This is a genomic window from Albidovulum salinarum (genome assembly GCF_025673475.1).
In the GTDB taxonomy this organism is placed as follows: Bacteria; Pseudomonadota; Alphaproteobacteria; order Rhodobacterales; family Rhodobacteraceae; genus Albidovulum; species Albidovulum salinarum.
Window position 1 is genome coordinate 1 of sequence record NZ_JAOVQO010000016.1, and the last position, 56357, is coordinate 56357.

49 protein-coding genes, 2 tRNA genes and 1 riboswitch (1 of these 52 running past the window's edge) are annotated in these 56357 nt (G+C 66.3%); of the genes, 27 read left to right on the plus strand and 24 right to left on the minus strand.

The window, feature by feature from the left end:
* From OEZ60_RS16120 to OEZ60_RS16140, 5 genes are all read left to right on the plus strand, one after another.
* Positions 1 to 99: integrase core domain-containing protein (locus OEZ60_RS16120; protein ID WP_263338649.1), on the plus strand; the 99-nt coding region annotated here is incomplete at its 5' end.
* Between the two features lie 293 nt (positions 100 to 392).
* A protein-coding gene (locus OEZ60_RS16125) for an IS5 family transposase (protein ID WP_263338359.1) occupies positions 393 to 1180 on the plus strand; the annotation gives its coding sequence in 2 pieces (ribosomal slippage) (positions 393 to 732 and positions 732 to 1180; 789 coding nt in all).
* 247 nt (positions 1181 to 1427) lie between these two features.
* A complete protein-coding gene (locus OEZ60_RS16130) occupies positions 1428 to 1754 on the plus strand; it encodes a DUF3489 domain-containing protein (protein ID WP_263338360.1) in 327 nt (108 codons plus the stop codon).
* Positions 1744 to 2151, plus strand: coding sequence for a DUF2924 domain-containing protein (locus tag OEZ60_RS16135; protein ID WP_263338361.1), 408 nt, complete (start codon positions 1744 to 1746; stop codon positions 2149 to 2151). Before OEZ60_RS16130 ends, OEZ60_RS16135 begins: the two co-directional genes overlap by 11 nt.
* The gene (locus tag OEZ60_RS16140) at positions 2148 to 3788 is read left to right on the plus strand and encodes a recombinase family protein (protein ID WP_263338362.1); all 1641 of its coding nucleotides are present in this window, start codon (positions 2148 to 2150) and stop codon (positions 3786 to 3788) included. Before OEZ60_RS16135 ends, OEZ60_RS16140 begins: the two co-directional genes overlap by 4 nt.
* A 172-nt stretch (positions 3789 to 3960) precedes the next feature.
* On the opposite strand, the gene OEZ60_RS16145 is transcribed toward OEZ60_RS16140, so the two are convergent.
* A tRNA-Gln gene (locus OEZ60_RS16145) sits at positions 3961 to 4035 on the minus strand.
* Positions 4036 to 4133: 98 nt separating this feature from the next.
* Here OEZ60_RS16145 and OEZ60_RS16150 point away from each other — a divergent pair.
* Together OEZ60_RS16150 and OEZ60_RS16155 are read left to right on the plus strand one after the other, a co-directional pair.
* The gene (locus tag OEZ60_RS16150; protein WP_263338652.1) at positions 4134 to 5309 is read left to right on the plus strand and encodes a BaiN/RdsA family NAD(P)/FAD-dependent oxidoreductase; all 1176 of its coding nucleotides are present in this window, start codon (positions 4134 to 4136) and stop codon (positions 5307 to 5309) included.
* Positions 5310 to 5412: 103 nt separating this feature from the next.
* Complete coding sequence (locus OEZ60_RS16155; RefSeq protein ID WP_263338364.1) at positions 5413 to 5715, plus strand: YciI family protein; 303 nt, start codon at positions 5413 to 5415, stop codon at positions 5713 to 5715.
* 28 nt (positions 5716 to 5743) lie between these two features.
* Here OEZ60_RS16155 and kdsA read toward each other — a convergent pair whose 3' ends face one another.
* The 6 genes from kdsA to OEZ60_RS16185 form a co-directional block, all read right to left on the minus strand.
* A complete protein-coding gene (gene kdsA, locus OEZ60_RS16160; RefSeq protein WP_263338655.1) occupies positions 5744 to 6577 on the minus strand; it encodes a 3-deoxy-8-phosphooctulonate synthase in 834 nt (277 codons plus the stop codon).
* Between the two features lie 19 nt (positions 6578 to 6596).
* Complete coding sequence (locus OEZ60_RS16165) at positions 6597 to 8087, minus strand: capsule biosynthesis protein (protein ID WP_263338365.1); 1491 nt, start codon at positions 8085 to 8087, stop codon at positions 6597 to 6599.
* A complete protein-coding gene (locus tag OEZ60_RS16170) occupies positions 8071 to 8724 on the minus strand; it encodes an ABC transporter ATP-binding protein (protein ID WP_263338366.1) in 654 nt (217 codons plus the stop codon). Before OEZ60_RS16170 ends, OEZ60_RS16165 begins: the two co-directional genes overlap by 17 nt.
* 130 nt (positions 8725 to 8854) lie before the next feature.
* A complete protein-coding gene (locus OEZ60_RS16175; RefSeq protein ID WP_263338367.1) occupies positions 8855 to 10108 on the minus strand; it encodes a Na+/H+ antiporter NhaA in 1254 nt (417 codons plus the stop codon).
* An 81-nt stretch (positions 10109 to 10189) separates the two neighbouring features.
* Positions 10190 to 11230: a permease gene (locus tag OEZ60_RS16180; RefSeq protein ID WP_263338368.1), complete on the minus strand. Its 1041-nt coding sequence runs from the start codon at positions 11228 to 11230 to the stop codon at positions 10190 to 10192.
* Positions 11223 to 11573: an ArsR/SmtB family transcription factor gene (locus OEZ60_RS16185; protein ID WP_263338369.1), complete on the minus strand. Its 351-nt coding sequence runs from the start codon at positions 11571 to 11573 to the stop codon at positions 11223 to 11225. Before OEZ60_RS16185 ends, OEZ60_RS16180 begins: the two co-directional genes overlap by 8 nt.
* A 109-nt stretch (positions 11574 to 11682) precedes the next feature.
* Between OEZ60_RS16185 and OEZ60_RS16190 the strand changes: the two genes are divergently transcribed.
* Positions 11683 to 12279, plus strand: coding sequence for a uracil-DNA glycosylase family protein (locus tag OEZ60_RS16190; protein ID WP_263338370.1), 597 nt, complete (start codon positions 11683 to 11685; stop codon positions 12277 to 12279).
* Positions 12272 to 13066 carry an SseB family protein gene (locus OEZ60_RS16195; RefSeq protein ID WP_263338371.1) on the plus strand — a complete coding sequence of 265 codons (795 nt, stop codon included), beginning with the start codon at positions 12272 to 12274 and terminating at the stop codon, positions 13064 to 13066. The genes OEZ60_RS16190 and OEZ60_RS16195 overlap by 8 nt, the downstream gene beginning before the upstream one ends.
* Before the next feature lie 3 nt (positions 13067 to 13069).
* Here OEZ60_RS16195 and OEZ60_RS16200 read toward each other — a convergent pair whose 3' ends face one another.
* The 8 genes from OEZ60_RS16200 to OEZ60_RS16235 form a co-directional block, all read right to left on the minus strand.
* A complete protein-coding gene (locus tag OEZ60_RS16200) occupies positions 13070 to 14011 on the minus strand; it encodes a 2-hydroxyacid dehydrogenase (protein ID WP_263338658.1) in 942 nt (313 codons plus the stop codon).
* 2 nt (positions 14012 to 14013) lie between these two features.
* On the minus strand, positions 14014 to 15153 hold the full coding sequence (rodA, locus tag OEZ60_RS16205) for a rod shape-determining protein RodA (protein ID WP_263338372.1): 1140 nt from the start codon (positions 15151 to 15153) through the stop codon (positions 14014 to 14016).
* Positions 15150 to 17090 carry a penicillin-binding protein 2 gene (mrdA, locus tag OEZ60_RS16210; protein WP_263338373.1) on the minus strand — a complete coding sequence of 647 codons (1941 nt, stop codon included), beginning with the start codon at positions 17088 to 17090 and terminating at the stop codon, positions 15150 to 15152. The genes rodA and mrdA overlap by 4 nt, the downstream gene beginning before the upstream one ends.
* Positions 17087 to 17626, minus strand: a complete 540-nt coding sequence (locus OEZ60_RS16215) for a rod shape-determining protein MreD (protein WP_263338375.1) — start codon at positions 17624 to 17626, stop codon at positions 17087 to 17089. Before OEZ60_RS16215 ends, mrdA begins: the two co-directional genes overlap by 4 nt.
* Complete coding sequence (gene mreC, locus OEZ60_RS16220; RefSeq protein ID WP_263338376.1) at positions 17619 to 18545, minus strand: rod shape-determining protein MreC; 927 nt, start codon at positions 18543 to 18545, stop codon at positions 17619 to 17621. The genes OEZ60_RS16215 and mreC overlap by 8 nt, the downstream gene beginning before the upstream one ends.
* A gap of 34 nt (positions 18546 to 18579) precedes the next feature.
* Complete coding sequence (locus tag OEZ60_RS16225; RefSeq protein WP_263338377.1) at positions 18580 to 19617, minus strand: rod shape-determining protein; 1038 nt, start codon at positions 19615 to 19617, stop codon at positions 18580 to 18582.
* Between the two features lie 539 nt (positions 19618 to 20156).
* Positions 20157 to 21719 carry a 2-isopropylmalate synthase gene (locus OEZ60_RS16230; RefSeq protein ID WP_263338378.1) on the minus strand — a complete coding sequence of 521 codons (1563 nt, stop codon included), beginning with the start codon at positions 21717 to 21719 and terminating at the stop codon, positions 20157 to 20159.
* A 230-nt stretch (positions 21720 to 21949) separates the two neighbouring features.
* Positions 21950 to 23497 (minus strand): MORN repeat-containing protein, encoded by a 1548-nt coding sequence (locus OEZ60_RS16235; protein WP_459178387.1) that lies wholly within the window; start codon positions 23495 to 23497, stop codon positions 21950 to 21952.
* 244 nt (positions 23498 to 23741) lie between these two features.
* Here OEZ60_RS16235 and OEZ60_RS16240 point away from each other — a divergent pair, with 244 nt between their 5' ends.
* From OEZ60_RS16240 to OEZ60_RS16255, 4 genes are all read left to right on the plus strand, one after another.
* A complete protein-coding gene (locus OEZ60_RS16240; protein ID WP_263338380.1) occupies positions 23742 to 25400 on the plus strand; it encodes an NAD+ synthase in 1659 nt (552 codons plus the stop codon).
* 91 nt (positions 25401 to 25491) lie between these two features.
* Positions 25492 to 26445: an endonuclease/exonuclease/phosphatase family protein gene (locus OEZ60_RS16245; RefSeq protein WP_263338381.1), complete on the plus strand. Its 954-nt coding sequence runs from the start codon at positions 25492 to 25494 to the stop codon at positions 26443 to 26445.
* A 36-nt stretch (positions 26446 to 26481) separates the two neighbouring features.
* Positions 26482 to 26907: a DUF1801 domain-containing protein gene (locus tag OEZ60_RS16250; RefSeq protein ID WP_263338382.1), complete on the plus strand. Its 426-nt coding sequence runs from the start codon at positions 26482 to 26484 to the stop codon at positions 26905 to 26907.
* A 96-nt stretch (positions 26908 to 27003) separates the two neighbouring features.
* Entirely contained in the window at positions 27004 to 28044 is a 1041-nt protein-coding gene (locus tag OEZ60_RS16255) for an SH3 domain-containing protein (RefSeq protein WP_263338385.1), read from the plus strand.
* 98 nt (positions 28045 to 28142) lie between these two features.
* On the opposite strand, the gene OEZ60_RS16260 is transcribed toward OEZ60_RS16255, so the two are convergent.
* A complete protein-coding gene (locus tag OEZ60_RS16260) occupies positions 28143 to 28550 on the minus strand; it encodes a metallopeptidase family protein (protein ID WP_263338391.1) in 408 nt (135 codons plus the stop codon).
* A gap of 75 nt (positions 28551 to 28625) precedes the next feature.
* On the opposite strand from OEZ60_RS16260, the gene gltX reads away from it, so the two are divergent.
* Positions 28626 to 29948: a glutamate--tRNA ligase gene (gltX, locus tag OEZ60_RS16265; RefSeq protein WP_263338393.1), complete on the plus strand. Its 1323-nt coding sequence runs from the start codon at positions 28626 to 28628 to the stop codon at positions 29946 to 29948.
* A 128-nt stretch (positions 29949 to 30076) separates the two neighbouring features.
* Here the strand turns inward: gltX and pepT are convergent, their stop codons facing one another.
* Together pepT and OEZ60_RS16275 are read right to left on the minus strand one after the other, a co-directional pair.
* Entirely contained in the window at positions 30077 to 31318 is a 1242-nt protein-coding gene (gene pepT, locus OEZ60_RS16270) for a peptidase T (RefSeq protein WP_263338396.1), read from the minus strand.
* A 16-nt stretch (positions 31319 to 31334) separates the two neighbouring features.
* A complete protein-coding gene (locus tag OEZ60_RS16275) occupies positions 31335 to 31904 on the minus strand; it encodes a gamma-glutamylcyclotransferase family protein (RefSeq protein ID WP_263338399.1) in 570 nt (189 codons plus the stop codon).
* Between the two features lie 123 nt (positions 31905 to 32027).
* A riboswitch (glycine riboswitch) is annotated at positions 32028 to 32128 on the plus strand.
* Positions 32129 to 32270: 142 nt separating this feature from the next.
* Here OEZ60_RS16275 and gcvT point away from each other — a divergent pair.
* From gcvT to OEZ60_RS16315, 8 genes are all read left to right on the plus strand, one after another.
* Complete coding sequence (gcvT, locus tag OEZ60_RS16280) at positions 32271 to 33398, plus strand: glycine cleavage system aminomethyltransferase GcvT (RefSeq protein WP_263338401.1); 1128 nt, start codon at positions 32271 to 32273, stop codon at positions 33396 to 33398.
* Positions 33399 to 33417: 19 nt separating this feature from the next.
* A complete protein-coding gene (gene gcvH / locus OEZ60_RS16285; protein WP_263338404.1) occupies positions 33418 to 33777 on the plus strand; it encodes a glycine cleavage system protein GcvH in 360 nt (119 codons plus the stop codon).
* 11 nt (positions 33778 to 33788) lie between these two features.
* Positions 33789 to 36638: an aminomethyl-transferring glycine dehydrogenase gene (gcvP, locus tag OEZ60_RS16290; protein ID WP_263338406.1), complete on the plus strand. Its 2850-nt coding sequence runs from the start codon at positions 33789 to 33791 to the stop codon at positions 36636 to 36638.
* Positions 36639 to 36761: 123 nt separating this feature from the next.
* Positions 36762 to 37208 (plus strand): thioredoxin TrxC, encoded by a 447-nt coding sequence (trxC, locus tag OEZ60_RS16295; RefSeq protein ID WP_263338409.1) that lies wholly within the window; start codon positions 36762 to 36764, stop codon positions 37206 to 37208.
* A 69-nt stretch (positions 37209 to 37277) separates the two neighbouring features.
* Positions 37278 to 37353: transfer RNA gene (locus tag OEZ60_RS16300), tRNA-Ala, on the plus strand.
* A gap of 505 nt (positions 37354 to 37858) precedes the next feature.
* A complete protein-coding gene (locus tag OEZ60_RS16305; protein WP_263338412.1) occupies positions 37859 to 39793 on the plus strand; it encodes a PrkA family serine protein kinase in 1935 nt (644 codons plus the stop codon).
* 19 nt (positions 39794 to 39812) lie between these two features.
* Positions 39813 to 41126, plus strand: coding sequence for a YeaH/YhbH family protein (locus OEZ60_RS16310; protein WP_263338414.1), 1314 nt, complete (start codon positions 39813 to 39815; stop codon positions 41124 to 41126).
* A gap of 1 nt (position 41127) precedes the next feature.
* Positions 41128 to 42624 (plus strand): SpoVR family protein, encoded by a 1497-nt coding sequence (locus tag OEZ60_RS16315; RefSeq protein WP_263338416.1) that lies wholly within the window; start codon positions 41128 to 41130, stop codon positions 42622 to 42624.
* A 330-nt stretch (positions 42625 to 42954) separates the two neighbouring features.
* Here OEZ60_RS16315 and fahA read toward each other — a convergent pair whose 3' ends face one another.
* From fahA to hmgA, 3 genes are read right to left on the minus strand one after another with little or no spacing between them, the layout of a single operon-like run.
* Entirely contained in the window at positions 42955 to 44241 is a 1287-nt protein-coding gene (gene fahA / locus OEZ60_RS16320; RefSeq protein ID WP_263338418.1) for a fumarylacetoacetase, read from the minus strand.
* An 8-nt stretch (positions 44242 to 44249) separates the two neighbouring features.
* Complete coding sequence (gene maiA, locus OEZ60_RS16325) at positions 44250 to 44894, minus strand: maleylacetoacetate isomerase (RefSeq protein ID WP_263338420.1); 645 nt, start codon at positions 44892 to 44894, stop codon at positions 44250 to 44252.
* A complete protein-coding gene (hmgA, locus tag OEZ60_RS16330) occupies positions 44894 to 46246 on the minus strand; it encodes a homogentisate 1,2-dioxygenase (protein WP_263338423.1) in 1353 nt (450 codons plus the stop codon). Before hmgA ends, maiA begins: the two co-directional genes overlap by 1 nt.
* Positions 46247 to 46335: 89 nt before the next feature.
* Here hmgA and OEZ60_RS16335 point away from each other — a divergent pair, with 89 nt between their 5' ends.
* Positions 46336 to 46776 carry a MarR family winged helix-turn-helix transcriptional regulator gene (locus OEZ60_RS16335; RefSeq protein ID WP_263338425.1) on the plus strand — a complete coding sequence of 147 codons (441 nt, stop codon included), beginning with the start codon at positions 46336 to 46338 and terminating at the stop codon, positions 46774 to 46776.
* Between the two features lie 5 nt (positions 46777 to 46781).
* Here OEZ60_RS16335 and OEZ60_RS16340 read toward each other — a convergent pair whose 3' ends face one another.
* The 3 genes from OEZ60_RS16340 to OEZ60_RS16350 form a co-directional block, all read right to left on the minus strand.
* A complete protein-coding gene (locus OEZ60_RS16340; protein ID WP_263338427.1) occupies positions 46782 to 49919 on the minus strand; it encodes an efflux RND transporter permease subunit in 3138 nt (1045 codons plus the stop codon).
* Between the two features lie 4 nt (positions 49920 to 49923).
* Positions 49924 to 51042 (minus strand): efflux RND transporter periplasmic adaptor subunit, encoded by a 1119-nt coding sequence (locus OEZ60_RS16345; protein ID WP_263338430.1) that lies wholly within the window; start codon positions 51040 to 51042, stop codon positions 49924 to 49926.
* 112 nt (positions 51043 to 51154) lie between these two features.
* Complete coding sequence (locus tag OEZ60_RS16350; RefSeq protein ID WP_263338433.1) at positions 51155 to 52057, minus strand: LysR family transcriptional regulator; 903 nt, start codon at positions 52055 to 52057, stop codon at positions 51155 to 51157.
* 92 nt (positions 52058 to 52149) lie between these two features.
* Between OEZ60_RS16350 and OEZ60_RS16355 the strand changes: the two genes are divergently transcribed.
* The 4 genes from OEZ60_RS16355 to OEZ60_RS16370 form a co-directional block, all read left to right on the plus strand.
* Entirely contained in the window at positions 52150 to 53601 is a 1452-nt protein-coding gene (locus OEZ60_RS16355; RefSeq protein WP_263338435.1) for an aldehyde dehydrogenase family protein, read from the plus strand.
* Entirely contained in the window at positions 53598 to 54584 is a 987-nt protein-coding gene (locus OEZ60_RS16360; RefSeq protein WP_263338437.1) for a dipeptidase, read from the plus strand. The genes OEZ60_RS16355 and OEZ60_RS16360 overlap by 4 nt, the downstream gene beginning before the upstream one ends.
* Positions 54585 to 54648: 64 nt before the next feature.
* Complete coding sequence (locus OEZ60_RS16365; RefSeq protein WP_263338439.1) at positions 54649 to 56196, plus strand: BCCT family transporter; 1548 nt, start codon at positions 54649 to 54651, stop codon at positions 56194 to 56196.
* A gap of 51 nt (positions 56197 to 56247) precedes the next feature.
* Positions 56248 to 56357: the 5' end (the start) of a hypothetical protein gene (locus OEZ60_RS16370; RefSeq protein ID WP_263338442.1), read on the plus strand. It continues 1570 nt past the right edge of the window; 110 of the gene's 1680 nt are visible here — the first part of the coding sequence; it begins with the start codon at positions 56248 to 56250; its stop codon lies beyond the right edge, outside the window.

Below are 56357 nucleotides of genomic sequence, written 5' to 3' on the forward strand. Positions count from 1 at the left end.
AAACACTACAACACGAAACGCCCCCACAGTGCTCTGGGCTACCGCCCGCCGGCCCCTGAATCCGTCATCCCGATGGACCAGAGGCCAGTCATGCACTAACAATCAAATCGGACCACTCAGGTGGGGCCGATCATCGGCGTTTCGGCTGGTGGTAGCGTGACGTTCAAATTGTCACCAGTCGCTGATGGTAGTACTTTCAACCAAACCTCGGTCCCACCGCCGCCTAAAGGAATCGGAAAAGTCTTGGGTTGGATCCATTCCCATCCGGCTTCTTACATTCGCTTCAAGAAATCTGACGGTAGGACATACGCTGGTCCGGGTTATCCATCTAGGGCCTGTTGACAAAAGGGATTCACACGGACGCCTGATCATGATTCAAGCTGGTATCTGCGATGGAGACCAGCTTGGCACGAGACCTGATGTCGGACGATGAGTGGGCGTTCTTTGAGCCCTTCATCTTTGCCGTCCGCGCCCCGAATGGACGCAAACCCACGAACCATCGTCTTGTTCTGGACGGGATTTTCTGGATCGCCCGAACGGGCTCTCAGTGGCGCGATCTACCGGAAGAGTTCGGCAAGTGGTCGAGCGTTTATCGGCAGTTCCGGCGCTGGACGCTTGCAGGATTGTGGGAAGTCATCATGGATGCCCTGAACCAAAGCGGGGCTGTTCCGCACGCCCTGCAAATGATCGACAGCACCGTGGTCCGCGCCCATCATCAGGCAGCGGGCGCTAAAGGGGGACTCCGCGACAGGGTTTCGGCCGTTCTCGTGGTGGCTTCACGACCAAGATCCACCTCCGCGTCAACGGCGCGGGCCTGCCCATGAGGTCCGAGATCACGCCCGGCAAGACATCGGATTACCTTGGCTTCGACATGGTCATGGCCGATAACCTGCCCGAACCGTCAGTTCTCCTCGCCGATCGCGGCTATGACTCTGACAGAGTTCGCAAAACCATGGAGGCTCGCAACGTGGTGCCGGTCATCCCAATGCGCAAGACCCGCAAGCTGCGCGTGGCCGTCGACCGCACACTTTACCGGCTGCGCAACCTCGTCGAGCGCTGCTTCAACAAGCTCAAGAACGCCCGCCGTGTCGCCACCCGCTACGACAAGACTGCCGAAAGCTTCCTGGGTTTCATCGACATAACCTCGATCCGCCTCTGGCTCCGCCAATTGTCAACATGACCTAGGGTCAGGACCTATTGATCGCGCGCTGGCGGCAAGACTCAGGCTGCGCAAGGAGACCGTACAATTGCTGATGTAGCGAACTACGAAAATCTGCCCCTTTCTGCCGAATTGACTGGACTTCGCGCTGCGAGAGAGCGGTAGTGGCACCGGCCAGGCCGAACGGTCACATCTCCGCCCGGGATTTCCCGGGTTCATGTCAGTAGCAGGGGCAGGGTACTCCTGCGATGCCTGACAGGAGATGACCATGACCATCGAAGCCATGACAACCAGGTCCGGGCGCAAGTCGAACCCAAAGTCCGGCATCAAACGGGTGAGCAAAAAGGACCAGCTGATCCGGATGCTAAGCACAACGACCGGTGCCGACGTCGCGACGATCAGTCGGAAGCTCGGCTGGCAGCCGCACACGGTGCGGGCGGCACTGACGGGTTTGCGCAAGGCAGGCTATGAGGTGGCTGCGGAGACGTCGGGGCAGGGGAAGCCGGCGCGCTACCGGATCGTGTTTGCGGCCTCTGCCATGGAGTCGACGGAAGCTGCCGCCATCAGATCCTGCGAGACGACCGATGCCGGGTAGGGCCGATCCCGATCGTGCCCGGCTGCGGCAAGCCTGGGAGGCGGTCTTCGGCGTGCCACCGCCGGCCTACGCGTCGGTGGCATTCCTGCGCCTGGCGCTCGAGCATGAGGCGCAGGTGAAGCGGCATGGCGGGCTGCCGGTCGCCACCCGACGCGCGCTGCGCAAGATTGCGGAGGGCAAGCCGGTCCGCGAGGCACGCGGGTCTCTTCGCGCCGGTGCCCACCTTGTGCGGGAGTGGAACGGACGGAGCTACCAGGTCGAGGTGCTGGAGAGGGGCTTCCGGCTCGACGCCAGGATCTACCCGTCGCTCTCGGCGATCGCCCGGCACATCACCGGCACGACCTGGTCGGGCCCGCGCTTCTTCGGACTGACCAACCGGGGCGGGGGCAAGGGATGAGGAAGATCCGCTGCGCGATCTATACCCGAAAGAGCTCGGAAGACGGTCTCGAGCAGGAGTTCAACTCGCTCCATGCCCAGCGGGAGGCCTGCGCCGCCTACATTGCCAGCCAGAAGGCCGAGGGCTGGGTACTGCTTCCAACGTGCTACGACGACGGCGGGATCTCCGGCGGCACGCTGGAGCGGCCGGCGATGCGGCAGCTCCTGGCGGATGTCGATGCCGGCCCCGTCGATCAGATCGTGGTCTACAAGATCGACCGGCTGACGCGGTCGCTCGCCGACTTCGCCAAGATCGTGGAGCGGCTGGATGCGGCCGGTGCCTCCTTCGTCTCGGTCACCCAGAGCTTCAACACCGCGACCAGCATGGGGCGGCTCACGCTCAACATGCTTCTCTCCTTCGCGCAGTTCGAGCGCGAGGTGACGGCCGAGCGCATCCGCGACAAGATCGCGGCGTCGAAACGCAAGGGGCTCTGGATGGGGGGGCATGTGCCCTTGGGCTATGATGCCGATGGACGGACCCTGAAGATCAACGCGACCGAGGCCAAGACGGTCCGAACGATCTACGATCTCTATGGTTCTCTCGGGACGGTCCGCGCGGTGACGGAAGAGGCCGCACGCCAGGGCCTCAGGTCTAAATCCCGGGCCATCGCGGACGATCGCATGCAGGGCGGCATACCCCTGGGCCGCGGCCATATCCATCACATCCTCACGAACCCGCTCTATGCAGGCCGGATCCGCCACAAGGGACAGGTCCATGACGGCCAGCATCCGGCGATCATCGATGCCGATCTCTGGGCGGCGGTGCAGGCGCAGCTGACGGCGGAGGCCAGAAAGCCCCGCGCACGGAAGGCAGTGGGCACCCGGTCCCGGCTCTGCGGCAGGCTCTTCGACGAGACCGGCGACCGGCTCACGCCGTCGCATTCCAGGACAGGACGCGGCACCCGGCTGCGCTACTACATCTCCCATCGTCTCGTGGCGCGGAGCGGCGAGGCTGGCGTGACGGGATGGCGCCTGCCGGCGGAGGAGCTGGAGGCCCGCGTCGAGGCGATCGTCCGGGAGCTCCTCTCCGATGTCTCCCTGGCCGGACGTCTGACTGTCGATCCCGGCGCAGATGAGATCGAGCGCCTGCGGCGCGCGCTGGACGGAGTGACGGGCGGGGCGGGCCGAGCCGAGCTTCTCGACATGGTCAAGCGCGTCGACATCGCGCCGGGAGCTCTGACCCTCAGCCTGGACGCACCTGCGCTGGCACAGGAACTCGATGTCGATCCGGCCCGCCTCGTCGACGACGGACTCACGAAATCCGTTCCGTTCCAGCTGCGCAAGCGCGGGGTCGAGACCAAACTGGTGCTGGCTGGCGCCCCCGCCAGTCGCGATGACACGCTGATCCGCAACATCGCGCGGGCCCATCACTGGTACGGGCAGATCCGGGCAGGGCGCAGCTTCGAGGAGATCGCCGCAGACGATAACGTCTCGAAACGCCGCGTGCAGCAGATGATCGATCTCGCCTTCCTGGCACCCGAGATCGTCCGGGATGTTCTTGATGGCAAACAGCCGCTCGGCTTCACGTCAGACTGGTGCAAGACCCATGTGCTGCCGTCCGACTGGAGCGACCAGCGCCGCGTGATCAGCGCGCTCTGATCGACCCTCTCCACACCTCGCACCGCGAAAATGCCGAACGCAGACTTCCGGGCATCTGCGCCCGCTTTTTCGGTGACGTGGCGGTCTGCGCAGACAGAGCTGTCGCGCAAGTCACGGAAAACGCGCGACTATCCGAGCGAAACCTCGCACCGTCTCGAATTCTGTAACTGGTTGGCTGGGGCGGTAGGATTCGAACCTACGGTACACGGTACCAAAAACCGACGCCTTACCACTTGGCCACGCCCCAACTGCGCGGGTTCATAACCAAGGCCGATGCGCCCTGCAAGACCAAAGTTCCGCTTTCCGACATTGAGAATGAACCGAAACCAGAGTAGTCGCGGCGGCATGGAGCGGACAGACGTTTTGATCCTTGGCGCCGGGGCGGCCGGCATGATGTGTGCCATCGAGGCGGGCAGGCGCGGGCGCAGGGTCGTGCTTCTGGATCACGCAACGCGACCGGGGGAAAAGATACGGATCTCCGGCGGCGGGCGATGTAACTTCACGAATCTGGCGGTGCCGCCGGAGCGGTTCCTCTCGCGCAATCCGCGGTTCGCGGTCTCGGCGTTGCGACGGTTCACGCCGGCCGATTTCATCGCGAGGCTCGATGCGGCGGGAATCTCCTGGCACGAGAAGGTGCTCGGCCAGTTGTTCTGCGACGGGTCGGCGCGACAGATCGTCGACATGCTGACCGGCCAGATGGCGGCGGTCGGGGTCGAGTTGCGGCTGGCGGAATCGGTACGGCGGATCGAGTCAGACGGCGCCTTCGTCGTAACGACCGATCGCGGACCGGTCAGGAGCGACAGGCTCGTCGTCGCCACCGGCGGCAAGTCGATACCCAAGATGGGAGCGACCGGGCTCGCCTACCGGATCGCCGAGCAGTTCGGTCTCGCCGTGACCGAGACCCGGCCGGCGCTGGTGCCGCTCACCTTCGCGGAACAGGAACTCGTCCGGCTGAAACCGCTTGCAGGCGTGTCGGTCGAGGCGCGGGTGACTGCGGGCAGGATCGGCTTCGAGGAGGGGCTGCTTTTCACCCATCGCGGGCTCTCGGGACCGTCGATCCTGCAGATCAGCTCCTACTGGCGCGAGGGCGAGGAACTGAGCGTCGATCTGGCGCGCGGCCGGGATGTCGCGGCAGAGCTCAAGGCGGCGCGGGCGGAGGCGGGGCGGGTCGCGGTGCAGACCGCGCTGGCGCGGTTCCTGCCGGACAAGGTGGTGGCGATGGTGCTGTCCCAGTCCGGGATCTCGGGGCGTCTCGCCGACCAGTCGAACGCGGCGCTCGACCGGCTCGGGGCAGTGGTACATCGCTGGCAGGTCAAACCGGTCGGGTCGGAGGGGTACCGGACGGCGGAGGTGACGCTCGGCGGGGTGGATACCGACGGGCTCGACTCGCGGACCATGGAGGCGCGGAGCGTGCCCGGGCTCCACTTCATCGGCGAGGCTGTCGACGTGACGGGCTGGCTGGGCGGGTACAACTTCCAGTGGGCCTGGTCGTCGGGATGGGCGGCGGGGCAGGCGGTTTGAGACGGCCGTGCGCACTTCGCTTCTGGCTCTGTACCCGGGCTGCACACCGGCTAGGATCGGGGCGACGTGCCGGACGCGCGTCCTCAACGGGCAGGAGGTGATGATGGCGTGGCTGATCGTGAGCGAGGATGCGTCGAACGGGGCGGCCATCCGGGCCGATGACCGCGTGATGGAGGCGCATTGGCAGTACGAATGCGCGCACCGCGCGGTGATTCTCCTGGCCGGGAGCCTGCGGCGGGACGACCTGGAGACAAAAACCGGCAGCGTTCTTCTCCTCGATCTGGAAACCCGCGAGGATGCGGAGCGGTTCTTTGCGAACGACCCCGCCACCAAGGCCGGCTTGCGTGGCGCAACCGAGATACGCTGGCTGAACCCCGCGATTCTGGACCGCAGGGTGCAGGACTGAACCGTCCGTCGAGGAGCGGGCCGGGCGCTCAGATCCGGAGCGGATCGGCCTTGGCGATGCGATCGAGCGCCATCAACGTGTCGAGGAGCCTCGGCATGTCCGATAGCGGGATCATGTTCGGGCCGTCCGAGGGCGCGCTGTCGGGGGATTCGTGCGTCTCGATGAAGACGCCGGCGATGCCGAGGCTGACGGCGCAGCGCGCCATCGCGGGCGCAAACTCACGCTGGCCGCCCGAGGCGCCGCCAAGCCCGCCGGGCTGCTGCACCGAATGGGTCGCGTCCATGATCACCGGGTAGCCGGTCTTGGCCATCGTCGGCAGCGACCGCATGTCGGCCACCAACGTGTTGTAGCCGAAGCTCGCGCCGCGCTCGGTCAGGAGGATCCTCGTGTTGCCGGTGCTCTCGACCTTGGCGGCGACATTGGCCATGTCCCAGGGCGCGAGGAACTGGCCCTTCTTGATGTTGACGACGCAGCCGGTCTCGCCGGCGGCGATGAGGAGGTCGGTCTGGCGGCAGAGGAAGGCAGGGATCTGGATCACGTCGACCACGGCGGCGGCAATGCGGGCCTGTTCGGCATCGTGGATGTCGGTCAGGACCGGAAGCCCCATCGACCGGCGCACGCCTTCGAGCACCTTCAGCCCCGCGTCGATGCCGAGCCCGCGCCGGCCCGAGAGCGAGGTGCGGTTGGCCTTGTCGTAGCTTGCCTTGAAGACGTACTGGGCACCGGCGGCGGCACAGGCCTCGGCCATCGTTCCGGCAATCATCTGGGCGTGGTCGGCGCTTTCGAGCTGGCAGGGTCCGGCGATCACGGTCAGTACCCGGTCGTTGCCGACGGTCAGCCCGCCGACGGTTACGTCCTTCATCTCGGTCATGTCCGGCTCCTTATGAGGTCGCCTGTTCGCGCAGGATCGACGCGGTCAGCGACAGCATGAGGTAAATGCCACCGAAGATCAGGAAGGCCAAGAGCGTGTTTTCGAAGGCGCGCGGATAGGTCGCCTCGTCGGGCGCGACCGGGCTGACGCTGGTCTCGAGGTAGCGGACCTGGCGGTTGGCCTCGATCCGCGCGGTTTCGAGCTGCTGCAGCGCGTGGCCGAGCATGAGCTGGCGGTTTTCCAGATCGGCGTCGGCGATGCGGAGCTTGCCCGTGACCTGGGCCAGAGAGGCGGCGCCACCGGACCCCTCCGTCAGCCCCGCGCGCATGTTAGAGATCATCGATTCGAGGCGCGCAATATCACCCTCTGTACCGGCGACACGCGCCTGGTTCGGTTGCGCATTGTCGAGAAGCTGCTGCAGTTCGAGACGTTTCTTTTGCAGCTCCACCTCGAAGGTTGCGACCTGGCTCATCAAGGTGTGCGACTCCGTCATCGGATCGAAGACGCCAAGTTCCTCCTGCAGCGAGAGGACGCGCTCCTGCGCCTCGAGCACCTTTGCCTCGGCTTCCTGGTAACTCTCCCGCGCGCCCTGCATCTGGTCCTCGCGCAGGCGGGCGGAAAGCTGGTCGACCTGCTGTTCGGCATAACCGATCAAGGCTTCGGAGAAATTCTGGCTGACCATGGGATCGGCCGCGATGACCTCCATCTTGATCAGCCCCTCTGTCGGATCGTAGGCAATCTTCACGTTGCGCTGATAGACCTTGTAGGCGGCCTCGTTCGAGGCACCCACGTTGAGGCGTTGCAGCGGATCGATGAAATCCTGCGAGAAATGCTGCTTGAACCCGAGATCCGCGTCGAGCCGGAGCATTGCGTCGCGCGACCCCAGATACCCCTGGACCGCGATCGAATCCTGCGATGTCGCGAACTGTGTGCCGCGGAACATCGAGCCGAGCCCGGTGGACTGGCCGTCGGCCTGCTGGATGACGAATTCAGTAACAGTGGCGTAAAGCGGCGTTGCGATCCGGAAGAAGTAGAAACCCGCGAGCAGCGTCGGCAACAGGACAAATGCCGCGAGGCGTGCCATCAGCATCGCGAAGTTGCGGCGGCGGCGGCGCACGATGTCGCGCTGGATTGCCATGATCTCGCGCGTGCGGTCGGCTTCGGTCACGACCTGCGGGGCGGGCGGGGGCGGGGTGCGGACGGGCTGCGGCAGCTGCACCCTGTCCTCATCGGGCGCGGCCTTGCCTGCGCTGATCACCTTGAGCACAGCGCTCGGCTGGAAAGGGTCAATTCCCTGCTGCCGGAGTTTCAGCACCGCGTCGAAATCCGAGGTTGCGGCGATGCCATGCTTCTGCGCGAGGCGGCGCGCCGTGCGCAGCTGCCGCCCGGTGAGCCCCTCGGCCGCGATCGCGGCAGGATCATCCCCGGCGCCGGACCTGTTCGAGGCCGGCGCTTCGGGTCGCCGGATGCGGAACTTCTGGGCCTTAGGTGGCGTAGTCATACATCCGTTTCGCTTCTTCAAGGGTGTCGAACATGTGCAGCCTGCCGTTGCGAAGCACCGCCGCCGAGCGGCAGAACTTCTCCAGCGTCTCGGCCTGGTGAGAGACGACGACGACCGTCGCGGTTTTCAGCCGGTCCTTCAGGATCGAGCCGGCCTTGCGGTTGAACTCGACATCGGTGGACGCGGGCATCCCCTCGTCGATCAGGTAGATGTCGAACTCGATCGCGAGCAGGAGCGAGAAGCTGAACCGCGCCTTCATGCCCGCGCTGTATGTGCCGACGGGCATGTCGAAATACTCATCGATCCCGCAGACCCAGCGACTGAATGCCTCGACGTAATCGGGATCGAGCCCGTAGAGCCGGGCGATGAAGCGCGCATTCTCGCGCGCGGTGTGGCGGCTCACGACGCCGCCCATGAAGCCGAGCGGGAAGGAGACGCGGCAGGACTTGCGCACGACCCCCTCGTCGGGCTTCTCGAGACCGGCCATCATGTTGATGATCGTGGTCTTGCCGGTGCCGTTCGGGGCGAGGATTCCCAGCGACTGGCCGAGCTCGACCCGGAACGACGCGCGGTCGAGGATGACCTTGCGGCCCCTTCCGGTCCAGAAGGATTTGCTCACATTCTCGAATTCGAGCATCCGATTGCCCTGGCGCTGCCCTGCCTGCCTGACGTGCTTACGGCGTTTTTCTTAACATACATGCTACGCCGGAACTTGGCCGGCATTATGGCGAAGAACCCGGGCGATGCTGTCGCCCGGGCAGGAGGGCTCAGCCGGTGACCTTCTCGACCCGGCAGATCCGACCCGCAACGAGCGAGATCAGCGCAGCGCCGAAGGAGAAAAGCGCGCCCATCTTCGCGGCGTCCTGAACCGGGCCGCCTGGGAAGGCGACCGAGGCCACGAAGAGCGCCACGGTGAAGCCGATGGCGGCGACGCAGCCGATCACCACAAGATCGACGGAACGCATGCCCTGCGGCAGCCCGAGCCGCATCGGATAGGCCGCGAACCAGCCGAAGAGGAAGATCCCGACGGGTTTGCCGACGATGAGACCGAGAAGCACGAGCCAGGTCGGCGCGCCGATCGCCGAGAACTCGACCCCGGCATTCAGCAGACCGAAGAAGAACAGGACGATCTCGACGGGATACTTCAGGTGGTGTTCGATCCAGTTGAGGAGGTCCGTGAGGTATTGTTCGGCCTCGGCGAAGATGCCGAAGGCGCGGTCGGCATGCGGAATCGTCGGTACGATCGGCAAGAGGCCGAGCGCAGGGTGAATGCCGGATTCCTGGAAACCGAACCAGCTCACGCAGCCGGCGACCAGATAGGGCCAGAACGAGAGCTTCTGGCGGACCCAGGTCGAGTTCGGGCGCAGCTGGTTGCCGCGGTCCATCCGGCGCGGCAGCCAGTTGAAGAAGAAGAAGACCGCGACGGCGGCGCCGAAGGACACGATCAGCCACTCCGGCGCAAGATCGCCCGTCGGGTAGAAGATCGCGAGGATGATGAGGCCGGCCGCATCGTCGGCGATCGCCAGCAGCAGCAGGAACCGGATCGCCGGATGCCCGGCGCCGAAGACCATGCGGCCGACGAGGTAGGAGAAGGCGATATCCGTCGCGGTCGGGATCGCCCAGCCGCGGCTTACCGTCTCGTAGACGCCGAGCACGGCGGCGAGGCCGAGATAGACGGCGATTGGGCCGAACATGCCGCCGGCGGTCGCGATCAGCGGCGTCATCGCCTTGCGGCCGCGGAGCGAGCCGTTTTCGAGGATGATCGCCTCCCACACTTCCTTCGCCGCGATGGCAAAGAAGAAGGCCATGCCGACATCGTTGACCAGGTAGTGCAGCGTCAGCGTGCGGACGGCATGGCCGCCCTCCTCGTGTAGATGACCGATGAAGAAGTTGTCGACGATCACGAAATCGACGAAATGATGGTAGCTCGACGCGTCGATATTGGCCCAGACGAGCGCGATCAGGGCGCCGGCGATCAGCAGCAGAGAATAGTTGGTGACGTAGTTCCAGACGCGATACATCCGCGCTCTCCCTCCCCGCTACGGCCCTGTTTTGCCGGGCTTAGCGGAAAACCGCACAGGGGGCAACGGTCGGTGGAACGGTCAGGCGATGCTCTGCCAGAGAAGGCCGGCGATGACCGAGCCGGCAAAGGCATAGCCGAGATAGGCCGCGAAGACGCGCGGCTTCACCAGCGCCCAGACGGCGATCGCGGCGGGAATGCAGCTCACGCCGCCCGCGAGCATGAAACTCATCGCCGCGCCGTTCGACATGCCCTGGTTGAGCAGCGCGTCGACGAGCGGCACCGCGGCGTAGCCGTTGAGGTAGGCCGGAGCGCCTAAGAGAGCGCCGAGCACGATCGGTCCGAGGCCGGGTCCGCCGACGAGATCGGCGATCCACTCGGCGGGAACATAGCGGATCATCACCGCCTCGACCGCATAGGCGAGCGTCAGCCACTTCAGGAGGAAACCCGCATTCTCCAGAGCCGCGGCGCGGAAGGTGGCGCGGCGCGCGGGGACATTCCAGAACCGCCAGACCGGTGTCCCGGAAAACGGTGTCTTCGATCCGCAGCAGCTTGTTTCGCACCGCGGGGCGTTTTGCGCCCGGAGCGGATCGCGGAAGACGGGCGTCGCGGCGAAAGCCCAGGTGCCGAAGCCGCCCATCAGCCCGAGCCCCACCGCGGCGGCAGTCTTGGCAAGCGCGAAGTCGAGCCCGAGCGTTCCCGAGGTGATCAGGAACATCGCCGGGTCCATCAGCGGCGAGGCGAGCCAGAAGGCCATCACCGCGCTCAAGGGCGCGCCGAGCGCGAGAAGCGCGGCGATGAAGGGGATCACCTCGCAAGAGCAGAACGGCGCGAGCCCGCCGACCAGGGCAGCGAGCATGATCATCCGCACCTCGCGCCCTTGGAAGGCGCGGGCGACGAGGTTCTCGGCGCCGCTGGCCTTGAGCCCGCCGATGGCGAGAACCGCGAAGGCGATGAAGGGCGCGGTATCCAGAAGCGCGCCGCCGGTGAAGCGCACGACGGGCCAGAGTGCCGCGGCATCCATGACCGCCACCGCCGCCAGGAGTGCCGCGAGCAGGAGCCAGGCACGGTCGAAGCGGGCGCCGTGGCTGTGCCCGGAATGGGAATGGGTGGTTTCAGCCATGATGGTGCCTCTTGTCGGCGCAGTCGGCGCAGCATTCGCGCAGCAGAAAGTCCGACAGCGCGCGGACCTGATCGTAGGCGATCGCCGCGCAGATGATCGATCTACCCTGCTTCGTCTGGGTCACGAGGCCGGTATGCGCGAGAATCCTCAAATGGTGCGTCAGGGTCGAGCCGGTCACGCCGCAACGCTCGCCGAGCGCGCCGATCGTCAGCCCCTCGGACCCCGCCCGCACCAGTGCGCCGAGCACCGCGAGGCGCTGTTCGGAACCGAGTGCCGAGAAGGTCGAGGCGGCGACTTCGACGGGCAGTTCTGCGATGGGGGCGGGGGCGGCTGTATGTTTCATATTTCTAATATTATAGAAATATAGTCTGGGCACAAGTGATATTTCCATGACCGTCGAAGTGAAGCGATTCCGGGTTTTCCCGCGCCGGCCGGCCGGGCAGAGTGCGGCCATGACAGTAACCGACGAGATATCCGCCTGCCGGCTTTGCGCCGGGGACTTCGCGCGGACCGCGACCGCACATGAGCCGCGCCCGGTCGTGTGGTTCCGGCCCGCGGCGCGGGTGCTGATCGCCGGCCAGGCGCCCGGCGCGCGGGTCCATGCCTCGGGCCGGCCCTTCACCGACCCGTCGGGTGACCGGCTCAGGGATTGGCTCGGCCTTGACGAGGCGGATTTCTACGACCGCGACCGGGTGGCGATCGTGCCGATGGCCTTCTGCTTCCCGGGCTACAGCGCGAAGGGCGCCGACCTGCCGCCGCCGCGACGCTGCGCGGAGACCTGGCACGGCCGGGTGATGGCGGGGTTGCCGGAGGTCCGCGTCACCTTTCTCGTTGGCGGCTACGCGCATCGCTGGCACCTCGGTTCCGGGGTGGCGAAGCGTGGTGTGACGGAGACGGTCGCAGGCTGGCGCGACCACGCGCCGCGCGTCTTTCCCTTGCCTCATCCGTCCTGGCGCAATACCGGCTGGCTGAAACGCAATCCCTGGTTCGAGGCCGAGCTCCTGCCGGCCGCGCGGGCGCGGCTTTCGGAGGTTTTAAACGATGGTTGAGACGATTCTGGACCGTGCCCATGCGGCGATGGCGGCAGCGCCTGAGGACGACGCGGCGCGGCTGCGCTTCTACGAGCGGCTGGCCGATGCGGAGCTGTTCCTGCTCCTGCAGGCCGAGCCGGTGGACGACGCGGTCGCACCGCAGCTCTTCGTGCTGGAGGAAGGGCCGTTCGCGGTCGCCTTCGACAGCGAGGAACGGCTTGCGGCCTTCGCCGAGGCGGTGGTGCCTTATGTCGCCCTGCCTGGTCGGGTGGTGGCGCGGGAACTGGCGGGGCAGGGCGTCGGGCTCGGGCTCAATCTCGGCGTGGCTCCGTCGGAGTTCCTGATGCCGGCCGAGGCGCTCGCCTGGCTCGCCGGGACGCTCGACCATGCGCCGGAGCACGCCGAGGCGCGGCCGATTTCGGTCGCGGCCCCGGCGGGCCTGCCCGAGGCGGTGGTCGCGGCGCTCGATGCCAAGCTCGCGGGGCTCGCCGGGCTGGCGCGGGCGGCGCATCTGGTGGCTGTCGGCTACCAGGGTGGCCGGCGCGGGCATCTCCTCGCCTTCGAGGGGGCGCGGGCCGGGGCCGAGGCGGCGCTCGCCAAGGCGGTGTCCGAGGCGCTGGTCTTTTCCGGAATCGAGGCGGGAGAGATCGACGTCGCCTTCCTGACAGCGGACGACGCGCTCACGTCGCGGATCGTCCGCGTGGCGCTCAGGTTCGACCTTCCGGAACCGCAGTCGGAGACGGCGCAGGTGCTGGCGCCGTCGGCGCCGGGCATGGACCCGGCGCGGCCGCCGAAGCTGCGCTGAGGCTCAGTAGCCGAGCGAGCGGTCGACGCGGTGGAGGAGGGGCTCTCCCGCCTCGCCGCGGCGGATGTTCTCGGCCACGACGCGCGCGGCGGTGGTGGGGCGGGTCTCGGCGGCGATGTGCGGCGTGACGGTGATCTTCGGATGCGCCCAGAACGGATGGCCGGGGGGCAGCGGTTCCTCCCGGAAGACGTCGAGCGTCGCGTGGCCGATCTGGCCGGCATCGAGGGCCGCAAGAAGGGCCGCGTCGTCGATCAGCGGGCCACGGCCGGGATTGATGATCGCGGCACCTTCGGGCATCAGCGCCAGCCTTCCGGCGGTCATCAGGTCGCGCGTATCGGCGGTGAGCGGCAGCAGAAGCACGGCGATCTCCGCGCGCGACAGGACGTAGGCGAGGCCCGTGTCGCCGGAGTGGCAGTCGATGCCGGGGATCGACTTCGGGCTGCGGCTCCAGCCCAAGACCGGGAAGTTCAGCGCCGCGAGCGCAGCCGCGCAGGCTTGACCGAGCGCGCCGAGGCCGAGCATCGCCACCGGCCGCTCGCGCGCGAGCGGCGGCAGCAGGGAGGCTTGGCGCCAGATGCCGTCCTGGCCGTGAATATGCGCGTCGATGCCGAGGTGGTGGCGCAGGACATGGCCGGTGACGTATTCGACCATGCCTTCCGTCAGGCCCTGATCGACCATCCGCGTCAGGGGCTGGGTCAGCGTCGGATTGGAGACGATGCGCTCGACCCCGGCCCAGAGGCTCAGGACCGCCTTGCAGCCGGTATAGGGGGAGAAGTCGGTGACCGGCCCGCCCGGCGCGTAGACGATGTAATCGACCGCCGCCGGGTCAGGCGCGCTGTCGGACAGGTCCGCGGCGATCCCGAGTTCGGACAGCGCGGCCCTAAGCGGTTCGCGGTAGGCTGGCCAGCGTTCGGCCCCGGCGGCGAAGTAGACCTTGATCGGCATCGTCACCTCGGTCGGTGGATATGGGCGCTTTGGACGAGGCCGAAGGCGCCGAGAAGGATGATCATCGCGGTACCGCCATAGGAGACGAGCGGCAGCGGCACACCGACGACCGGCATCAACCCCGTGACCATTGACATGTTCACCATGAAGAACAGGAAGAACGTGCCGCCCACGCCGAAGGTCAGGAGCGCCGAGAACCGGTCGCGGTTCGACAGCGCCGACTGGATGCAAAAGACCAGGATCAGCACATAAAGCGTCAGCAGCGAGACGGCGCCGATGAAGCCGAACTCCTCGGCGAGCGTCGTGAAGATGAAGTCGGTGTGCTTTTCCGGCAGGAAGTTCAGCCGCGACTGGGTGCCCTGCATGTAGCCCTTGCCGGCCCAGCCACCGGATCCCAGCGCGATCTGCGCCTGGGTGATGTTGTACCCCGCACCCAAGGGGTCGGTGCTCGGGTCGAGGAAGGTGTCGATGCGGCGGAACTGGTAGTCCTTGATCAGCTGCCATTCGGTGCCACGGCTCTCGAACACCGTGAACACCAGCCCGACGGCGAGCGCGATCACCGCGGCGAAGTACCACAGGCTCACCCCGGCCACGAACATCACGATGCCGCCGCCGGCAAGAAGGAGGATCGCGGTGCCGAGATCAGGCTGCTTCAGAACGAGGAAGGTCGGCACCAGCACGATCACCACCGGGATGATGACCCAGAGCGGATGCGAGACCTTCTTGACGTCGAGCCAGTCGTAATAGGCCGCGAGCAGCATCACCAGCGCGACCTTCATCAGCTCCGATGGCTGCAGCCTGAGGGGGCCGAGTTCGATCCAGCGCTGGGCGCCCATGCCGATCGTGCCGACGATCTCGACCGCGACCAGAAGGAGAAGCGAGATGAGATAGGCCACTGCCGAGAGGTTGCGCCAGAACCAGATCGGTACGAAGCCGATCGCGAGCATCGCCACGATCCCGACCGCGAACCGTTCCATCTGCGGCTCGGCCCAGACCTCGATCCGTCCCCCAGCGACCGAATAGAGCATCAGGAAGCCGACCGAGGCGACCGCGGTCAGTAGCAGTACCAGCGGCCAGTTGACGTGGAGGACCTTGCGCAGGCCCGTCGGCACCGTCTTGACGTTGTATTCCAGGTAGCTCATGCGCGCGACCGGCCTCCGCTCGGCCCTTCGGGCTCCATGAGTTGCAGCTCTTCGCGCGCGGCCTCGATCCCCTCCCGTTGGTCGGCCGGATAGGCGGTGAGCGGCGGGAAGCCTTCGTTCAGCGCCTGCAGCACGATGTCGCGCGCGATCGGCGCCGCCGCGAGAGAGCCGCCGCCGCCGTGCTCGACCACGACCGAGACCGCGATCCGCGGCGCGTCATAGGGCGCGAAGGCAACGAAGAGCGCGTGGTCGCGCCGTTCCCACGGCAGGTCCTCGTTCTTGGTGACGCCGCGAGCGCGTTCGGCGGCCGTGATGTTGCGCACCTGGCTGGTGCCGGTCTTGCCCGCCATCCACATCGTCTCGTCGACGATGCGCGAGCGATAGGCGGTGCCGCGCTGCGAGTTCGACACGTCGAACATGCCCTTGCGCACCGCGCGCAGAGCATTCTCGTTCAGTCCGAGCGAGGGCGGCTCGGCCAAGGGAACCTCTACCCCGTTGAGCGAGCGTACCAGCCGCGGCATCACCTCGCGCCCGGTGGCGATCCGCGCGCTCATCACCGCGAGCTGCAGCGGCGAGGCAAGCACATAGCCCTGGCCGATGCCGGAGTTGAGCGTGTCACCCATCATCCAGCCCTGGCCGTATTTCTCCTGCTTCCATTGTTTGTCCGGCGCGAGCCCTTCCGAGATCGCCGACATCGGCAGGTCGAAGCGCACCCCGATCCCGAGCCGCCGCGCCATCGCCGCCACCGCGTCGATGCCGACGCGCTGGGCCGCCTCGTAATAGAAGACGTCGCAGGATTGCTGGAGGCTCTCGGTCAGAGCGACATGGCCGTGTCCGCCGCGTTTCCAGCAATGGAACCTGCGGTTGCCGAGCTTCGTATAGCCCGGGCACCAGACGGTGTCGCCTGTCCCGATCACGCCTGCCTCGAGCGCCGCGAGCGCAACCACCATCTTGAAGGTCGAGCCCGGCGGATAGGCGCCCTGCACCGACTTGTCGGCGAGCGGGCGGTGGTCGTTCTCAGTCAGCGTACGGTATTCGGGGCCGGAGATGCCGCGGACGAACATGTTCGGATCGAAGCTCGGCGCCGAGTTGATCGCCAGGATGTCGCCGGTCCGGACATCGATCACTACGGCAGCGGCACTTTCGCTGCCAAGCCGGGCCTGGACGTAATTCTGCAGCCGCCGGTCGATGGTGATCTGAATGCTTGCGCCCGGATCGCCCTTCTTGCGGTCAATCTCACGCATCACGCGGCCGGTGGAGTTCACCTCGATCCGGCGCGACCCCGCCTTGCCGCGCAGATCCGCCTCGAGCTTGGCCTCAAGCCCGATCTTGCCGATCTGGAAACGCGGGATCTTCAGCAGCGGATCGGGGTCCTCGATCTTCGACAGGTCGTAGTCGCTGACCGGGCCGACATAGCCGAGCACATGGGCAAGGTCAGGGCCGAGCGGGTAGTGGCGCGACAGGCCGACCTCCGTGGTGACGCCGGGCAGGGCGGGTGCGTTGACCGCGATGCGGCTGAACTCTTCCCAGCTCAACCGGTCGGCGACGGTGATCGGCAGCGTCGGCGTGCGGCCGGCCTCCTTGAGGGTGCGCTCGCGGTCGTCGTCGGACAGCGGAATGAGCCGCGCGAGCCGGTCGAGCACGGCTTCGGTGTCGTCGGCATCTTCCTTGATGATGGTGATGCGGTAGTTCTGCTCGTTGCTGGCGACGACCGCGCCGTTGCGGTCGACGATCAGGCCGCGTGCGGGCGGCAGAAGCCGCACCTTGATGCTGTTCTCCTCGGCGAGGAGCCGGAACTCATCCGCCTGGTCGACCTGCAGGTAGCGCATCCGGTACGCGAGAGTCCCGATGAAGACCGCCTGAAGCGAGGCGAGCATCAGGCCCCGGCGGCTGATTGTGCGGAAGCTTTCCTGGCTGTCGCGGGGGGGGCGTCTCATCGCCACCCTCCGCGGGTGTCGGGCTCGCCCCGCGCCGGGCCGCGCAGCCGCAACACCGCGAGCGTTGCCGCGAGGACGAGCGGGTAGGCGAGGCCGGTGGCAAGGGCATGGAGTACCGTCGGTCCGAGACCGATCTGCGGCACCATGAAGACCGCCAGCACGAACCAGTTGGCGAGCATCATCGTGAGGATCAGCGCGCCGGCCATGCTCCATTCGACGGCGAACGGAAGGTCGCGCAGGGTCGCCTCGCGGCCACGCAGGAACTCGGTGCCGAGGAGCACGATCAGCGCCCACAATCCCGGCGGACGCATCGCGAGGATGTCGTCGACGAGAAACACCATCGCGATCACCAGAGCGGGCACCTGATCCGGACGGCGCATCACCCAGACGAGCGCGAGGCAGAGAATGAGGTCGGGCCCGGGGAAACGCGGAGGCACGGTGGACAGCGGCAGCAGCCGCGCGAAGAGGATCGCCGCGGCGAGGCCGAGGAAGAGCAGGCAGTGGCGGAGGCGCCGGGCGGTGGCGGGGTCAACCATCGCCGGCCTCCGGTTGCTGTGCCGCCTCGGCGGCGGGGAGGGTATCGGCGCGCGGGGGGATGGCCGGCGCGATCAGCCTTCCGGGCGCGGTGATCTGTTCGGCGGGGTGGCTGCGCAGCACGCGCAGGAAATTGAGCCGCTCGTAATCGGCGGCGAGCCGCACCCGGAGCCGGCGGTCCTTGTCCAGTTCGACCTGCCCGACGAGGAGACCAGCCGGAAACACGCCGCCGTCGCCCGAGGAGATCACGCGGTCGCCGGGGCGCACCTGCTCGGGCGCCTCTAGGAATTCGACCGGAGGCGCGGCGGAATTGTCTCCGACGAGCATCGCCTTCTGGCCGGAAGGCTGGATCGTCACGGGGATCCGGCTCGAGGCGTCGGTCAGCAGGATCACCCGGGCAGTGGTCTGGCCGACCCCTGAGATCCGGCCCACGAGTCCGAGCCCGTCCATCGTGGCCCAGCCATCGACGATTCCGTCGCGTGCGCCGACGTTGAGGAGCACCGACTGCCGGAACGGCGAACCGGCATCGGCCAGCACGACGCCAGAGACCGAGGTAAGCTTGGGATCGAGCCTCACCTGGTTCTGCGCGAGAAGCTTGGCGTTCTGCTGTTCGAGCTGAACCGCCGCCTCCTTCCAAGCCTTCATCTGCTGCAGCTCGCGGCGCAGTTCCTGATTCTGCTCGTAAAGGCTCGCATAGGACTGGAAGCCTTCGACCATGTCGACGAACTTCGTGACCGGCAGGAGGGCCCAGTCAAGGTTGGGCACGACGCGGTCGATGACGGCCGCGCGAAACTGCTCGACCCGCGGGCTGTCGATGCGCCAGATCAGAAACGTCAACGCCAAGACGAAGACGAGCGCCCCAATCAGGATGCGGCGCATCGGCGTTCGGAAATCGATATCGGGTCGGTGGTCTCGGGCCACTTGAGCCTCGCGGTCGGGGCGCCAGGCCGGGGCCTCAGCTGTCGTAGTCTATCACATGGCGGAGCTGTTTTTCATACTCCAGCGCCTTGCCGGTGCCAAGCGCCACGCAGCTCATCGACTGGTCGGCGATCGAGATCGAAAGCCCGGTCTGCTCGCGCAGCGCCAGGTCCAGCTCCCCGAGCAGCGCGCCGCCGCCGGTCAGCATCACACCGCGGTCGACGATGTCGGCGGCGAGGTCGGGCGGGGTCGCTTCGAGCGCGGTCATCACCGCCTCGCAGATCTGCTGGACCGGCTCGGCGAGGGCCTCGGCGACCTGGGCCTGGTTGATCTCGATCTCCTTCGGCACGCCGTTCAGAAGATCGCGGCCGCGGATCTGCATCGAGGCGCCGCGCCCGTCATCGGGCATCCGCGCGGTGCCGATCGAGGTCTTGATGCGCTCGGCGGTCGACTCGCCGATGAGAAGGTTCTGCTGTCTGCGCAGGTGGCTGATGATCGCCTCGTCCATGCGGTCGCCGCCCACGCGGACCGAGCGCGCATAGACGATGTCGCCGAGCGAGAGCACCGCGACCTCGGTCGTGCCGCCGCCGATGTCGACGACCATCGAGCCGGTCGGGTCGGTGATCGGCATGCCGGCGCCGATCGCCGCCGCAATGGGCTCCGCGATCAGCCCCGCACGCCGCGCGCCGGCAGACAGCACCGACTGCCGGATCGCCCGCTTCTCGACCGGGGTGGCACCGTGGGGCACGCAGACGATGATCTTCGGCTTGGAGAAGGTGGTGCGCTTGTGGACCTTGCGGATGAAGTGCTTGATCATCTCCTCGGCGACGTCGAAATCGGCGATGACGCCTTCGCGCATCGGCCGGATCGCCTCGATCGAGCCGGGGGTGCGGCCGAGCATCAGCTTGGCATCCTCGCCCACCGCGAGCACCTGCTTCTTGCCGTCCTTGACATGGTAGGCGACGACAGAGGGCTCATTCAGAACGATCCCCTTGCCGCGCATGTAGACGAGCGTGTTCGCCGTCCCAAGGTCGATCGCCATGTCCGACGAAAACAGCCCGCCCCAACTTGCCATGTCCAAATCCTGTCCCCAACAGATCCCGGCCCGCGACTCGTGACCGCAGGCCGCGTCTCTTATAGGCCTTGGGACCCAGAGGCGAAAGAGGCGTCATTTCACGCCTTCGCGGGAATCTGCCGCTATCAAAATATCATCATTATTGGAGGTTGTTTGGAAGTAACGTGGCATTTTATTTCACTATCAGAACATTTTTTGCAAACCACGCGCTGATCCGGTCTCGCGCCAGACGCGATCAGGCTCGCCACGTCTAGCGCGACGCTGGCATTCTGACGGTGGATGGCGGAGGAGTTGTGTTCTAGCGACGTCGCGTCCGCTGGGGGGACTGGCGTGGATTCTCGTACTTTGACGCCATGCGTTTAGGCGCGCCGCGGGCGAGACCGTCTACTCCGGAAGACCCGAAGAGGTGTTGGGCCGTGTCGTGAGGGCCAGCATCCGGGTTGATCCGAGCGGTCGGTCAATCCCGTCCGGGTACAGTGCGGTTTCGAACCTGTGAGGCGTCAGGCGGGGCCGCGCCGTAGCGCGGCCCCGCGGGTCGTTCAGCCGGCCGACTTCAGCTCGTCCTCGGGCTTGGTCTTGGCGCGCCGCACTACGAGGTTGTTGAGCGCGCTGACATAGGCGCGGGCCGAGGCGACGACCGTGTCGGTGTCCGAGGACTGGCCGGTGACGATCTTGCCGTCCTCCTCAAGCCGCACCGAGACGGTGGCCTGCGCATCGGTGCCCTCGGTCACCGCGTGAACCTGGTAGAGCGCGAGCCGCGCGTCGTGCGGGAAGAGCTTCTTGACCGCGTTGAAGGCCGCGTCCACCGGCCCGTCGCCCTGCGCCGTCACCTGGTGGTCCTTGCCGTCGATGGTCAGGATCAGGTCGGCCGATTGCGGCGCCTCGGTGCCGCAGATCACGCGCAGGAACTTGACCTGCATGAGATCGCCCGCGGCCTCCGACGCCTGGTCGGTCATCAGCGCCACGAGGTCGTCGTCATAGACCTCCTTCTTGCGGTCGGCGAGCGCCTTGAACCGCACGAAGACGTCGTTGAGCTGGTTGTCGGCCAGATCGTAGCCGAGGTCCTTCAGCTTCGAGCGGAGTGCCGCGCGCCCCGAATGCTTGCCCATCACGAGGTTGGTGGCGGCGAGGCCGATATCCTCGGGGCGCATGATCTCGAAGGTCTCGGCATTCTTCAGCATCCCGTCCTGGTGGATGCCGCTTTCATGCGCGAAGGCGTTCTTGCCGACGATGGCCTTGTTGAACTGCACCGGGAAGCCCGAGACGGCGGCGACGCGGCGCGAGACGTTCATGATCTTCGTGGTGTCGATGCCGGTCCGGTAGGGCATGATGTCGTTGCGGACCTTGAGCGCCATCACGACCTCTTCCAGCGCGGTGTTGCCCGCGCGCTCGCCGAGCCCGTTGATCGTGCATTCGATCTGCCGCGCGCCCGCCTCGACGGCGGCGAGCGCGTTCGCCGTCGCCATGCCGAGGTCGTTGTGACAATGGGTGGCGAAGATGATCTCGTCGGCGCCCGGAACCTTCTCGATCAGCATCCGGATCAGCGCGGCGGATTCGCGTGGCGCGGTGTAGCCCACCGTGTCGGGGATGTTGATCGTCGTGGCGCCGGCCTTGATCGCGATCTCGACCACGCGGCAGAGGTAGTCATGCTCGGTCCGGGTCGCGTCCATCGGCGACCACTGCACGTTGTCGCAGAGGTTGCGGGCATGCGTCACCGTGTCGTGGATCCGCTCCGCCATCTGGTCCATGTCGAGATTGGGGATGGCGCGGTGCAGGGGCGAGGTGCCGATGAACGTGTGGATGCGCGGGCGGCGCGCATGCTTCACGGCTTCCCAGCAGCGGTCGATATCCTTGAAGTTCGCCCGCGCGAGGCCGCAGATCACCGATTGCTTCGCCTGTTTCGCGATGTCGCTCACCGCCGCGAAATCACCCTCCGAGGCGATCGGAAAGCCCGCCTCGATGATGTCGACGCCCATCTCGTCGAGCATCTCGGCGATCTCGAGCTTCTCGTCGTGGGTCATCGTCGCGCCGGGCGACTGTTCGCCGTCGCGCAGCGTCGTGTCGAAGATCACCACGCGGTCTTGCTTGGATTTGTCGGTCATCGTTCTGATCTCTCTTTCGTTCCTTAGCATTGCCTGGCGCTGGTCACCTCTGAGCGGTCGCGCCCAAGGGCACGCTCAGAGGCAGCTAAGGAGGAGAAGGGCACGGAGCGGCAGGGCGCGCAGGGCACCCGATGCGGCGTGGATATGCTGGCTCCGTGTCATGGGGCGCGACTATACGCACGGCGGGCGAAAGGAAAAGCGAAAAATCATCCCGCCCGGCCCTGCCTGTCCTAGTTTGCGGGCGCTTCCCCGGCCGGGGCGCCATTGGCCGGCTCGGTAGCGGGATCGGCCGGTGCCGGTTCCGTCGCGGCCTCGTCGCCCGCGGCCGGGTCGGTCGCGGGCGCCGCATCGGGCTGCGGCTCGGGCGCGGTGGAGGTCGCGTCCGGTTCGCTCAGCCTGTCGTCGCTCCAGTTGCCCGAGGCGGTCTCGCCGGTGGCGTAGCGCATGATGCCCTGGCCCTGGCGCTTGCCGGCCTTGAAGCTGCCCTCGTAGACGTCGCCATTGGGATAGGTCGCGGTGCCCTCGCCGTCGATCTCGCCGGCCCTCCAGCCGCCGGCGTAGCGGAAGCCGTCGGGCATCACGATCTCGCCCTTGCCGTCGCGCTGGCCCTTCTTGAAGGTGCCGGTATAGACCGTGCCGTCGGCATAGGTCGCCACGCCCTCGCCCTCGCGCGCGCCGTTCTGCCAACTGCCGACATAGGAATAGCCGTCGGGATAGGTCATCTTTCCCTGGCCGTGATTCTTCCCGGCCTTGAACGCGCCTTCGTAGACGAGGCCGTTGGTGTAGCGCGCGATCCCGTCGCCCTCGATCACGCCGTCCTTCCACTGGCCCTCGTAGGAGGCGCCATCGGCATAGGTAATCTTGCCGGTGCCGTGGGCGAGGTCGCCGGCGAAGTCGCCCTCGTAGACCGAGCCGTCGGGATAGGCGACGCGGCCCTTGCCCTCGATCCGGCCCTCGACCCAGTCGCCTTCGTAAACGTAGCCGTCGGTGCCGGTGAACGTGCCCTTGCCCTGGCGCTGGTCGGCGATGAAGCCGCCCTCGTAGACGTCGCCGTTGGCATAGGTGACCTTGCCCTGGCCCTGCCGCTTGCCGCCCGCGAGTTCGCCTTCGTAGATGTCTCCGTTCGGCTGGGTGAGCTTGCCCTTGCCGCTCATCTGGCCTTCCGCCCAGGCGCCTTCGTAGACGAGCCCGTCGGCGAGCGTGAGCTTGCCCTGGCCGGCGCGCTGGCCGTGCAGCATGTCGCCTTCGTAGATCGCTCCGTCGGGATAGGTGATGGTGCCCTTGCCCTCCTTGACGCCCTTCACCCAGTCGCCTTCGTAGACATAGCCGCCGGGGCTCTCCATCCGGCCCTTGCCGTGATGCAGCGCCTTCTCGAAGCTGCCGGTGTAGGTGACGCCGTTGGCATAATGCGCGCTGCCCTCGCCCTGGATCTCGCCCTCGACCCAGTCGCCCTCGTAGGTGCCGCCGTCGCCGAAGGTGATTTTGCCCTTGCCGTGCGGCTTGCCCTTGACGAAGTCGCCCTCGTAGACCGAACCGTTCGGGTAGCGCGCGGTGCCCGTGCCGAGGATCTCGCCCTCGACCCAGTCGCCGGAATACTCGTAGCCGTTTGGCAGACGGTAGGTTCCCTTGCCGTGCTGCTTGCCGTCCTTGAACGTGCCTTCGTAGATGCCGCCGTCCTCGTATTCCTTGGTCACGATTTCCTGGCCGGCCGCGGCCCCCGCCGCGGTGACCATGATCGCCAGCATAACCGACCGAAGTCCTGCACCGTCGATGCGCATCATTTCCCGCTCCGCCTTTCGATCGCTGCCGCCGCGCCACCCGGACCGGACTGCATGTCACCGCACGAGGCGCGGCTGCTCCGGACCGGAGCGCCGTTGCTGCCCCGCGCCGACCCTAATTCCGGCATGCCCCGGTGACAAGTCGTCCGGCGACGCCCGGTGCGTTCTGCCGCCTTTCGGGATCAATGCTTCCCCTCGGCGGCAGGTTTGGTAATACGGGATCCAAAATTTCCCGGGAGCCCGCATGGCCGATACGTTCCGCCTGACCCTCGCCCAGCTCAACCCGACCGTGGGTGCGCTGGCCGCCAACGCCGCGAAGGCGCGCGCCGCTTGGGAGGCCGGCCGGGCCGCTGGCGCCGACATGGTCGCGCTGACCGAGATGTTCATCACCGGTTACCAGACCCAGGACCTGGTGATGAAGCCCGCCTTCACCGATGCAGCGATGGCCGCGATCGAGGCGCTCGCGCGCGACTGCGCCGATGGCCCTGCGCTCGGCATCGGCGGGCCGTGGCGGGAGGGTGGCAAGCTCTACAACGCCTACTGGGTGCTCAGGGGCGGCAAGGTCGTGGCGCGTGTGCTGAAGCATCACCTGCCAAACGAGGCGGTCTTCGACGAGGAGCGATTGTTCTCCTCTGCGCCGGTGAGCGGACCCTACGCGATCGGCCCGGTCCGGATCGGCACGCCGGTCTGCGAGGATGCCTGGTTCGACGACGTGACCGAGACGCTGGCCGAGACCGGGGCGGAGATCCTGCTCGTGCCGAATGGCTCGCCCTATTACCGCAACAAGTACGATACCCGCGTGGCGGTGATGGTGTCGCGCGTGATCGAGACCGGGCTGCCGCTCGTCTATCTCAACATGGTCGGCGGCCAGGACGATCAGGTGTTCGACGGCGGCTCGTTCGTGCTCAACGCCGGTGCCGAGCTCGCGATGCAGATGCCGGTTTTCGACGAATGCATCCGTCACGTCGAGTTCCGCCGCACCGACAGGGGCTGGCAGGCGGCGCGGACCGAGCTTGACCCGATGCCGGACGAATGGGAGCTGGACTATCGCGCGATGGTGGAATCCTTGCGCGACTACCTCGCGAAATCGGGCTTCGGAAAGGTCTTGCTCGGGCTTTCGGGCGGCATCGATTCCGCGCTCGTGGCAGCAGTCGCGACGGACGCGGTGGGGCCCGAGAACCTGCGCTGCGTGATGCTGCCTTCCGAATACACGTCGGCGCATTCGCTGGAGGATGCGGCGAGCGTCGCGAAGGCGCTCGGCTGCCGGCTCGACACGGTGCCGATCTCGGGGCCGCGGGCCGAGGTGACGGAGGCGCTCGCGCCGCTTTTCGAGGGCACCGTGCCGGGGGTCGCCGAAGAGAACATCCAGTCGCGGCTCCGCGGGCTTCTCTTGATGGCGCTTTCGAACAAGTTCGGCGAGATGCTGCTCACGACCGGCAACAAGTCCGAGGTCGCGGTGGGCTATGCCACGATCTATGGTGACATGGCGGGCGGCTACAACCCGCTGAAGGATCTCTACAAGACCCGCGTCTACGAGACCTGCCGCTGGCGCAATGCCAACCACCGGCCTTGGATGAAGGGGCCGGAGGGCGAGGTGATCGCCGACCGGGTGATCGCCAAGGCGCCATCGGCGGAGCTCCGGCCAGACCAGAAGGACGAGGACAGCCTGCCGCCCTATCCGGTGCTCGACGCGATCCTCGAACGGCTCGTGGACCGCGACCAGTCGGTGGCCGAAGTGGTGGCCGCGGGCTTCGACCGCGACACGGTGAAGCGCGTCGAACAGCTGGTCTTCACGAGCGAATACAAACGGTTCCAGTCGGCACCGGGGGTGCGGCTGACGCGGAAGGCGTTCTGGCTGGACCGGCGCTACCCGATCGTGAATCGCTGGCGGGATGACACGTAGCGTTTTTGCTGATTGAATGATCAGTCAAAAAAATTCTTGCGCGAATCTTCGACGTAATTGACCATCGGGCGTCCATAACAGGGAGACGTTCATGAAGACGCATTTGGTAACTGGGCTTGTCGCAGCGCTGCTGGGGGCGGGTTCGGCACATGCCGAAACGACGCTTCGCATCATGAGCTACAATATCTGGGGCGGCGGTGCGAACGAGGGCAAGGGCGTCGAGGAAACCGTTGCCGTGCTGAAGGCGGCCAATCCCGACATCATCGGGATGCAGGAAACCCGGCTGGAGCCGGAGGACTGCACCGCCGAGGCTTGCGCCGCGGTTGGCGAGAGCGTGGCGAAAGAGATCGCCGAGGCGCTGGGCTATTATTACTACGACCAGAGCCAGGAAAACGTCGCCCTCTGGGCGAACGCGATCCTGTCGCGCTATCCGATCGGGACGCCGACCGCGCATGATCTTGGGGTGCCGATCGACGTGAACGGGGTGACGGTCTGGGCCTTCAACATCCACCACGACGACGAGCCCTATCAGCCCTACCAGCTTCTGAGCATCGAATACGGGCCCGCCCCCTTCATCAAGACCGAGGCCGAGGCGCAGGACTGGGCGACGAAGACGCGCGGGCCCGCGATGGACCTGCTCTTCGAAGACATGACGGCGGCGGACGGTGCGGCGGCGGTCTTCGTCTTCGGCGATTTCAACGAGCCCTCGGAATACGACTGGACCGATGCCGCCGTCGCTGCCGGTCAGCAGCCGGTGAAGGTGGAATGGCCGACGACGCACCTCCTGTCGGAGGCCGGGTTCGTCGACACTTACCGCGCGGTCTGGCCCGACCCGGTCGCCAAGCCTGCCTATACCTGGACCCCACAAGGCGATGAGGCGGACCCCGAGGACCATCACGACCGCATCGACTTTGCCTTCGCCAGGGCCGAAGGGTTGACGGTCACCGGCGCCTGGATCGTCGGCGAGACGGGGCCGCGCACCGAACTGGCGGTCGACCCCTGGCCCTCGGATCACCGGGCGACGCTGGCGGAGGTGTCGTTCTGACTGGACAAAAGTGGCGGGACGGGCAGAGACTTGGCCATGGCCAACAAGACCGTCCCGACCGACTTTTCCGTGCAGGACTTTATGGCTGGGGTCGAACCGCCGTCCCGGCGGGATGAGGCGCTGCGGCTCGATGCGCTCTTTCGCGAGGTCACCGGGTTCGAGCCGGTGATGTGGGGGCCGTCGATCATCGGCTACGGGCGCTATCATTACCGCTACGCGAGCGGGCGCGAGGGCGATTTCCTAGCCACCGGATTTTCGCCGCGAAAGGCTGCGCTGACGATCTACATCATGCCCGGCTACACGGATTACAGCCACATCCTCGCGGATCTCGGCAGCCATCGCCTCGGCAAGTCTTGCCTCTATGTTAAAAGGCTCTCCGATATCGACGAGGCGGTGCTGGCTCGGTTGATCCGGGCGGGACTTGACGATCTAGAGACGCACTGGCCCGTTGAGGCCCGGTGACGGCCGCGGGTTTGGCTGGTGGCAGCCGCTTGCGTCAGGGTCGCCGCCGAACGCGCGTCATTAAGATTTCTTTGATCCGGGGGGGGCAGCGTTTTGATGATACGCTTTTTTTCGGTGGTGGTCCTGTGTCTGCTGGCGGTGCCGTCGCAAGCGACGGCCGAGGGCATCCGGACCGAACAGGTGAGGTTCGCAGCGGGCGCGTCGAGCGCGTCGAGCCGGGGCGAGATCGAAGGATACGAGTCGGTTTCCTATATGGTCGGGGCCGAGGCGGGACAGCGTATGACCGTGACGCTCTCGCCCTCCAACCTCGCCACCTATTTCAACGTCTATGCGCCGGGCAACGGTCTGGGCGATGCGGCGCTCGCCAACAGCAGCATGACCGGCGCGAATGTCCCAGACCTCAACCGGTTCGACGCCACGCTTCCGTCCTCGGGGGAATACACGATCTCGGTCTACATGATGCGCTCGGCGGCGCGGCGCGGCGAGCGGTCAAGCTACACGCTGGACATCGGCATCAGCGGAACGACCGGCGCGGTGGTCGAGGGCGACTATGCGGATAGCCTGCAGGGCGGTCCCGATTTCTACGCGGTGCGCACGTCGGGTGGCGGGCTCAACCTGCGTGCGGGGCCGTCTTCCGGGGCGGGCGTCGTCACGCGGGTCGAGAACGGTACCGACCTGCGCAATCTCGGCTGCCGCATGGCGGAGGGGCGCCGGTGGTGCCGCGTCGCGATGCTTGCGGATCCCGGCTACGAGGGCTGGGCGGCCGGGGAGTTCCTGGTCGAGGGCACGGGATCGGCGGCCGCGCCCGCGGGTCAGGCGGGCGGAACCTCGACGGAGCGGGTCCAGTTCACGGCTGGCGCAGGCGGGGCGGAACTGACCGGGGCCTTGGCCCCCGGCGAGTCGCGGCGCTACGTCCTCGGTGCGCAGAGCGGCCAGTTCCTCTCCGTCCGCGTCGCGACCGGCAGTCCGGATGTGTCGTACCAGATCTTCAATCCCGACAAGTCGTTTCTGCTCGACCAGATTGCTGCACGCCAGGAGTACCGCGGCCAGCTCTGGCAATCGGGTGATCATGTGGTGGAAGTGATCAACCGCGGCGGAGGGACCGCCGACTACAACGTGATTTTTAGTATCGAGTGACGCCGGGTTCGGGCCCTTTGTTCCGGCGGCACCACGTCAACGCTGAAGTCGATCACGGGCGAGGGCAGCCTCTGATCCGGGGGCGCTTCGGGCGCCCTTCACTCCCACCAGCGGTCGATCATGGCGATCTGCTCGTCGGTCCAGCCGAAATGGTGCGCGAGTTCGTGCACCATCACATGCGCGACGAGCTGGCCGAGCGTGACGTCGCCGCGCTCGGCCCATTCGTCGATGATCGGCCGGCGAAAGAGCCAGATCGTGTCGGGGCGGTCGACGATATCCATCACCGACTTTTCGGTGAGCGGGATTCCCATGTAGAGTCCCGTGAGCTGGAACGGATCCTCGATGTCCATGTCCTCGAGGATGTCCTCGGGCGGGAAGTCCTCGACCCGGAGCACGATGGCGCGCGCGGGCGCGGCGAAGGCGGGCGGCAGGTCCGCGACCGTCGCCCGCGCCATCTGCTCGATCGTGTCGAGATCGGGCGCGGCGCGCCCCAGCCAGTCATTCATGCGTATCTCCTTGGCCCCCATCATATGGACAAAATGCGCGCCCTGTGAAAGAGGGGGCGCGACAGGAGACATCCCATGACCGTGACCCGTTTCGCCCCGTCGCCGACCGGCTACATCCATGTCGGCAACCTGCGCACCGCGCTGATGAACTATCTGATCGCCCGCAAGACCGGCGGCACCTTCATCCTGCGCCTCGACGACACCGACCAGGAACGCTCGAAACAGGAATATGCCGACGGGATCAAAGAGGATCTCGAATGGCTCGGCCTGCACTGGGACCGGGTGGAAAAGCAGTCCGAACGGCTCGGCCGCTACGGCGAGGTGGCGGGGGATCTGCGAAAGACGGGCGATCTCTACGAGGTGTTCGAGACGCCGACCGAACTCGACCTCAAGCGCAAGAAGCTTCTGAACATGGGCAAGCCGCCGGTCTACGACCGCGCGGGGCTGGCGCTGTCGGCGGCCGAGAAGGACAAGCTCCGAGCCGAGCGCGAGGGCTACTGGCGCTTCAAGCTCGACCAGCAGCGGACGGAATGGGCCGACGGGATCCTCGGGGACGTGTCGATCGACACGGCCTCGGTCTCTGACCCGGTGCTGATCCGGGCGGACGGTCAGGTGCTTTACACCTTCGCCTCGTCGGTCGACGACATCGACATGGGGATCACCCATATCGTGCGCGGCGCCGACCATGTGACCAATACCGCGACGCAGATCCAGATCATGCGCGCGATCGGCGGCACGCCGCCGGCCTTCGCGCATCACTCGCTCCTGACCGGCCCGCAGGGCGAGGGCCTGTCGAAGCGGCTCGGCACGCTGTCCTTGCGCGACCTCAGGGCGCAGGGCGTGGCGAAGGAGGCATTGTTGAGCCTGATGGCGCGGCTCGGTTCGTCGCAGCCGGTGGAGCTGAAGCTGTCGCTCGACGAGATCGCCGAAGGGTTCGATCTGAGCCAGTTCGGCGCGGCGCCGACCAAGTTCGATGCCGAGGACCTGTGGCCGCTGACGCGCCAGCGCAACCAGGCGTTGCCCTTCGAGGAGGTGAAGGAGCGGATCGCGGGGATTGGCGTGCCGGCGGATGTGGCCGAGCGGTTCTGGCGCGTCGCCTCGCAGAACATCACCACGCTCGACGATCTGGGCGCCTGGTGGGTGCTGTGCCGCGACGGGGCCGAGCCGATGATCGCTGCCGAGGATGCGGCGTTCGTGGCCGAGGCGATGGCGCTTCTGCCGGAGCCGCCCTTCACCGAGGCGAGCTGGGGGGAATGGACGGCGGCCGTGAAGGAAAAGACCGGGCGCAAGGGCAAGGGGCTGTTCATGCCGCTGCGGCTCGCCCTGACCGGCCAGCCGCACGGGCCGGAGATGGCGGAGCTCATGCCGCTTTTGCAGAAGGTGCGCGCGAAGGGCTGAGCTTCGTTTGCGGCTTGGGGGCGACCCCCGACCCCCATCCCCTCCCCACGAGGGGGAGGGGTGGCGCCCGAAGCCGGTGGGGGCTGTCCGATCGCGTTGGTTGCTTCCCGGTCGCCGGTGCAGGGCGTTCAGGGGCGCGCGGCGCGCTCGACGAGCTTCAGGCAAAGCTGCGTCGCCACCGCCATGTCCTGGACGCTGATCCACTCCAGCGGCCCGTGGATTTCCTGCATGCCGGTGAAGAGGTTGGGGCAGGGCACGCCCAACTCGGTCAGCCGCGACCCGTCGGTGCCGCCGCGGATCGGGATGGAAACCGGCTCGATCCCGAGATCGCGGCAGGCGGCGCGGGCGAGGTCCACCGGGGTCATGTCCTTTTCCAGCCAGTAGCGCATGTTTCGGTATTGCGCGCGGATCTCGCAGGTGATCTCGGCCCTCGGCTCGGTTGCCTGAACCGTCGCGCAGACCTGCCGCAAGAGCTCGCCCTTCGCCGCGAGCCCGTCCAGTTCGAAGTCCCGCAGGATGATCTTCAGCACAACCTTCGCCGCCGAGCCCTTCATCTCGTAGACGTGGAGGAAGCCCGCGCGCTCCTCCGTCGTCTCGGGCGTCATCGTCACATGCGGCAGGGTCTGGACGATCTTCGATCCGAGATGGAGCGCGTTGACGAGTTTGCCCTTCGCCGTGCCGGGATGGATCGAGACTCCCGTGACGGTCACGGTCGCCATGTCGGCGGAGAAGCTCTCGTATTCGATCTCGCCCACTGCCGCGCCATCGAACGTATAGGCGAAGTCGGCGGCAAGGTCCGCGGGCAGGCGTGCGTCGACGCCTCCGCCGATTTCCTCGTCCGGCGTGAAGGCGATGCGGATCGGCCCGTGCGGGATGGAGGGATTGGCGAGGAGATGCCGCGCCGCGCTCATGATCACGGCGACACCGGCCTTGTCGTCGGCGCCGAGCAGGGTCGTGCCGCTCGCCGTGATGATGTCATGGCCGGACTTTTCGCCGAGATAGGGCGAGATGTCTGGCGAGAGCGTGAGCCCCGGCGCGTCGGCAAAGCTGATCGCGCCGCCATTGTAGTTGCGGTGGACGACCGGCTTCACCCCGGCCGCGTGGAACTGCGGCGCGGTATCGACATGGGCGAGCAGGCCGATCACCGGCGCGCCCTCGGCGGTGGCCGGGATCGTGGCGAGCACCGCGCCATAATCGGTGAGCCGCACCTCCGAGGCGCCGATCCCGGTCAGTTCGGCGAGGAGCAGGCGCTGGAGGTCGAGCTGGATCGCGGTGCTGGGCTTGGTGCCCGTATTCTCGTCACTCTGTGTGTCGATGGCGGCGTAGCGCACAAGGCGCTCTTCGAGTTCACGGTCGAAGTCGGTTCTCATCACACATTCTCCGGGATCACGCCTTGCGGCGGGTCAGGCCAAGGACGTCGACATGGTCGTCGGTGAGCCGGCGCTCGGCGGCGCTGGTCTTCTGGTGACGTGTGTAATGCGGCGCGGCGCGGTCGTCGAGGATCGCGGTCCAGCTCGTGGTCGTGGCAAAGAAGCGGGCGACGCCCGCCTCGCCGAACTCGCGCAGGAAGCCCTGCACCACCGTATCGAGATAGCTCAGGAGGATCGGGTGGTCGTTCGCCGGCAATCCGTGCGCCGCGTCGACGGCGTAGATTTCTACCCGGTCGGCCCAGCCCGGCGTCGTGGTCAGGTGGTCATGCAGAAGGGGGTGGCGCAGGTAGGCAGCCTCGCGCTGGTCGAGAAGCGCCCAGTCGTCGCGCGGCACGGCGGCAACGAGGCCGTCGATCTCGGTCGCGGCCGGCTCGGCGGAGAGGTAGGGCCAGGGGCGGAGCCGCGTGTGCCGCCAGACCCGGCGCCAGCCCGCGAGCCGCGCCGGTTCGCCGGGCGCATAGTCATGCGTCGCCCGGTTCACGAGCGAGCCATAGCCGAAAAAAGCGGGGTGTCTGTCGCCGGTCACAGGTCGCCTATGGAACAGAAATGTCGGTCGGGCAAGCATATTGCGGCGGCTCGCGGGTGCGCGCAACAATGTATCCCATTGTATACCCTATTGCCAGACGCCCCAAGATTCGGGTATTCAAACCGTGTCAGATCGGGAGAATCCGGTGGGGTCGGGGACCCCGGCCGGTGCCGAAGGAGCAACCGCCCCGGTAAACTCTCAGGCGCAAGGACCGTTCTGACAGTGGAACTCTGGAGAGACCCCGGGACGGGGCGCCGAAGGGATAACGATCTCAGGCGAAAGGACAGAGGGGGCATCGGAAGGGTGGGGTTGACCACCCGGGGCGATGCCGGACAGCATGAACCGGCGTGAAGAAGGGAGGACGGCATGACCGACCTGAAACGTACGGTTCTTTTCGACCTGCACGGCGAGCTTGGCGGCAAGATGGTGCCCTTCGCGGGCTACGAGATGCCGGTGCAGTACCCGATGGGGGTGATGAAGGAGCATCTCTTCACCCGCGCCCATGCCGGGCTCTTCGACGTGAGCCACATGGGCCAGATCCTGATGACCGCGAAATCGGGCCGGGTCGAGGATGCTGCGCTGGCGCTGGAGCGGCTGGTGCCGGTCGACATTCTCGGGCTGAAGGAAGGCCGCCAGCGCTACGCGCTCTTCACCAACGACAACGGCGGGATCCAGGACGACCTGATGGTCGCCAATCGCGGCGATCACCTCTTTCTCGTCGTCAATGCCGCCTGCAAGGACGCCGATTTCGCGCATCTGAAGGCGCATCTCGGCGCCGATTGCGATATCGGCATGGTCGAAGACCGGGCGCTCGTCGCGTTGCAGGGGCCGGAGGCCGAGACGGCGCTCGCCCGGCTGTTGCCGGATGTGGTCGAGATGGCGTTCATGGATGTTGCCATTCGCCACTGGGACAGCGCCGAACTCTGGATCTCGCGGTCGGGCTATACCGGCGAGGACGGGTTCGAGATCTCGGTGCCGAACAAATTCGCCGAAAGCTTCGTGCGCAGGCTTCTCGACATGGAGGAGGTCGCGCCGATCGGGCTCGGCGCGCGCGACTCGCTGCGTCTCGAGGCCGGCATGTGCCTTTACGGGCATGACATCGACGAGGGCACGAGCCCGGTCGAGGGCAACCTGACCTGGGCGATCCAGAAGGCGCGCCGCGCGGGCGGTGCCCGCGAGGGCGGGTTCCCCGGTGCAGGCCGTATCCTGAAGGAACTGGCCGGGGGGGCATCGCGCCGTCGCGTGGGGCTGCGTCCCGAAGGCCGGGCGCCGATGCGCGAGGGGACCGAGGTCTTCGCCGGTCCCGAGGGCGGGGACCCGATCGGCAAGATCACCTCGGGCGGTTTCGGCCCCTCGATCGAGGCGCCGATGGCGATGGCCTATCTGCCGGCCGATCTCTCCGAAGGCACGACGGTTTACGGCGAGGTCAGGGGCAAGCGCCTTCCTGCCGTGATCGCGCCGATGCCGTTCCAGCCCAACCGTTACAAACGTTAACCAGCAGGGGAAAAGACCCATGAAATATACCGAAGACCATGAATGGCTCCGCGTCGAGGGCGATCACGTCGTCGTCGGAATCACCGACCATGCCTCCGAACAGCTCGGCGATGTTGTCTTCGTCGAACTGCCCGAGCCGGGCACGAGCGTGTCGAAGGGCGATGAGATCGTGGTGATCGAGAGCGTCAAGGCCGCTTCCGATATCGCGGCGCCCTTAGACGGCGAGATCGTCGAGGTCAATTCCGACGTCGCCGACAATCCCGGCATGGTGAACGAGGACCCGACCGGCAAGGCCTGGTTCTTCAAGATGAAGGTGGCCGACCTCTCCGCGCTCGACGGTCTGATGGACGAGGCCGCTTACAAGGAAATGATCGGATAAGGACGCGGACAATGCCCTTCACCCCCACCGACTACCTGCCCTACGACTTCGCCAACCGCCGCCACATCGGCCCGTCTCCGGCAGAGATGGAGGAGATGTTCAAGGTGCTGGGGGTGAAGGACCTCGACGAGCTGATCGACCAGACCGTGCCGAAATCGCTCCGGCAGGAAAAGCCGCTCGACTTCGGCAAGGCCAAGTCGGAACGCGAGCTTCTGTGGTTCATGCGCCAGGTCGCGAAGAAGAACGCGGTCTTCACCTCGATGATCGGACAGGGCTTCTACGGCACCGTCTGCCCGCCGGCGATCCAGCGGAACATCCTCGAAAACCCCGCCTGGTACACGGCCTACACGCCCTACCAGCCGGAGATTTCGCAAGGTCGCCTCGAGGCGCTTCTGAACTTCCAGACGATGGTCTGCGACATGACCGGGCTCGAGATCGCCAATGCCTCGCTTCTTGACGAGGCGACTGCGGCGGCCGAGGCGATGACGATGGCGCAGCGCACGTCGAAATCGAAGGCAACGGCCTTCTTCATCGACGAGAACTGCCATCCGCAGAATATCGAGGTGATGAAGGTTCGGGCCGCGCCCATCGGCATCGAGATCATCGTCGGCGACCCCGAGACGGTCGAGGCCGACAAGGTCTTCGGCGCGATCTTCCAGTATCCCGGCACCTACGGTCACCTCACTGACTTCACGCCCCATATCGCGAAATTGCACGAGACGGGCGCGCTCGGCATCGTCATCGCCGACATCATGGCGCTGACGCTCCTGAAGGAGCCGGGCGCGATGGGCGCGGACATCGCCGTCGGTTCCACCCAGCGCTTCGGCATCCCGATGGGCTTCGGCGGGCCGTCGGCCGCCTACATGGCCTGCAAGGACGCGCACAAGCGCAACATGCCCGGCCGGATCGTTGGTGTCTCCATCGACGCGCAGGGCGGCAAGGCCTATCGCCTTTCGTTGCAGACCCGCGAGCAGCATATCCGGCGCGAGAAGGCCACGTCGAACGTCTGCACCGCGCAGGCGCTTCTCGCCAACATGGCCTCGTTCTACGCGGTCTATCACGGGCCCGAAGGCCTTAGGGCCATCGGCCAGCGTATTCACCGCAAGACGGTGCGCGTCGCGCGCGGGCTGGAGGCGGCGGGCTACAAGGTCGAGCCGAAGGAGTTCTTCGACACGATCACCGTCGACGTCGGCGCGATGCAGGGCGCGGTCCTGAAGGCGGCGCGTGACGAGCGCATCAACCTGCGCAAGATCGGCACCACGAAGGTCGGCATCTCGATCGACGAGACCACCCGGCGGCTGACGATCGAACGGCTTTGGCGCGCATTCGGGATCGACCAGAAGGACGACGACCTCAAGCACCATTTCCGGATCTCCGACTCGCTCGTCCGGACCTCGGATTACCTCACGCATCCGGTCTTCCATATGAACCGGGCCGAGACCGAGATGATGCGCTACATGCGCCGGCTGGCTGACCGCGATCTCGCGCTCGACCGGGCGATGATCCCGCTCGGGTCGTGCACGATGAAGCTCAATGCCGCGGCCGAGATGATGCCGATTACCTGGCCTGAGTTTTCGAACCTCCACCCCTTCGCGCCCTCCGACCAGACCGAGGGCTATGCCGAGCTGTTCCGTGACCTGTCGGAGAAACTCTGCGAGATCACCGGCTATGACGCGATGAGCTTGCAGCCGAATTCGGGGGCCCAAGGGGAATATGCGGGGCTCCTGACCATCGCCGCCTATCACAAGGCGCGTGGCGAAGGGCATCGAAACATCTGCATCATCCCGGTCTCGGCGCATGGCACCAACCCCGCTTCGGCGCAGATGGCGGGGATGAAGGTGGTCGTGGTGAAATCGGCCGAAAACGGCGATATCGACCTCGAGGATTTCCGCGCCAAGGCGGAAGCGGCGGGCGAAAACCTCGCGGCCTGCATGATCACCTATCCCTCGACCCACGGCGTCTTCGAGGAGACGGTGCGGGAAATTTGCAAGATCACCCATGACCACGGCGGGCAGGTTTATATCGACGGCGCCAACATGAACGCGATGGTGGGCCTCGTGCGACCGGGCGATCTCGGCGGCGATGTCAGCCACCTCAACCTGCACAAGACCTTCTGCATCCCGCACGGCGGCGGCGGACCGGGCATGGGGCCGATCGGCGTCAAGGCGCATCTCGCGCCCCACCTGCCGGGCCATCCGATGACCGGCGGCGAGGAAGGGCCGGTGTCGGCCGCACCTTGGGGCTCGGCCTCGATTCTGCCGATCTCCTGGGCCTATGTCCTGATGATGGGCGGCAAGGGGCTGACGCAGGCGACGAAGGTTGCGATCCTCAACGCCAACTACATCGCGAAACGACTGGAGGGCGCCTACGGCATCCTCTTCACCGGCCGCAACGGGCGCGTCGCGCATGAGTGTATCCTCGACACGCGGCCCTACGCCGAGAGCGCCCACGTGACCGTGGACGATATCGCCAAGCGGCTGATCGACAACGGCTTCCACGCGCCGACGATGAGCTGGCCGGTTGCGGGCACGCTGATGGTCGAGCCGACCGAGTCCGAAACTAAGGCCGAGCTCGACCGGTTCGTCACCGCGATGCTGTCGATCCGCGACGAGATCGCGGCGATCGAGAAGGGCGAGATCGACGCGGAGAACAACCCGCTGAAGCACGCGCCGCACACGGTGAACGCGCTGATCGGGGACTGGGACCGGCCCTACAGCCGCGAACAGGGTTGCTTCCCGCCGGGCGCCTTCCGGGTCGACAAGTACTGGCCGCCGGTGGGCCGGGTCGACAACGTCTATGGCGACCGCCACCTCGTATGCATCTGTCCGCCGGTCGAGAGCTACGCCGACGCGGCGGAGTGAAAATCGGGGCCCCGCGGGGCCCCGATGCCTTCGGCGAGGATGTTTGAAGCAAGATGAAGGGGCAGGCTTGAAACAGGGCCTGCCCCTTCTGATATATTCCGAGAGGCGAATGTGAGGTGGGCGATGGCGGAGACTGTCAAGCTGACGTGTGTGACCTGCGGGCAGGCCAACCGGGTTCCGGGGGCGCGGTTTGCCGAGGGGCCGAAATGCGGCTCGTGCGGCGATCCGCTGGTCACCGGCAAGGTGGCCGAGCTCGACGTGGCGGCGCATGACCGGATGGTGCGGGGCGACGAGTTGCCGCTTGTCGTCGACTACTGGGCGCCCTGGTGCGGCCCCTGCCGGATGATGGCGCCGGAATTCGCCAAGGCGGCCCAGGCGCTGAAGGGGCGGGCGCGATTCGCAAAGATCAACACGCAGGACTTTCCGGCGGTGTCGCAGCGGCTCGGCATCCGCGGGATTCCGCTTCTGATCCTCTGGCATCGCGGCCGCGAGGTGGCGCGGCTCCCCGGTGCGCGGCCCGCCGCCGAGATCGAGGCCTTCGTCCGCTCGCAGGCCGGGGTGGCGGTCTGAAAAATCTCGCCAGGGGGCTTGCGGTCGCTTGACAATGGTCCGGCGCTGCGCCAAATACGCCGCCGGTGCGGGGCAGTAGCTCAGTTGGGAGAGCGCGTCGTTCGCAATGACGAGGTCAGGGGTTCGATCCCCCTCTGCTCCACCAAACACCCCGAGGTTGAAGATGAACCGATGGCGCCCGAGCCGGGCGCCACGCTTCCCGGCATCATGCCGCGTTGAGAACCGCGTCACGGCTAAAAGCCTCAGGGGCGATGGGCAAATCCCGCCTGCTGTCCTTGCCCGTCCGAACGCTGTCTCACGAAAGCGACGTCCGCCATCCGCGAGCCTTCCGTCTGCGATTTCCGTCGGTTGCCGTCCGCCGACCGCTCCAAGCTGCGGGGTAACCGCATGAGCGCAGCACACGGTATCGGAGAATCGATCTTCCCAGCTCGCGGTATGCGAGGGGGCAGCTGCGGCCGCCGATATTGGAAACAACGAGCCCGACTGGGAGCGGACCGTCGCGTGATCCGTTCAAAAACATGAAAAAAAACGAAACGTGAATGGAATAGGCCGCCGGAGCGCCCCATTTAGGTGTAAAATGAACCACAGAGGACAGCAACCAACGGAAAAGAACGGACGAAACCCTATCTGAGCAAAACAGGAACACGAAAATGGAGATCTTTGATCGGTTCGCAGATGAGTATGGACGCACGAAGCTCGTAGAGATGACCTTGCAGGACTACCTGCTTGGATGTCGCGAAGACGAAGGGATGCGCGCCACGGCGGCGGAGAGAATGGTGGCGGCGATCGGCGAGCCGGAGTTTGTCGATACCAGCCAGGACCAGCGCCTCAGCCGGATTTTTCTCAATCGGACGATCAAGAGATACAAGCCCTTCCGCGACCTCTACGGCATCGAAGAGACGATCGAGCGCATCGTCGGATTCTTCCGCCACGCGAGTCAGGGGCTCGAGGAGCGCAAGCAGATCCTCTACCTGCTCGGGCCCGTTGGGGGTGGCAAGTCGACCCTCGCCGAAGTTCTCAAGAACCTGATGGAGCAGGAGCCGATCTACGTCCTGAAGGCGGGCGAGGAGATCAGCCCGATCTTCGAATCCCCACTTGGTCTCTTCGACCGGGCGCGGATGGGCGACCTGCTCGAAGGAAAGTACAACATTCCCAAGCGGCTCCTCAGCGGGCTTATCTCGCCCTGGGCGATCAAGCGGCTGGAAGAGTTCGACGGTGACATCTCGAGATTCTCGGTGGTCAAGGTTCGCCCCTCGAAGCTGCGCCAGATCGGCGTGGCCAAGACCGAGCCGGGCGACGAGAACAACCAGGACGTTTCGGCGCTGGTCGGCAAGCTCGACATCCGCAAGCTCGAGGATTTCGGCCAGAACGACCCCGACGCCTACAGCTATTCCGGCGCGCTGAACCGCACGACCCAGGGGCTGATGGAATTCGTCGAGATGTTCAAGGCGCCGATCAAGGTGCTGCATCCGCTACTGACCGCGACCCAGGAAGGTTCCTATGCGGGCACCGAGAACATCGGCGCCTTCCCCTACCAGGGCATCATCGTGGCCCATTCGAACGAATCCGAGTGGCGCCAGTTCAAGAACAACAAGAACAACGAGGCCTTCCTCGACCGGATCAGCGTCGTGAAGGTGCCCTATTGCCTGCGCGCCACCGAAGAGACCGACATCTACGAGAAGCTCCTGCGCGAGAGCAGCCTCGGCGGTGCGCCCTGTGCGCCCGAGACGCTGTCGATGCTCGGCCAGTTCAGCGTGCTGACGCGGCTGAAGGAGCACGAGAACTCGCCGATCTACTCGAAGATGCGAGTCTATGACGGCGAAACGCTGAAGGACACCGATCCGAAGGCCCGCTCGGCCCAGGAATACCGCGATGCGGCCGGGGTCGACGAGGGCATGAACGGGATCTCCACCCGGTTCGCCTTCAAGGTGCTGTCGGAGACCTTCAACCACGACACCGAAGAGGTGGCGGCCGACCCGGTCCACCTGCTCTATGTGCTGGAGCAGGCAGTCAAGCGCGAGCAGTTCCCCGACGATACCGAGGGGCGCTATCTCGGCTTCATGAAGGACGTTCTCGCGCCACGCTACGCGGAGTTCATCGGCAACGAGATCCAGAAAGCCTATCTGGAATCCTACGCCGATTACGGCCAGAACCTCTTTGACCGTTACATCGCCTATGCCGATGCCTGGATTGAGGACCAGGACTACAAGGATCCCGACACCGGCCAAATCTTCAACCGCGAGATCCTCGAGCAGGAACTCGCCAAGATCGAGAAACCGGCGGGCATCACCAATCCGCGCGACTTCCGCAACGAGGTGGTGAAGTTCGTGCTCCGGGTCCGGGCCGAGCATCACGGCCAGAACCCGGACTGGCGCAAGTACGAGAAGCTGCGCCGGGTGATCGAGAAGCGGATGTTCGGCCAGATCCAGGATCTCCTGCCGGTGATCAGCTTCGGCGCCAAGCGCGACAAGGAGACCGAGGCCAAGCACAACGAGTTCATCGACCGGATGACCGACCGCGGCTACACCCGCCGTCAGGTTCGTCGGCTGGTCGAGTGGTACATGCGGGTGAACAAGGCGGGATGAGAGAAAGGAGGGCTAAGCCATGCCCCATTTCGTCGACCGCCGCCTGAACCCGAAGGACAAGAGCCACAGCAACCGGCGACGGTTCATCGGGCGTGTGCGCGCCGCAGTCAAGAAGGCGGTGGACGAGAGCGTCCGCCGCCGCTCCATCGCCGATGTCGACCGCGAGGAGAAGGTCTCGGTTCCCGCCGAGGGCATCTCCGAGCCGAGCTTCCGGCCCGCAGAACAGGGCGGGCACCGCGAGCGGGTGCTGACCGGCAACCGCAACTTCCAGACCGGCGACCGGATAGAGAAGCCGACCGGCGGCGGCGCGGGCGGGCGCGGACGCGAGGGCTCCGACGACGGCGAGGGCGACGACGATTTCCTGTTCGTGCTGTCGCGCGACGAGTTCCTCGACATGTTCTTCGAGGATCTGGAGCTTCCCGACCTCGTCAAGCGCAGCCTCAAGGAGACCGCCGCGACGAGGCCGCATCGCATGGGCTACGCGGTGACCGGCGCGCCGGCCAACCTCTCGGTCGCGCGGACAATGCGCAACGCCTTCGGGCGGCGGCTCGCGCTCAGACGGCCGAAGACCCGCAAGACCCGCGAGATGATGGAGCGGATCGAGGCGCTCGAAGCGCTCGAGAAGCCGAGCCCGGTAGAGCGAAAGGAACTTCTGGAGCTTCGCGCCGAGCTCGACCGGGTCCTGCGCCTGCGGCGGATGATCCCCTATGTTGATCCGCTCGACGTGCGCTACAAGCATTTCGAGCGGCGGCCGGAGCCGGCCTCGGCGGCAGTGATGTTCTGCCTCATGGATGTCTCGGCGTCGATGGGGGAGCGCGAGAAGGATCTGGCCAAGCGGTTCTTCGTGCTCCTGCACCTGTTCCTGCGCCAGCGCTACGACAAGATCGAACTGGTCTTCATCCGCCATACCCAAGTCGCGAGCGAGGTCGACGAGGAGACCTTCTTCCATTCCCGCCAGACCGGCGGCACCGTGGTCTCGAGCGCGCTGAAAGAGATGCAGGCTGTTATCGAGGCGCGCTACCCGCCCGGAGAGTGGAACATCTACGCCGCGCAGGCCTCGGACGGCGAGAATTTCGGCGGCGATTCCGCCACCTGCGCCGACATCCTTGGCAACGAGCTGATGCGGCTCTGCCAGTACTTCGCCTATATCGAGATCCTCGAGGAAAACGAGTCCCAGCTCATGAACAGCGAGGCGAACGGCATGGAGCTGTGGCGCGCCTATCGCGGGGTGGCCGAGGAGTGGCCGAACTTCGCGATGAAGCGGATCGCGAGCCCGCCCGACATCTACCCGGTATTCCGCGAGCTCTTCTCCAAGAAGCCGGAGGGTGTCTGACATGGCCAGGACCGTTCGCGCCGCAACGCCCCTGTTCGAGGGGGCCGAGTGGGATTTCGACACGCTCCGCCGCAGCTATGACGCGATCGCCAAGGTCGCGGCGGAGGAGCTGGAGCTCAACACCTATCCCAACCAGGTCGAGATCATCTCCTCCGAACAGATGCTGGATGCCTATTCCTCGATCGGCATGCCGCTGATGTACCACCACTGGTCCTTCGGCAAACGCTTCATGCACGACGAGCAGCTCTACCGGAAGGGCGCGCAGGGGCTCGCCTACGAGATCGTCATCAACTCCAATCCCTGCATCAGCTACTGCATGGAAGACAACACGATGGCGCTGCAGGCGCTGGTGATCGCCCATGCGGCCTTCGGCCACAACCATTTCTTCAGGAACAACCACCTCTTCCGGCAATGGACCGATGCCGACGGTATCCTCGACTATCTCGACTATGCCCGCACCTATGTCACCCAGTGCGAGGAGCGTTACGGCGCGCGCGAGGTCGAGCATCTTCTTGACGCGGCCCATGCGCTGATGCCGGCGAGCGTCTTTCGCCACCGCCGGCTGCCCTCCGCCTCGCTGCGCGAGGAGGCGGCGCGGCGCCGCGAGCGCCAGGAGGAGGAGGAGCGGTCGGCCAATTACCTGTGGGACACGCTGGACCGGGCGGTCCGGCCGAGCGAGGCCGACGAGGAGGTGCGCGAGCGCAAGCGCCGGATGGGCCTGCCGGAAGAGAACCTCCTCTACTTCCTCGAACGCCACAGCCCGATCCTGAAGCCCTGGCAGCGCGAGGTGCTGCGCATCGTTCGCAACATCGCGCAGTATTTCTATCCCCAGCGCCAGACCAAGGTGATGAACGAGGGCTGCGCCTGCTTCGTGCACTACTACATCACCAACGCGCTGCACGATGCGGGGCAGCTGACCGACGGCGCGATGCTCGAGATCCTGCACAACCACACCAACGTGGTGACCCAGCCGGGTTACGGCACGCCGGGTCATGCGACCTTCAACCCCTATGCGATCGGTTTCGCGATGATGCAGGACATCCGCCGCATCTGCGAGGCACCGACCGAGGAGGATCGCGAGTGGTTCCCCGACATTGCCGGCGCGAAGGACTGGCGCGGAGTTCTGAAAGACGCCTGGGCGAATTACCGCGACGAAAGCTTCGTGCAGCAGTTCCTCAGCCCGAAGGTTATGCGCGACTACCGCATGTTCGCGCTGACCGACGACGAGGGAGATCCGTTCTACACCGTAAACGCGATCCATGACGAACGCGGCTACCGCGAGCTGCGCGCCGCGCTTGCGCGCAGTCTCGATGTCTCGGTCAACGATCCCGATATCCATGTCTCGGACGTTGACCTGCTCGGCGACCGGCGGCTAAGGCTGCGCCACATTCAGCGGGACGGCGTACCGCTTGACCCGGCGACCCGCGATGCGACGCTCGGCTATCTGGGGCAGCTTTGGGGCTACGAAGTGGCGCTCGACGAGATCCGGAGCGAGTAAACCGGATTCCGCGGTATTGATGACGCCGCGGGAACGAATCGGCCGTGTAACCCCCAATAAGTTGCGGTTACTACTCGTATGAAGTAGTTTATGTAGTGTTAATCGGTAAAAAAAGTAACGGTGGTTAGTATGAGTGAACAAAGGGTGTATTCCCGCTGCGTCGCAAAGGATCGCAGGCGTGGCGGTGCGAACGGTATGAGGTTCGCGGCCGCGGGTCTGCGTGACATCGCCGCGGCATCCTGCCGGATCGGTTCGGCGCTTCCCGTCATGGAAACCTGTGCCTTCGCGGGACTGTTCATCCTGATCAGCCTCTCAGCGGGGTAGCAGTTCTCATTGGCCGCGTTTCACGCTCGATGAACCGGCATAAGGGTCCGCAAGGGCTTCGAGAACCATGCCGGCGCAGCGGCCGAAGCCGATCCGGTAGCCATCACCCTCGGCTCCACCCGTCAAAGCCAGTGTGTCGCCGTCCTCGATGAAGCGGCGGATCTCGCCGGTTGCGAGCGTGATCGGCTCCTTGCCGCCCCAGGTCAGTTCCAGAAGCGAGCCGCGGCTGTCCTTCGCGGGGCCGGAGATCGTGCCGGAGCCGAGAAGGTCGCCCACGTTCATCGGGCAGCCGCAGGTCGTGTGATGGGCGAGCTGCTGGGCGGCGGAATAGTACATCTCGCGGTAGTTGGTGCGCGCGATGGTGGTCGGCGTCTTCCCGGCGGGCGCGAGCGTGACTTCAAGACTGATGTCGTAGAGCATCGGACCCGGCTCCTGAAGGTAGGGCAGGAGCGGGCGGTCGCGATCAGGCGTGTCGACGCGGAAGGGGGCGAGCGCTGCCTTGGTGACGATCCACGGGCTGATCGTCGTCGCCGTGGCCTTGGCCTGGAATGGGCCCAAGGGCTGGTATTCCCAAGCCTGGATGTCGCGCGCCGACCAGTCGTTGAGGAGCACATAGCCGAAGATCATCCGGTCGGCCTCGGCCACCGTCACCGGCCCTTCGGAAGGCTGGCCGACCACCGCGCCAAGCTCCAGCTCGATGTCGAAACGGGCGGACGGCGCGAAGCGGGGCAGGTCGTCCTCCGGCCCCTTCACCTGCCCCCAGGGCCGGCGCACCGGCGTTCCGGAGACGACGACCGAGGAAGCCCGGCCATTGTAGCCGATCGGGATCGAGAGCCAGTTCGGCGGCAGCGCGTTCTCGGGGCCCCGGAACATGGTGCCGACGTTTTCGGCGTGGTGCCGGCCGGCATAGAAGTCGGTGTACTCGGAGACGAGGAAGGGCAGGTGCAGTTCGGCCGCCTCCATCGGCACCAGATGGGGCTCGATCAGGGCGCGGGTCTCGGGTGGCGCCTCGGCCGAAAGCAGTTGCTGGAGCTTCGCGCGATAGCTTTCCCAGATCTCCGGGCCAAGCTCCATGAAGTCGTTCCAGAAAGGCACGTCGAGGACCGGGTCCTCGGCCGCCGTCAGGATTCCCTCCTCCTCCAGCGCGGTGAGGTCGAGGATCATCGCGCCGATCGCGGTGCCGCAGCGCGGCTCCTCGGCCCCGGTCGAGAAGACGCCGTAGGGCAGGTTGTTGAGCGGGAACGGTCCCTCGGGGGCGTTGGCGCTGTCGATCCAGGATTTCAGAAGCGGCATCGGGGTCCTCAGCTTTGCGGGGCGTCCGGCTGCGCCTCGGGCGCGGCCTTGGCGAAGGCGGGAAGGGCGCGGGCCGCGGCGTCTATGGCCGCGAGTCGCGGGTAGGGGCCGAGGTCGAGGCCCCAGCGGCGGGCGTTGTAGATCTGCGCGACGAGGCAGATGTCGGCGAGCGTGGGGGCGTCGGTGAAGGCGAAGGGCGTGTCCGGCGCGACCATGCGTTCAAGCGCGTCAAGGCCGATCCGCATCCAGTGGCGCATCCAGTCGGCCTTCTCCTCCGCACCCGCGCCGAAGCGGCGTTCGAGCTCCTGCATGACGCGGAGATTGTTGACTGGGTGGATGTCCATCGCAACAAGATGCGCCGCCGCGAGGATGCGGGCGCGCAGGTTGTGATCGGCGGGCAGGAGCGGCGGCGAGGGATGCGTCGCGTCCAGCCAGTCGATGATCGCGAGCGACTGGGTGAGCGCGGTGCCATCATCCGTCACCAGTGTCGGCACCAGATGGGCGGGGTTCAGCGTCACATAGTCCGGCGCGTGCTGTGCGCCGCCGCCTGCGACCAGATCGACCGGGACCGAGTCATACGGGACCCCCTTGAGGTTCAGCGCGATCCGGACGCGGTAGGCGGCGGTCGAGCGCCAATAGGAGTAGAGCCGCATCACTTGACGCCGGGCGTGCCGTCGAACTTCTTCTCCAGCGAGATCCAGCAGTCGATGTAGTCGTCCTGCAAGGGCGCCTCCTTCGCGGCAAACTCCGTCAGGTGCTGGGGAAAGCGCGTCTCGAACATGAAGGACATGGTGTTGTCGAGCTTTTCCGGCCCGAGATCGGCGTTCGAGGCGCCCTCGAAGGCGTTCAGGTCAGGCCCATGCGGCAGCATCATGTTGTGAAGGCTCATGCCGCCCGGAACGAAGCCCTTGGGCTTGGCGTCATAGACGCCGTAGATGTTGCCCATCAGCTCGGACATGACGTTCTTGTGGTACCAGGGCGGGCGGAAGGTGTTTTCCGCCACCATCCAGCGTTCTCGGAAGAGCACAAAATCGATATTCGCGGTGCCCGCGACGCCGGAGGGCGCGGTCAGAACCGTGAAGATCGAAGGATCCGGGTGGTCGAAGAGGATCGCGCCGACCGGGCAGTAGGTGCGCAGGTCGTATTTGCAGGGCGCGTAGTTGCCGTGCCAGGCGACGACGTCGAGTGGGCTGTGGCCGATCTTCGTCTCGTGGAACTGGCCGCACCATTTCACCGTGATGGTCGAGGGCATCTCGCGGTCCTCGAAGGCCGCCACCGGGGTCTTGAAGTCGCGCCGGTTGGCCATGCAGTTGGCGCCGATCGGGCCGCGGCCGGGCAGCTCGAACTTCTGGCCGTAGTTCTCGCAGACGAAGCCGCGCGCCGGGCCGTCGAGAAGCTCCACCCGGTAAAGGAGACCGCGCGGCAGGATGGCGATCTCCTGCGGGCCGAGGTCGATCACGCCAAGCTCGGTCGCGAAGCGCAGGCGGCCTTCCTGCGGCACGACGAGAAGCTCGCTGTCGGCCGAGTAAAAATAGGCATCCTCCATCGAGGCGGTGACAAGGTAAATGTGGCTCGCCATGCCGACTTGGGTGTTCACGTCGCCCGCCGTGGTCATCGTCCGCATGCCGGTGAGCCAGGTGAGCGCCTCGCCCGCATGCGGCACCGGATCCCAGCGGTACTGGCCGAGCGAGATCACGTCATCCACGACATGCGGCGCGGTCTTCCAGTACGGGAGCTCGATCTTCGCGTAGCGGCCCGAATGCTTGACCGAGGGGCGGATGCGGTAGCACCAGGTGCGCTCGTTCTGATGGCTCGGCGCGGTGAAGGCGGTGCCGGTGAGCTGCTCGCCGTAAAGCCCGTAATTGCATTTCTGGGGGCTGTTCATACCCTGCGGCAGGGCGCCGGGCAGCGCCTCGGTTTCGAAATCGTTGCCGAAGCCCGGCATGTAGTTCGTGTCGACCACCACGTCCTTCATGCTGGTGTTGGCTTGAATCTGACCGTCCATGGCACGCCCTCCGACTCGGGATTTTGTTGCACTTGTAACGGTTGCATTAGCAACAATCAAGCGGTAGACCGGAAAGGAAGGAGACGGCGATGGCAGGAACGGAATTCGATCTGGAGGGCTTTCTGCCCTATCTCCTCAATCAGGCGGCCGAAACGACCGGGAGGGAATTCGCGGCGGCCTATCGTGGCAGCTACGGCATGACCCGGACCCAGTGGCGGGTCATGGCGCATCTCGGCCGGTTCGGCGCGATGACGGCGGCCGAGATCTGCCGGCGGGCGATGGAGGAGAAGACCGGCGTGTCGCGCTCGGTTCAGGCGCTGGAGGATCGCGGCTGGCTGATACGCGGCGCGGTGGCCGAGGATCGCCGCGCAGAGGCCCTGTCGCTGACGCCTTCGGGGCGCGAGGTCTACGACGCCCTTGCTGCCGAGGCGATCCGGTTCGACGCCCTGCTCAGGGCGCGGCTCGGCGAGGCGCGCGCGGACGGGTTTGCGGATGCGCTGACGGCGCTTGTCTCGGCAGCGCGCGACTGAGAGCGTCACTCGGCCGGGTTTGCCCGCGCCTTCAGCAGCCCGAACCAGCGCCGCTTCGGCTTCGGCTTGTCGACACCGGGCCGCCCCATGCCGCGCGAGGTCAGCATCAGGAGCGACGGCGTGACGACGAGCGTCAGGATCGTCGCGAATGCGAGGCCGAAGACGATTGCCGAGGAGAGCGCGATCCACCATTGCGTCGAGGGTGCGCCGAAGGTCGTCTCGTGGCTCAGCAGTTCGAGGTTGAAGCCGAAGGCGATCGGGAAGACGCCGAGAATCGCGGTCACGGCGGTCAGCACCACGGGCCGGGCGCGCTCGTGGCAGGTCTTGAGGATCGCCTCGACCTTCTCCATCCCCTCGCGGCGAAGGTTGTCGTAGGTGTCGATCAGAACGATGTTGTTGTTCACCACGACGCCCGCGAGCGCGATGATCCCGATCCCGGTCATGATGATGTTGTAGGGCTGGCCCATGATCATCAGCCCAAGGAAGACGCCAATCGTCGACATGATCACGGCCGTGAAGATCAGACCGACCGAGATGAAGCGGTTGAACTGCGCGAGCAGCACCACGAAGATCAGGAACAGCGCGGCGAGGAAGGCCTTGGACAGGAAGGCCATCGCGGCGGCCTGTTCCTCGTCCTCGCCGGCAAGCTGCCAGCGGATGCCATTCTTCTCCAGATCCGAGGCCGCGAGCTTCTCCGTGATCGTCTTGCGGATCGGGTCGGCCTGCACGCCCTCGCGGATTCCGGCCTGGACGGTCACGGTTCGGCGGCCGTCGATCCGGGTCAGTGTGCCGGTCGTCGGGACCGCCTTGCGGGTGACGAAATTGGCGATCGGGACCGGGCCTTCCGCGGTCTCGACCCGGAGCTGGTCGAGCGAGGAGATGGTGCGCTGGCCGGGCGGCAGGCGCAGGACGATGTCGACCGCGTCATCCGAGCCGGCGGGACGGAAATCCGACAGCTTCAACCCGTCGGTCACGAGCTGCACGACGGCCCCCACCCCTCCGGGCGAGACGCCGTAGCGGGCCGCGGCTGCACGGTCGACGCGGATCTCCCAGTCGATGCCGGGTGGCGGCAGGCCGTTGTCGATGTCGATGATGTCGGGCGACTTCGCCAGCTCGTCGGCGATCTGCCGCGCAGCTTCGTTGAGGCCCGCCGGATTGGACGCCGACAGCCGGATCTGGATCGCCTTGCCCGTCGGCGGGCCGGCGTCGGGGACCGAGACCTCAACCTCGACGCCTGGGATACCCTGCATTTCCTCGCGCAGGTCGGCGAGGATGGCGTTCGCGTTCTTTCGCTCGCGCCAGTCGATGAACTCATACTGGATCACGCCAATCACGTCGGCGGCGACGTTGCCGCCCATGGCGCTACCGCCGCCGCTCGACTGTCCGGCGCGGGTATAGACCGTCTTGATGCCCGGCCAGCCGAGGATGCGCCGTTCCGCCTCGCGGGTCAGCACGTCCTTCTCCTCGATCGAGAGGTTGCCGCGGGCATGGACGTAGAGCAGGCCGTAATCGGGCTCCACGTCGGGGAAGAACTCCACCCCCTTGCCGAGCGTGCCATAGGCGTAGGGAACCGCGACAAGCGCCGCCACGGCGGTGACGGTCACGAGCTTCGGATGGCGGATCGCGCGGGCGACGAAGCGCATGTAGAGGCTGTTGCGGGAACGGTCCTCCTCCTTCACCGGCCGCGCGATGATCGCGCCGAGCGTCGGCGCGAAGAGAAGCGCGTAGACGAGCGAGGCCGAGAGCGTCGCGATCAGCGTGATCGGCATGTACTTCATGAACTCGCCGACGATGCCGGGCCAGAAGAGAAGCGGCGAGAAGGCCGCGACGCGGGTCGCGGTGGCCGCGATCACGGGGCCGGCCATCTTGCGCGAGGCAAGCGAGAAGGCCTCGCGCCGGTCCATGCCCTCGGCCATGCGGCGTTCCGCATATTCGGTGACGATGATCGCGTCGTCGACGAGCATCCCCACGGCGAGGATCAGGCTGAACAGGACGACGATGTTCACCGTGAGCCCGGCAAGCTGCAGCCCGAGGATGCCGATCAGGAACGAGGCCGGGATCGCGAGGCCGATGAGCAGCGAGGCGCGGCCCGAGAGCGCGTAGAGAATGACGATGAAAACGAGGATCACCGCGGTCAGCACCGAGTTCTGAAGATCGGCGAGCATCTGCCGGATCGTCGTCGACTTGTCCTGGCTGAACGACACTTCCGTGCCCTCGGGAAGAGTCTTCTGGAACTCTTCGGTGACTTTCTTCACCGCGTCGACGGTCTCGACGAGGTTCGCGCCGATGCGCTTGGACACCTCGATCGCGATCGCGGGCTTGCCGTCGAGCCGGGTAATGGTTTCGGGATCCTTGTGGGTCGCGCGGATCGCGGCGAGGTCGCGAACGCGCACGGTCGCATTGCCATTGGTGATGACCGGCAGGTCCGCCACGTCATCCACCGTCTCGATGAGCGACGGCACCTTGATTGCGAAGCGCCCCTCCGTGCCTTCGAGCGCGCCCGCGGCGATCAGCTGGTTGTTGGCGGCGACGCCCGCGGTCAGCATGTCGGGGCGGAGCACATAGGACGAGAGCTTTGCCGGGTCGATGATGACCTCGACGAGATCGTCGCGCACGCCCTGGAGAGCGGCGTCGAGGACACCCGGAATCTCCTCGATCCGGTCGCGCAGCTCGCGCCCGGCCTTCGCCAGGATCCGTTCCGGCACGTCACCCGCGAGCGAGACGACGAGCACCGGGAATTCGGAGATGTTCACTTCTGAGACCGAGGGCTCGTCGGCGCCGTCCGGCAGGTCGCGCTTCGCTTCGGAGACCTTCGAGCGCACGTCGTCGAGCGCCTTGTTGAGATCCGCGCCGGCCTGGAACTCCATGAGCACGTTGCCGCCGCCCTGGTAGGCGGTCGCGGTCATCTCCTTGACGCCGGAAATGGTCTTGAGCGCCGTCTCCATCGGGCGCAGGAGCAGCCGCTCGCTGTCCTCGGGCGAGATGCCCTGGTGGCTGAGGCTGACATAGATGATCGGAATCTGGATGTCGGGCTCGGCTTCCTTCGGGATCGCGATATAGGCCTGGGCGCCGGCGAGCATCAAGAACAACAGAACCGAGATCGTCAGCCGCGCGTTGCGGATCGCGGTATCGACGAGGTTCATCGGATCACTCTCCGGCCGCGAGGAGCTTGGCGTCCTTGACGCGGACCTTCTCGCCGTCGCGGACGAAGTCCTGGCCCGAGACGACGATCCGGACACCATCGGGTATACCGGCCAGCACCAGCCCCTCGGGCGTGTCGTCGATCAACTCGACCGAGGCAAAGGCGGCGATATCGTCGGGGCCGACGACACGGAGGCCAAGCTCGCCCTCGGCCGACAGAGTGATCACCGAACGCGGCACGACCACCGCGCGTTCGGGCCGGGTGTAGAGGCTGACCTCGGCGGTCATGCCCGACGGCACGGCACGGTCGGGGTTGGGCAGCGCGATCTCGACCGGGAAGGTGCGGGTCTGGGCGGAGGCTTCGCGCGCGACATGGCGGACGACACCGTCGAGCCGCTTGCCGCTGACGAGGCGGATGTCGGCCTTGTCGCCGACGCCGACGAACCCGATGTCGACCTCGCTGACCTCCGCCCGCACGACGATCGGATCGAGCGCGAGGACCGTCGCTATCGGGGTGCCGGTCTGCACCCACTCGCCAAGCTCGACCTCGACCTTGTCGATGACGCCGGCAAAGGGCGCGTAGAGGTTCAGCCGGTCGGCGGCGGCCTCGGCCTGGCTCAGGGCCGCTTCGGCCGCGGCCTTCTCGGCGCGGACCTTGATCAGCTGCAGTTCGGCGGTGTTGCCGGTCTTGAAGAGCTTCTCGGCCACCTCGAGCTCCTGCGCGCGCTGGGCGAGCGTCGCTTCGGCGGTCCTAACCGCTGCGGTGATGTCGGCGCCCTCGATGCTCATCACGGCCTCGTCGGCCGCAACCTCGCCGCCCTGGGCGATCCCAAGCTCCGCGATCACGCCGTCGGTCCGCGCCGCGAGCACGGCGCGCTTGTCGGCGCCGGTCACGCCGGAGATGCGGATCTCGCGGGCATGTTCAACGAAGTTCGGAGTGATCGCGGCGACGGTGCGCAGCGCCTGCTCGGTATCGGTCGGGGCGGCGCCGGCCGCAGGCGCGGGCTGGGCGGCATGCGCCTCTTCGCTACCGACAGAGGAAAACTTTCCGGTGCCGACCCAGGCGGCGGCGGCGACCAGAACAAGGATGGCCGTAATCTTGTGGCCCTTGAAATGCAAAGCCATGCTGAAGAAGTCCTGAACGTTTCTGGCACGCACACAATCTCGACCGCCGAGTGGTGGTCAAGGCAATGCACCTATCCATGGCATCCATTATCTGGCAACTGAACGGTGAAGTTCAATATGTTGTCGCGAGTTTTCGTGGTTGCTCGGAAGCTGACGTAGCGGCAGCCGTGACCAGCGCGGCGCGGAAGGCGGCGGCGGCGGGGCTGAGCTGGCGGCGTGTGTTGGCAAGCACCAGAAGCCTACGCTCGGCGACCGGATCCGCGGGGGCGAGGAACGCGATGCCGGGCGGTTCGGAATCCATGACTCGGCCGGGCAGGACCGTGGCCCCGAGGCCGCGCCGCACGAAGGCCAGAAGCGCTGTGGTATTGCGCGCCTCGAGCGTGCCGATCGAGGCGAGCTCGCTGACGACGGGATGATCGACGAGCGCGCAGAGCGGGTTTGAGATCAGTGTCTCGCGGGAAAGGCATGCCCAGCTGGGCGGCCCGTCGAGGATCGGGCTGTCACTCCGGCAAACGATGCCGAGCCGATCCGTCAGGAGCACTTCCCCGCCGACGTCTGCGCCGGGCGCGGCCGAGGCGACGCCGAGGTCGGCCTCGTCGAACTGGAGGCGGCGGTGGACCGAGGCGCTGTCGACGTCGCTGATCTCGAGCCGCACGTCGGGCCTTTCGCGGCGGAAGGCGGTGATCGCCGTGGGCAGGAGCGTGAGCGCGGCCGAGGGAACCGCGGCGATCCGCACGGTGCCCGCGGTCGAACGGGCATGACGCGCGATTGCCTCGGCAGAGCGGTCGAAAGCGTCCAATGCGCGGTCGCATTCTTCGAGCACCCGGAGGCCGAGCGGCGTCAGCCGGTTCTTGCGCTCGGTCTCGAACAGGGCCGCGCCGATATGTTCCTCGAATTGCGAAAGCATCATCGAGATCGCGGACGGCGTGCGCCCGAGCGTCTCGGCCGCGGCGGCGAGCGTGCCGTCCTGCGCGACGGTACGGAAGCACCGCATCATGTCGATCTTCACGGCCATATTCAGATTATCTGAAATAAACTTCAAGTATTCAAGATTGTTTGAAGCTTCTGTGACGCGTAGGACAGAGATGTTCGAAAAGGGGGATCGCCATGACGCAACAGACGGGTCTTTACATTGCCGGGCGCTGGCAGGCGGGCGAAAGCGAGATCGAGAACCGCAACCCCTCCGACGTCTCCGATCTGATCGGGCGCTACGCGCAGGCGAGTGCCGCGCAGCTCGACGAGGCGCTCGAGGCCGCGCGCAAGGCGCAACCGCTCTGGTGGGCGGCCGGCATCCAGAAGCGCCACGATGTCCTCATGGCGATCGGCACCGAGCTGATCGCGCGGTCGGCCGAGATCGGCGAGATGGTGGCGCGCGAGGAAGGCAAGCCGCTCGCGGAAGGCAAGGGCGAGGTCTACCGCGCCGGCCAGTTCTTCACCTATTTCGCGGCGGAAGTGCTGCGGAACCAAGGCGATCTTGCCGAAAGCGTGCGCCCCGGCATCGAGATCGACGTGCGCCGCGAGCCGGTGGGCGTCGTCGCCATCGTCAGCCCCTGGAACTTTCCCGTCGCCACCCCGGCCTGGAAGATCGCGCCTGCGCTCGCCTTCGGCAATGCCGTCGTCTGGAAGCCCGCGAACCTGACGCCCGCCTCGGCGGTGATGCTGACCGAGGTGATCGCGAAGCAGGACATCCCGGCAGGGCTCTTCAATCTCGTCACGGGATCGGGCCGCTCGGTCGGCCAGCGGCTGGTGGAGGCGCGCGGCGTCGATGCGATCAGCTTCACCGGTTCGGTTCCGGTCGGGCGCGGCATCGCGGCTTCGGCAATGGCCAACATGACCAAGGTGCAGATGGAGATGGGGTCGAAGAACCCGATGCTCATCATGGACGACGCCGACCTCGACCTTGCCGTGGCCCATGCCGCGGGCGCGGCCTTCGGCGGTACGGGGCAGAAATGCACCGCCGCCTCGCGGCTCATCGTACATGAGAAGATCCACGACGCTTTCGTCGAGAAGCTCGTCAAGGCCGCCGAGGCCTTCAAGGTCGGCCATGCGCTCGAAGCCGGGACCCAGATCGGGCCGGTCGTCAGCGAAGGCCAGCTGAAGCAGAACCTCGACTATGTCGCCATCGGCAAGTCCGAGGGCGCCGAGCTTCTGACCGGCGGCGACCGCCTCGACCGCGCGGCCGAGGGCTACTACATGGCGCCGACGGTCTTCGCCGGTACCCGCAACGACATGCGCGTCAACCGCGAGGAGATGTTCGCGCCGATCACCTGCGTGATGAAGGCGGGCTCCTATGCCGAGGCGCTTGCCATCGCCAACGACAGCGAGTTCGGCCTGACCGCCGGGATCATGACCCGCTCGCTGTCGCGTGCCAGCCACTTCCGCGCCAACATGCGGGCGGGCTGCGTGATGGTGAACCTGCCCACCGCCGGCACCGACTATCACGTTCCCTTCGGCGGGCGCGGCGCGTCCTCCTTCGGTCCGCGAGAACAGGGCCGCTATGCGGCGGAGTTCTACACCACCGTGAAGACCGCCTACGTGGCGGCGGGCGCACCGGAATGAGCGTGCTGATCGACGGTCTGCAATACGCCAACTGGTCGGAGAAGATCTTCCGCCAGATGCGCGAGGGCGGTGTCGATGCGGTCCATGTGACCATCACCTATCACGAGAACTTCCGTGAGACGGTGCTACAGATCGAGAAGTGGAACCGCTTCTTCGAGCGGTTCCCCGATCTGATCTTCCAGGGCTTCACCGCCGCGGACGTGGCGAAGGCGCGCGAGACCGGGCGGACGGCGATCTTCTTCGGCTCGCAGAACCCCTCGATGATCGAGGACGACATCGGGCTCGTCGAGGTGCTGCATCGGCTCGGTCTGCGTTTCATGCAGCTCACCTACAACAACCAGTCGCTGCTCGCGACCGGCTGCTACGAGAAGGACGACACCGGCCTGACCCGCATGGGCCGCGAGGTCGTCGAAGAGATGAACCGGGTGGGCATGGTCGTCGACATGAGCCACTCCGCAGAACGTTCGACACTCGAAGCCATCGAGTTTTCCTCTCGGCCCATCGCCATCACTCACGCGAACCCCGCCAGCTGGCACCGGGCCCTGAGGAACAAGTCCGAGACCGTCCTGAAGGCGCTTGGGGAAAGCGGCGGGATTCTCGGATTCTCGGTCTATCCCCATCACCTGCAGGGAGGCAGCGGCTGCACGCTCGAGAGCTTCTGCTCGATGATCGCGCGCACCGCGGACGTGATGGGGATAGACCACATCGGCATCGGCACCGACCTTTGTCAGGACCAGCCGGACAGCATCGTCGAATGGATGCGGGTCGGACGCTGGACCAAGAAGATCGACTACGGCGAGGGCAGCGCTTCGGCGCCGGGCTTCCCGCCGATGCCGGGCTGGTTCCACGACAACCGCGATTTCGGCACCGTCGCCGGCGGGCTCAGGGCCGTAGGCATGTCCGAGGCCGAGGTCGCCCAGGTGATGGGCGGCAACTGGATGAGATTCTTCGGGGAAAGCTTCGGCCCGGCGACGGGCGGCTAGACACGATGGGGGAGGGCCGTCCCCAGGGGCGGCCGGGGACAGACACGCTTCAGGGAGGAAACGGATGAGCGATGTCACGGCAACCAGCGGGGCGCGGAGCGCAAGCCGCATCGACAGGCCGCTCTTTGCGGCCACGGGCGGGTTCATCCTGCTCTTCTGCGCTCTGGCGCTCTTCGATCTCGACGCGCTGTCGGCCGCCGTCGACTGGGGCTTCGCGGTTTCGGCGAAGTATTTTGGCCTCTACTGGCAACTCCTCCTGCTCGCGACCTTCGTGATCAGCCTCGTCCTCTGCGTCCTGCCGGGCGGCAAGGCGATCCTCGGCGCGCGCGCGACGCCGGAGTTCACCTATTTCCAGTGGGCCTCGATGATCATGTGCACGCTCCTTGCGGGCGGCGGCGTGTTCTGGGCCGCTGGTGAGCCGATCGCGCATTTCCTCTCGAACCCGCCGCTCTTCGGCGACCTCAGCGCCGATCCGGCGCGCCGCGCCGAGGTGGCGCTGGCACAGTCCTTCCTGCACTGGGGCTTCCTCGCCTGGGCGATCCTCGGCTCGCTGACCACGGTGATGCTGATGCATTACCACTACGACAAGGGCCTGCCGCTCGCGCCGCGGACGCTGCTCTATCCGGTCTTCGGCGACAAGGCGATCAACGGACCGATCGGGCTCATCGCCGACGCGACCTCGGTGATCGCGGTCGTCGCCGGCACGGTCGGGCCGATCGGTTTCCTCGGACTCCAGGTCTCCTACGGGCTTGGCGCGCTCTTCGGGATGCCGGACGGGCTGGCGCTGCAGATGATCATCATCGTCGCGCTCGCCGGGATCTACACGCTCTCGGCGGTCTCGGGGCTTTCGAAGGGCATCCAGCTCCTGTCGAAGATCAACGTGGTGCTGGCCGCGGCACTCCTGATCTTCATGCTGGTCGCAGGGCCGACGGGGGCGATCTTTTCGGGCTTCTTCAACGGCATGGAGACTTATCTCTCGAACTTCGTCGGCATGTCGATGTACCGCGGCGAGGCCGGCCTCTTCGGCGAGCCGGGCTGGCTCGGCTGGTGGACGGTGTTCTTCTGGGGCTGGTTCCTCGGCTACGGGCCGCTGATGGCGATCTTCGTCGCCAAGGTCAGCCGTGGCCGCTCGATCCGCCAGGTCGTGCTGATGCTGTCGATCGTGGCGCCCCTGATCACCAACTTCTGGTTCACGATCATCGGCGGCACCGGCATCACGCTCGAACTCGCGACGCCGGGCGTCATCTCTGGCCCGTTCGAGGGCTTCAACCTGCCCGCCGGGCTTCTGGCGATCACCCAGGCGATGCCGATGGGCTTCATCCTGTCGCTCCTGTTCCTCGTGCTCACGCTGATCTTCGTGGCCACGACCGGCGACTCGATGAGCTTCGTCGTCGCGACGACGATGTCGAAGGACGAAACCCCGCCCGCCACCCTGCGCGTGTTCTGGGGCCTCGCGATGGCGGTGATGGCGGTGGTGCTGATCTCGACCGGATCGGGCGGCATCGGCAAGCTGCAAAGCTTCATCGTCGTCACCGCGGTGCCGGTGTCGCTGATCCTGCTACCTTCGCTCTGGGACGCGCTCCGGATCACGCTGGCGCTGGGGCGGAAATGATATGAACGGTCCGGGCGGCACTCGCCCGGACCCCACCCAAGGGAGGAGAGAATGACCGTCACTGCGAAGGATGCCGCCGGAAATGTCGCGAGCTTTCGCCGCGACCCCGCCGAGGTGATGCGGCTCGCGCGCATGGGCAGCGCCCATCCGACACGGCTCTC

What these genes read in the sequence shown, in the direction of transcription:
- OEZ60_RS16130 (WP_263338360.1), top strand. Translation starts at nt 1,428, where the DNA reads ATGACCATCGAAGCCATGACAACCAGGTCCGGGCGCAAGTCGAACCCA.
- OEZ60_RS16135 (WP_263338361.1), top strand. Translation starts at nt 1,744, where the DNA reads ATGCCGGGTAGGGCCGATCCCGATCGTGCCCGGCTGCGGCAAGCCTGG.
- OEZ60_RS16140 (WP_263338362.1), top strand. Translation starts at nt 2,148, where the DNA reads ATGAGGAAGATCCGCTGCGCGATCTATACCCGAAAGAGCTCGGAAGAC.
- OEZ60_RS16150 (WP_263338652.1), top strand. Translation starts at nt 4,134, where the DNA reads ATGGAGCGGACAGACGTTTTGATCCTTGGCGCCGGGGCGGCCGGCATG.
- OEZ60_RS16155 (WP_263338364.1), top strand. Translation starts at nt 5,413, where the DNA reads ATGGCGTGGCTGATCGTGAGCGAGGATGCGTCGAACGGGGCGGCCATC.
- kdsA (WP_263338655.1), bottom strand. Translation starts at nt 6,577, where the DNA reads ATGAAGGACGTAACCGTCGGCGGGCTGACCGTCGGCAACGACCGGGTA.
- OEZ60_RS16165 (WP_263338365.1), bottom strand. Translation starts at nt 8,087, where the DNA reads ATGACTACGCCACCTAAGGCCCAGAAGTTCCGCATCCGGCGACCCGAA.
- OEZ60_RS16170 (WP_263338366.1), bottom strand. Translation starts at nt 8,724, where the DNA reads ATGCTCGAATTCGAGAATGTGAGCAAATCCTTCTGGACCGGAAGGGGC.
- OEZ60_RS16175 (WP_263338367.1), bottom strand. Translation starts at nt 10,108, where the DNA reads ATGTATCGCGTCTGGAACTACGTCACCAACTATTCTCTGCTGCTGATC.
- OEZ60_RS16180 (WP_263338368.1), bottom strand. Translation starts at nt 11,230, where the DNA reads ATGGCTGAAACCACCCATTCCCATTCCGGGCACAGCCACGGCGCCCGC.
- OEZ60_RS16185 (WP_263338369.1), bottom strand. Translation starts at nt 11,573, where the DNA reads ATGAAACATACAGCCGCCCCCGCCCCCATCGCAGAACTGCCCGTCGAA.
- OEZ60_RS16190 (WP_263338370.1), top strand. Translation starts at nt 11,683, where the DNA reads ATGACAGTAACCGACGAGATATCCGCCTGCCGGCTTTGCGCCGGGGAC.
- OEZ60_RS16195 (WP_263338371.1), top strand. Translation starts at nt 12,272, where the DNA reads ATGGTTGAGACGATTCTGGACCGTGCCCATGCGGCGATGGCGGCAGCG.
- OEZ60_RS16200 (WP_263338658.1), bottom strand. Translation starts at nt 14,011, where the DNA reads ATGCCGATCAAGGTCTACTTCGCCGCCGGGGCCGAACGCTGGCCAGCC.
- rodA (WP_263338372.1), bottom strand. Translation starts at nt 15,153, where the DNA reads ATGAGCTACCTGGAATACAACGTCAAGACGGTGCCGACGGGCCTGCGC.
- mrdA (WP_263338373.1), bottom strand. Translation starts at nt 17,090, where the DNA reads ATGAGACGCCCCCCCCGCGACAGCCAGGAAAGCTTCCGCACAATCAGC.
- OEZ60_RS16215 (WP_263338375.1), bottom strand. Translation starts at nt 17,626, where the DNA reads ATGGTTGACCCCGCCACCGCCCGGCGCCTCCGCCACTGCCTGCTCTTC.
- OEZ60_RS16225 (WP_263338377.1), bottom strand. Translation starts at nt 19,617, where the DNA reads ATGGCAAGTTGGGGCGGGCTGTTTTCGTCGGACATGGCGATCGACCTT.
- OEZ60_RS16230 (WP_263338378.1), bottom strand. Translation starts at nt 21,719, where the DNA reads ATGACCGACAAATCCAAGCAAGACCGCGTGGTGATCTTCGACACGACG.
- OEZ60_RS16235 (WP_459178387.1), bottom strand. Translation starts at nt 23,497, where the DNA reads ATGCGCATCGACGGTGCAGGACTTCGGTCGGTTATGCTGGCGATCATG.
- OEZ60_RS16240 (WP_263338380.1), top strand. Translation starts at nt 23,742, where the DNA reads ATGGCCGATACGTTCCGCCTGACCCTCGCCCAGCTCAACCCGACCGTG.
- OEZ60_RS16245 (WP_263338381.1), top strand. Translation starts at nt 25,492, where the DNA reads ATGAAGACGCATTTGGTAACTGGGCTTGTCGCAGCGCTGCTGGGGGCG.
- OEZ60_RS16250 (WP_263338382.1), top strand. Translation starts at nt 26,482, where the DNA reads ATGGCCAACAAGACCGTCCCGACCGACTTTTCCGTGCAGGACTTTATG.
- OEZ60_RS16255 (WP_263338385.1), top strand. Translation starts at nt 27,004, where the DNA reads ATGATACGCTTTTTTTCGGTGGTGGTCCTGTGTCTGCTGGCGGTGCCG.
- OEZ60_RS16260 (WP_263338391.1), bottom strand. Translation starts at nt 28,550, where the DNA reads ATGAATGACTGGCTGGGGCGCGCCGCGCCCGATCTCGACACGATCGAG.
- gltX (WP_263338393.1), top strand. Translation starts at nt 28,626, where the DNA reads ATGACCGTGACCCGTTTCGCCCCGTCGCCGACCGGCTACATCCATGTC.
- pepT (WP_263338396.1), bottom strand. Translation starts at nt 31,318, where the DNA reads ATGAGAACCGACTTCGACCGTGAACTCGAAGAGCGCCTTGTGCGCTAC.
- gcvT (WP_263338401.1), top strand. Translation starts at nt 32,271, where the DNA reads ATGACCGACCTGAAACGTACGGTTCTTTTCGACCTGCACGGCGAGCTT.
- gcvH (WP_263338404.1), top strand. Translation starts at nt 33,418, where the DNA reads ATGAAATATACCGAAGACCATGAATGGCTCCGCGTCGAGGGCGATCAC.
- gcvP (WP_263338406.1), top strand. Translation starts at nt 33,789, where the DNA reads ATGCCCTTCACCCCCACCGACTACCTGCCCTACGACTTCGCCAACCGC.
- trxC (WP_263338409.1), top strand. Translation starts at nt 36,762, where the DNA reads ATGGCGGAGACTGTCAAGCTGACGTGTGTGACCTGCGGGCAGGCCAAC.
- OEZ60_RS16305 (WP_263338412.1), top strand. Translation starts at nt 37,859, where the DNA reads ATGGAGATCTTTGATCGGTTCGCAGATGAGTATGGACGCACGAAGCTC.
- OEZ60_RS16310 (WP_263338414.1), top strand. Translation starts at nt 39,813, where the DNA reads ATGCCCCATTTCGTCGACCGCCGCCTGAACCCGAAGGACAAGAGCCAC.
- OEZ60_RS16315 (WP_263338416.1), top strand. Translation starts at nt 41,128, where the DNA reads ATGGCCAGGACCGTTCGCGCCGCAACGCCCCTGTTCGAGGGGGCCGAG.
- fahA (WP_263338418.1), bottom strand. Translation starts at nt 44,241, where the DNA reads ATGCCGCTTCTGAAATCCTGGATCGACAGCGCCAACGCCCCCGAGGGA.
- maiA (WP_263338420.1), bottom strand. Translation starts at nt 44,894, where the DNA reads ATGCGGCTCTACTCCTATTGGCGCTCGACCGCCGCCTACCGCGTCCGG.
- hmgA (WP_263338423.1), bottom strand. Translation starts at nt 46,246, where the DNA reads ATGGACGGTCAGATTCAAGCCAACACCAGCATGAAGGACGTGGTGGTC.
- OEZ60_RS16335 (WP_263338425.1), top strand. Translation starts at nt 46,336, where the DNA reads ATGGCAGGAACGGAATTCGATCTGGAGGGCTTTCTGCCCTATCTCCTC.
- OEZ60_RS16340 (WP_263338427.1), bottom strand. Translation starts at nt 49,919, where the DNA reads ATGAACCTCGTCGATACCGCGATCCGCAACGCGCGGCTGACGATCTCG.
- OEZ60_RS16345 (WP_263338430.1), bottom strand. Translation starts at nt 51,042, where the DNA reads ATGGCTTTGCATTTCAAGGGCCACAAGATTACGGCCATCCTTGTTCTG.
- OEZ60_RS16350 (WP_263338433.1), bottom strand. Translation starts at nt 52,057, where the DNA reads ATGGCCGTGAAGATCGACATGATGCGGTGCTTCCGTACCGTCGCGCAG.
- OEZ60_RS16355 (WP_263338435.1), top strand. Translation starts at nt 52,150, where the DNA reads ATGACGCAACAGACGGGTCTTTACATTGCCGGGCGCTGGCAGGCGGGC.
- OEZ60_RS16360 (WP_263338437.1), top strand. Translation starts at nt 53,598, where the DNA reads ATGAGCGTGCTGATCGACGGTCTGCAATACGCCAACTGGTCGGAGAAG.
- OEZ60_RS16365 (WP_263338439.1), top strand. Translation starts at nt 54,649, where the DNA reads ATGAGCGATGTCACGGCAACCAGCGGGGCGCGGAGCGCAAGCCGCATC.